Source organism: Paenibacillus sp. FSL H7-0716 (assembly GCF_038002705.1).
Classification (GTDB): Bacteria; Bacillota; Bacilli; order Paenibacillales; family Paenibacillaceae; genus Paenibacillus_AQ; species Paenibacillus_AQ odorifer.
Genome location: NZ_JBBODA010000024.1, coordinates 1 through 57,671, shown reverse-complemented (window position 1 = coordinate 57,671; position 57,671 = coordinate 1). Strand labels below are relative to the sequence as shown.

47 protein-coding genes (1 of these 47 running past the window's edge) are annotated in these 57,671 nt (G+C 45.5%); 38 read left to right on the top strand and 9 right to left on the bottom strand.

Annotated features, from left to right (window positions below; translation table 11 throughout):
• The 6 genes from MHH60_RS24385 to MHH60_RS24360 all read left to right on the top strand — a co-directional run.
• Positions 1-3 carry the end of a putative quinol monooxygenase gene (locus MHH60_RS24385; protein ID WP_076124444.1) on the top strand. It extends 291 nt beyond the left edge of the window, so the window shows 3 of its 294 coding nt (coding positions 292-294); the start codon falls outside the window, past its left edge; the stop codon is at positions 1-3.
• A 174-nt stretch (positions 4-177) separates the two neighbouring features.
• Positions 178-1,746 carry a phospholipase D-like domain-containing protein gene (locus tag MHH60_RS24380; protein WP_076138263.1) on the top strand — a complete coding sequence of 523 codons (1,569 nt, stop codon included), beginning with the start codon at positions 178-180 and terminating at the stop codon, positions 1,744-1,746.
• Between the two features lie 62 nt (positions 1,747-1,808).
• Positions 1,809-2,186, top strand: a complete 378-nt coding sequence (locus MHH60_RS24375; protein ID WP_076138264.1) for a hypothetical protein — start codon at positions 1,809-1,811, stop codon at positions 2,184-2,186.
• 74 nt (positions 2,187-2,260) lie between these two features.
• Positions 2,261-2,587 (top strand): ArsR/SmtB family transcription factor, encoded by a 327-nt coding sequence (locus MHH60_RS24370; protein ID WP_036676741.1) that lies wholly within the window; start codon positions 2,261-2,263, stop codon positions 2,585-2,587.
• A 107-nt stretch (positions 2,588-2,694) separates the two neighbouring features.
• Positions 2,695-4,458: a SulP family inorganic anion transporter gene (locus MHH60_RS24365; RefSeq protein ID WP_076138265.1), complete on the top strand. Its 1,764-nt coding sequence runs from the start codon at positions 2,695-2,697 to the stop codon at positions 4,456-4,458.
• Between the two features lie 150 nt (positions 4,459-4,608).
• Entirely contained in the window at positions 4,609-5,304 is a 696-nt protein-coding gene (locus MHH60_RS24360; protein WP_076138266.1) for a DUF1361 domain-containing protein, read from the top strand.
• Here MHH60_RS24360 and MHH60_RS24355 read toward each other — a convergent pair.
• Positions 5,301-5,618, bottom strand: coding sequence for an MGMT family protein (locus MHH60_RS24355; protein ID WP_076124439.1), 318 nt, complete (start codon positions 5,616-5,618; stop codon positions 5,301-5,303). The genes MHH60_RS24360 and MHH60_RS24355 overlap by 4 nt on opposite strands.
• A gap of 215 nt (positions 5,619-5,833) precedes the next feature.
• Between MHH60_RS24355 and MHH60_RS24350 the strand changes: the two genes are divergently transcribed.
• The 17 genes from MHH60_RS24350 (at position 5,834) to galU (ending at position 32,757) form a co-directional block, all read left to right on the top strand.
• On the top strand, positions 5,834-6,886 hold the full coding sequence (locus tag MHH60_RS24350) for a LacI family DNA-binding transcriptional regulator (protein WP_076138267.1): 1,053 nt from the start codon (positions 5,834-5,836) through the stop codon (positions 6,884-6,886).
• Positions 6,887-6,953: 67 nt separating this feature from the next.
• Complete coding sequence (locus tag MHH60_RS24345) at positions 6,954-9,365, top strand: hypothetical protein (RefSeq protein WP_076138268.1); 2,412 nt, start codon at positions 6,954-6,956, stop codon at positions 9,363-9,365.
• A 93-nt stretch (positions 9,366-9,458) separates the two neighbouring features.
• Positions 9,459-10,859 carry an extracellular solute-binding protein gene (locus tag MHH60_RS24340; protein ID WP_076138269.1) on the top strand — a complete coding sequence of 467 codons (1,401 nt, stop codon included), beginning with the start codon at positions 9,459-9,461 and terminating at the stop codon, positions 10,857-10,859.
• Between the two features lie 34 nt (positions 10,860-10,893).
• Positions 10,894-11,871 carry a carbohydrate ABC transporter permease gene (locus MHH60_RS24335; RefSeq protein WP_081383334.1) on the top strand — a complete coding sequence of 326 codons (978 nt, stop codon included), beginning with the start codon at positions 10,894-10,896 and terminating at the stop codon, positions 11,869-11,871.
• Positions 11,871-12,749 (top strand): carbohydrate ABC transporter permease, encoded by an 879-nt coding sequence (locus tag MHH60_RS24330; RefSeq protein ID WP_081389160.1) that lies wholly within the window; start codon positions 11,871-11,873, stop codon positions 12,747-12,749. The genes MHH60_RS24335 and MHH60_RS24330 overlap by 1 nt, the downstream gene beginning before the upstream one ends.
• Before the next feature lie 19 nt (positions 12,750-12,768).
• On the top strand, positions 12,769-19,155 hold the full coding sequence (locus MHH60_RS24325; RefSeq protein ID WP_076138270.1) for an S-layer homology domain-containing protein: 6,387 nt from the start codon (positions 12,769-12,771) through the stop codon (positions 19,153-19,155).
• A gap of 2,073 nt (positions 19,156-21,228) precedes the next feature.
• Positions 21,229-22,779 carry a spore germination protein gene (locus MHH60_RS24320; RefSeq protein ID WP_143767374.1) on the top strand — a complete coding sequence of 517 codons (1,551 nt, stop codon included), beginning with the start codon at positions 21,229-21,231 and terminating at the stop codon, positions 22,777-22,779.
• Positions 22,776-23,933, top strand: coding sequence for a Ger(x)C family spore germination protein (locus MHH60_RS24315; protein ID WP_076138390.1), 1,158 nt, complete (start codon positions 22,776-22,778; stop codon positions 23,931-23,933). The genes MHH60_RS24320 and MHH60_RS24315 overlap by 4 nt, the downstream gene beginning before the upstream one ends.
• A gap of 240 nt (positions 23,934-24,173) precedes the next feature.
• Positions 24,174-25,286, top strand: a complete 1,113-nt coding sequence (locus MHH60_RS24310) for a GerAB/ArcD/ProY family transporter (RefSeq protein WP_076138391.1) — start codon at positions 24,174-24,176, stop codon at positions 25,284-25,286.
• Between the two features lie 240 nt (positions 25,287-25,526).
• Positions 25,527-26,045, top strand: coding sequence for a DJ-1/PfpI family protein (locus tag MHH60_RS24305; protein ID WP_076138392.1), 519 nt, complete (start codon positions 25,527-25,529; stop codon positions 26,043-26,045).
• 23 nt (positions 26,046-26,068) lie between these two features.
• Positions 26,069-26,692, top strand: a complete 624-nt coding sequence (locus tag MHH60_RS24300) for a hypothetical protein (RefSeq protein ID WP_076138393.1) — start codon at positions 26,069-26,071, stop codon at positions 26,690-26,692.
• 21 nt (positions 26,693-26,713) lie between these two features.
• A complete protein-coding gene (locus tag MHH60_RS24295) occupies positions 26,714-27,010 on the top strand; it encodes an antibiotic biosynthesis monooxygenase family protein (RefSeq protein WP_036676767.1) in 297 nt (98 codons plus the stop codon).
• A gap of 14 nt (positions 27,011-27,024) precedes the next feature.
• The gene (locus tag MHH60_RS24290; RefSeq protein ID WP_076138394.1) at positions 27,025-27,843 is read left to right on the top strand and encodes a phosphotransferase family protein; all 819 of its coding nucleotides are present in this window, start codon (positions 27,025-27,027) and stop codon (positions 27,841-27,843) included.
• Positions 27,844-27,871: 28 nt separating this feature from the next.
• On the top strand, positions 27,872-28,417 hold the full coding sequence (locus MHH60_RS24285) for a DUF1697 domain-containing protein (RefSeq protein ID WP_076138395.1): 546 nt from the start codon (positions 27,872-27,874) through the stop codon (positions 28,415-28,417).
• A 206-nt stretch (positions 28,418-28,623) separates the two neighbouring features.
• Positions 28,624-30,753, top strand: a complete 2,130-nt coding sequence (locus MHH60_RS24280) for a glycosyltransferase family 39 protein (protein WP_076138396.1) — start codon at positions 28,624-28,626, stop codon at positions 30,751-30,753.
• A 78-nt stretch (positions 30,754-30,831) separates the two neighbouring features.
• Positions 30,832-31,818 carry a glycosyltransferase family 2 protein gene (locus MHH60_RS24275; protein ID WP_076138397.1) on the top strand — a complete coding sequence of 329 codons (987 nt, stop codon included), beginning with the start codon at positions 30,832-30,834 and terminating at the stop codon, positions 31,816-31,818.
• Between the two features lie 18 nt (positions 31,819-31,836).
• Positions 31,837-32,757, top strand: a complete 921-nt coding sequence (galU, locus tag MHH60_RS24270; RefSeq protein WP_197740360.1) for a UTP--glucose-1-phosphate uridylyltransferase GalU — start codon at positions 31,837-31,839, stop codon at positions 32,755-32,757.
• Positions 32,758-33,146: 389 nt separating this feature from the next.
• On the opposite strand, the gene MHH60_RS24265 is transcribed toward galU, so the two are convergent.
• The 3 genes from MHH60_RS24265 to MHH60_RS24255 all read right to left on the bottom strand — a co-directional run bounded on the left by MHH60_RS24265 (position 33,147) and on the right by MHH60_RS24255 (position 36,104).
• The gene (locus MHH60_RS24265) at positions 33,147-33,713 is read right to left on the bottom strand and encodes an FAD-dependent oxidoreductase (protein WP_036676776.1); all 567 of its coding nucleotides are present in this window, start codon (positions 33,711-33,713) and stop codon (positions 33,147-33,149) included.
• Positions 33,714-33,840: 127 nt separating this feature from the next.
• Positions 33,841-35,424, bottom strand: a complete 1,584-nt coding sequence (locus tag MHH60_RS24260; RefSeq protein ID WP_076138399.1) for a sensor histidine kinase — start codon at positions 35,422-35,424, stop codon at positions 33,841-33,843.
• On the bottom strand, positions 35,421-36,104 hold the full coding sequence (locus tag MHH60_RS24255) for a response regulator transcription factor (RefSeq protein ID WP_038568592.1): 684 nt from the start codon (positions 36,102-36,104) through the stop codon (positions 35,421-35,423). The genes MHH60_RS24260 and MHH60_RS24255 overlap by 4 nt, the downstream gene beginning before the upstream one ends.
• A 475-nt stretch (positions 36,105-36,579) precedes the next feature.
• Between MHH60_RS24255 and MHH60_RS24250 the strand changes: the two genes are divergently transcribed.
• The 3 genes from MHH60_RS24250 to MHH60_RS24240 all read left to right on the top strand — a co-directional run bounded on the left by MHH60_RS24250 (position 36,580) and on the right by MHH60_RS24240 (position 41,502).
• A complete protein-coding gene (locus MHH60_RS24250) occupies positions 36,580-37,743 on the top strand; it encodes a glucose-1-phosphate adenylyltransferase (RefSeq protein WP_076138400.1) in 1,164 nt (387 codons plus the stop codon).
• A gap of 122 nt (positions 37,744-37,865) precedes the next feature.
• Positions 37,866-38,969 carry a glucose-1-phosphate adenylyltransferase subunit GlgD gene (gene glgD / locus MHH60_RS24245; protein ID WP_076138401.1) on the top strand — a complete coding sequence of 368 codons (1,104 nt, stop codon included), beginning with the start codon at positions 37,866-37,868 and terminating at the stop codon, positions 38,967-38,969.
• Positions 38,970-39,069: 100 nt separating this feature from the next.
• Entirely contained in the window at positions 39,070-41,502 is a 2,433-nt protein-coding gene (locus tag MHH60_RS24240; protein ID WP_076138402.1) for a glycogen/starch/alpha-glucan phosphorylase, read from the top strand.
• An 86-nt stretch (positions 41,503-41,588) separates the two neighbouring features.
• Here the strand turns inward: MHH60_RS24240 and MHH60_RS24235 are convergent, their stop codons facing one another.
• On the bottom strand, positions 41,589-42,068 hold the full coding sequence (locus MHH60_RS24235) for a GAF domain-containing protein (RefSeq protein ID WP_036676791.1): 480 nt from the start codon (positions 42,066-42,068) through the stop codon (positions 41,589-41,591).
• Positions 42,069-42,296: 228 nt separating this feature from the next.
• On the opposite strand from MHH60_RS24235, the gene MHH60_RS24230 reads away from it, so the two are divergent.
• The 4 genes from MHH60_RS24230 (at position 42,297) to MHH60_RS24215 (ending at position 45,172) form a co-directional block, all read left to right on the top strand.
• Entirely contained in the window at positions 42,297-42,578 is a 282-nt protein-coding gene (locus MHH60_RS24230; RefSeq protein WP_036676794.1) for a hypothetical protein, read from the top strand.
• A 184-nt stretch (positions 42,579-42,762) separates the two neighbouring features.
• Positions 42,763-43,317 carry a GNAT family N-acetyltransferase gene (locus MHH60_RS24225; RefSeq protein WP_076138403.1) on the top strand — a complete coding sequence of 185 codons (555 nt, stop codon included), beginning with the start codon at positions 42,763-42,765 and terminating at the stop codon, positions 43,315-43,317.
• 30 nt (positions 43,318-43,347) lie between these two features.
• Positions 43,348-44,856, top strand: coding sequence for an MDR family MFS transporter (locus tag MHH60_RS24220; protein WP_076138404.1), 1,509 nt, complete (start codon positions 43,348-43,350; stop codon positions 44,854-44,856).
• 79 nt (positions 44,857-44,935) lie between these two features.
• On the top strand, positions 44,936-45,172 hold the full coding sequence (locus tag MHH60_RS24215; RefSeq protein WP_076138405.1) for a hypothetical protein: 237 nt from the start codon (positions 44,936-44,938) through the stop codon (positions 45,170-45,172).
• Between the two features lie 299 nt (positions 45,173-45,471).
• Here the strand turns inward: MHH60_RS24215 and MHH60_RS24210 are convergent, their stop codons facing one another.
• Entirely contained in the window at positions 45,472-45,765 is a 294-nt protein-coding gene (locus MHH60_RS24210; RefSeq protein ID WP_076138406.1) for a hypothetical protein, read from the bottom strand.
• 13 nt (positions 45,766-45,778) lie between these two features.
• Entirely contained in the window at positions 45,779-46,246 is a 468-nt protein-coding gene (locus MHH60_RS24205) for a MarR family winged helix-turn-helix transcriptional regulator (RefSeq protein WP_036676802.1), read from the bottom strand.
• A 349-nt stretch (positions 46,247-46,595) separates the two neighbouring features.
• Here MHH60_RS24205 and MHH60_RS24200 point away from each other — a divergent pair, with 349 nt between their 5' ends.
• The 3 genes from MHH60_RS24200 to MHH60_RS24190 all read left to right on the top strand — a co-directional run bounded on the left by MHH60_RS24200 (position 46,596) and on the right by MHH60_RS24190 (position 50,095).
• Positions 46,596-47,939, top strand: a complete 1,344-nt coding sequence (locus tag MHH60_RS24200; RefSeq protein WP_076138407.1) for an MFS transporter — start codon at positions 46,596-46,598, stop codon at positions 47,937-47,939.
• Between the two features lie 159 nt (positions 47,940-48,098).
• Positions 48,099-48,839, top strand: a complete 741-nt coding sequence (locus MHH60_RS24195) for an ABC transporter ATP-binding protein (RefSeq protein ID WP_036676805.1) — start codon at positions 48,099-48,101, stop codon at positions 48,837-48,839.
• Positions 48,836-50,095 carry an ABC transporter permease gene (locus tag MHH60_RS24190; protein ID WP_076138408.1) on the top strand — a complete coding sequence of 420 codons (1,260 nt, stop codon included), beginning with the start codon at positions 48,836-48,838 and terminating at the stop codon, positions 50,093-50,095. Before MHH60_RS24195 ends, MHH60_RS24190 begins: the two co-directional genes overlap by 4 nt.
• A 448-nt stretch (positions 50,096-50,543) precedes the next feature.
• Here the strand turns inward: MHH60_RS24190 and MHH60_RS24185 are convergent, their stop codons facing one another.
• Positions 50,544-51,812 (bottom strand): BaiN/RdsA family NAD(P)/FAD-dependent oxidoreductase, encoded by a 1,269-nt coding sequence (locus MHH60_RS24185; protein ID WP_076138409.1) that lies wholly within the window; start codon positions 51,810-51,812, stop codon positions 50,544-50,546.
• Positions 51,813-52,140: 328 nt separating this feature from the next.
• Between MHH60_RS24185 and MHH60_RS24180 the strand changes: the two genes are divergently transcribed.
• From MHH60_RS24180 to nadE, 3 genes are all read left to right on the top strand, one after another.
• Entirely contained in the window at positions 52,141-53,709 is a 1,569-nt protein-coding gene (locus MHH60_RS24180; RefSeq protein WP_147614390.1) for a two-component system sensor histidine kinase NtrB, read from the top strand.
• Positions 53,710-53,829: 120 nt separating this feature from the next.
• Positions 53,830-54,264 carry a BrxA/BrxB family bacilliredoxin gene (locus tag MHH60_RS24175; protein ID WP_036676813.1) on the top strand — a complete coding sequence of 145 codons (435 nt, stop codon included), beginning with the start codon at positions 53,830-53,832 and terminating at the stop codon, positions 54,262-54,264.
• Between the two features lie 168 nt (positions 54,265-54,432).
• Positions 54,433-55,242: an ammonia-dependent NAD(+) synthetase gene (nadE, locus tag MHH60_RS24170; protein WP_036676815.1), complete on the top strand. Its 810-nt coding sequence runs from the start codon at positions 54,433-54,435 to the stop codon at positions 55,240-55,242.
• A 95-nt stretch (positions 55,243-55,337) separates the two neighbouring features.
• Here nadE and MHH60_RS24165 read toward each other — a convergent pair whose 3' ends face one another.
• Entirely contained in the window at positions 55,338-56,165 is an 828-nt protein-coding gene (locus MHH60_RS24165; protein WP_076138410.1) for an alpha/beta hydrolase, read from the bottom strand.
• Positions 56,166-56,374: 209 nt separating this feature from the next.
• Here MHH60_RS24165 and acpS point away from each other — a divergent pair, with 209 nt between their 5' ends.
• Complete coding sequence (gene acpS / locus MHH60_RS24160) at positions 56,375-56,773, top strand: holo-ACP synthase (RefSeq protein ID WP_076138411.1); 399 nt, start codon at positions 56,375-56,377, stop codon at positions 56,771-56,773.
• Between the two features lie 37 nt (positions 56,774-56,810).
• On the top strand, positions 56,811-57,671 hold an 861-nt coding region (gene mutY / locus MHH60_RS24155), incomplete at its 3' end, for an A/G-specific adenine glycosylase (RefSeq protein WP_341161168.1).

Here is a 57,671-nt window from a genome sequence, read left to right as displayed (position 1 = left end):
TAAGCTGTCTCCATTCTTAGCGAATTTTTTTAATCCTAAACAGGGATGATCCATAGCCATAAAGGCTGTGGGGCATCTCTGTTTTGCATTTCACCCCGTTTATAAAAAGGAGATCTAGGGTATCTATCCTTACCTTGATTCAAAGGCATGCAATATAATCGATGGGGGACTTTACATATGAAGACACAGAGAAATATGATTGATTTCTTGAATTATTATCTATCCGGCGGATCGCTTGCCCGTATTATGGATGTAGCAGGAGAAGAGGTGGAGCGTAAGCTTGAGGGGATAGATCTAGAGGCTGCCAGAGCCTATCGTCAGACGCTTGGCGGAGTCATTACGACAAGTCAGCAGCTAGCCCAGCTACCTGGTTTTAGTCCAAGCTTACTGGAACAACTTACTGAAGTATTGGGCAGACTAGACTCAGGCAAGCTAAAGGCTCTGGCTCCGCAGACTACGTGGAATAATCAAGTAACACCTTACGTGAATGGTCCAGAGTGTCTAGGAATGATATTAGAGGAGATCAGAAAAGCGCAGCATTATATCCACCTGTCTGTCATGCTTTTCTTTAACGATCGCTCGGGGAATCTGGTTGCAGATGAACTGTTTTATGCTCTTAAGCGTGGCGTTAAGGTAAGGGTTATGGTCAATTACACATTGACGGCTTTGGGGTACGGAAATAATCTGGAGTACGGCCAGTTCGCCAAGATTGCTGATCGGCTTGAGAATGCAGGCGCTAAGCTGCTGAATACCTTCAATTCGTATTATACAGCCATTGAATGGCGGGTGAAACGAAAGGCGCTGGAGCAAGAGGGAGTGCCGGAAAGTATCTTGTTTCTGCAGGATAAAGTGCAAGAGGATGTTGAGGTCACAGGACTGAATGTCATCGATCATCGGAAGTTTATGGTCATAGATGGGGTAACCTCGATTATAGGCAGTGTAAATATTGGTGACCAATATACGTATGAGACCCCGGTGCAGGCATCCTCTGCAATGAGTATAGATGGACATCCACAGGGCATTCCTAGTAAAGAGGCTGAGTGGCATGATGGCTGCTTCCGGATTCGCGGCGCTGCAGCGCAGCCTTTGAATGCAATGTTCTATTCTCGCTGGCTGCTTCTAGGCGGAGATCATTTTGATGTGAATGATGTCTTTTATTATCCTGATGTGGATTATCATTTTGGTGAGGAAGAATGTACGCTGTTAGCAAGCTTTCCAGGTAACCCGGTTAACCTGATTCAACAATATTATCTGGATTTAATTACTTACGCGGCTGAAGAGACGATCATCGTGAATCCTTATTTGATTGATCAGGATTTTTGGGATCGGCTCGGGCTGCTTGGTCCGGAATGCTCGTGTAATTTGAACATTTGTAACCCGCTGGAGGTCAATGATCATCCTACAAATCGCGCGGCGGTAAGAGGCAATATGTATATGCCGTTTATTAACGGTGTTTCCTTCTATGACTATAGTGCCACCGGTCGATTTTCCCATTGGAAAATCACCTATGACCATAGAGCACAAGCCGTTTTTCACGGTTCATATAATATCAACGAAAGAAGTGCCTGCCACGATTTTGAGCTGGGAATGCTGGTAAAAGGGGAGGCCTTTGCAGAGCAGATAAAGTCTATGATCGATTATGACCTGAGTGTCTCGCGGAAGATTACCAGTAAAAGTGAGTTCTTTAAGCATCCTTGGTTACACCCTAGTACTTATCTGAATAAGGCAACCCAGAATTATACTTGATAAACTGGGCTAATTCTCATGATATAATGATCGTTATAAATCATTAGGGTGGAGTATTGGCTATGCAAATCAAAATTACAAAAAGTGGTTTGAAAAAGGACGAGGTATTCTTTCTCACAGAATATGGGGAGGGCCGGGGAATCTGGTGTGGTGCTCCTGTGAATCCAGGGGCAGAAATGGATGTGGAATTCGAGCTTTCGGAGCTGCTTATGAGGTGGGTGGATATCCATCCTGTACCTGCAGGTGAGTTCAATATCAGGCTCGAACAGGATAAGGTTATTTTTACGGGCGTGTTGGAGAATATTGAAGAAGATGGCACAGGATTTTTACGAATAGGTGAAGGGTTAGTGATGTTCGAGTGTCTCGGTGAACCTATGGCACTGGGAGTGTTCGTAGAATTGCAGGTCCGTGATGTACGAATCTATCCCTTCAGTATTTGACGCTTCTTAGGGACTAAGATAACATACAAAGATAACATTAGATTCAGAAAGTTAAGCATGAGGAGTAGAAAGCTATGAACACCGAAATTCAGCAATTTAAGACCGAATTCTTCAAGGCGCTGGCTCATCCGATGCGTATTCGTATTCTGGAGCTGCTTAGCGAAGGTGAGAAGAATGTGAATGAACTGCAGGCTATTCTCGGCTCGGAAGGTTCTGCTGTATCCCAGCAGCTAGCTGTTTTACGCGCCAAAAATGTAGTAACTAGTGTGAAGGAAGGCACCACAGTCATTTATGCCTTACGTGATCCTCTGATCAAGGACCTTCTGGTCGTGGCCAAACAAATATTTGATAACCATCTCGTGAATACCATTTCATTGCTGGAAGGCATGCGCGGTGAGTGAATATGGAATAGATTAACGTTATTTTGGCGTTGACAACAGTCGCGTCCTAGAGTAATGTTCTTCTTATATTCAAATAATCAGATATTTAAAGAAAAGAAGGTTTGAACATGACAGGGCGGGGTCGTTATAAAGGCTACAATATGAACGCTTTTCGCAAGGATTTAATATCAGGGACAATCGTCGGGGTTATTGCCATTCCTTTAGGGATGGCATTTGCTATTGCTTCTGGTGTAAAGCCGGAATATGGCATTTATACGACAATCGTTGCCGGCATATGTATTTCATTGTTCGGGGGATCGAAATTTCAGATTGGTGGACCGACAGGTGCATTTATTCCTATCTTGTTCGCCATTGGGATGCAGTATGGTTATGAGAACCTGCTGTTAGCGGGGATGATGGCGGGGGTTATTTTAGTCCTCATGGGATTGTTAAGGCTGGGTGTACTGATTAAATTTATTCCGAAGCCGGTCACGATTGGTTTCACAGCAGGAATAGCGGTTATTATCTTCACCGGACAGATTGCTAATTTCCTTGGGTTAAGGGATATTGAACGGCACGAGAGCTTTGTAGATAACATGAAAGAGATTGGACTTCATCTATCGACGATCAATGGATATAGTATCCTGACCGCCGCGATTTGTCTGGCCGTTGTTATCCTAGCGATTCGCTTCGCTCCGAAGGTGCCGGGCTCATTGGTCGGCCTTCTTTGTGCGACTGTCATAGCAGCGTTATTTTTTAGCGGTAAGGTGACTACGATTGGTTTGGCCTATGGGAATATCCCTAATACACTGCCAAGCTTCCGTTTTCCGACCATTACCTGGGAGCGGATTACACTGCTGATTCGTCCGGCCTTTATCATCGCGATGTTGGGTGCTATTGAATCCTTATTGTCAGCTGTCGTAGCTGATGGGATGACGGGCAGCCGCCATCACAGCAACCGTGAACTGATTGGTCAGGGAATCGCCAATATTGCAGCTCCATTGTTTGGAGGAATTCCAGCCACAGGTGCCATTGCCAGAACCGCCACAAATATCAAAAGCGGTGCAGTTTCTCCGATCTCAGGGATCGTTCACGGGGGAGTGGTATTCCTAATTCTGCTGTTGTTTGCACCCTATGCTTCTAGTATTCCGTTGGCAGCGATGGCTCCTATCTTGATGGTGGTAGCTTGGAATATGAGTGAGCGTAAACAATTTCTTCATTTGCTTAAAATCAAAACAGGTGATTCTTTGGTGTTATTCATCACCTTTTTGTTAACGATATTTGCAGATTTAACGCTGGCTGTAGAGGTGGGATTGATTCTTGCAGTGATTTTGTTTGTGAAACGGATGGGAGAGGTTCATCTGGTATCCAAAGTATTGCCTGATCCTAATTCCGTCAAGGTAGGAGCACATATGGTAACGGAGAGTCATGATTGTCCGCAGATTGGGATTTATACCGTGGAAGGGCCGCTGTTTTTTGGCGCTGCGTATAGATTTGATGACACCATGCCGGGTTATGGCTCAGACCAGCCGAAAATTATATTAATGCGGATGGGAAAAGTGCCATTCATGGATACTACAGGCGAATCCAATCTGGCGGAGCTGGTGCGGCATCTCCATGCTGTTGGAGGGAAACTGATGATCTCCGGTGTTCAGCCGCAGCCGCTTGAGCTACTTAAGAGAACCGGGCTATATGACAAAATAGGAGCGGCACAGTTCTATCATCATACCGGTGAAGCGATCAATGAAGCTCTTAGCAGTATTAATCACAACAAATGTATCGGATGCAGTCATGCGGCGTTTAGGGAGTGTACGGCATTATCCTGTCAGGAGGATGCAGGTGGACTACGAGGTCTGACAGGACGCAAGAAGCCAGCAATGCCTCTGAACTAATCAGCGGTACTTGATTTTAATAAATAAAGTCGGCCTGGGCGCTATTCTTGCGTCTGGGCTTTTGTATTAAAATTGGACTTCGGAATTCTGAATTTGTACAATTGGGTATAAGTTTAATGTAATTAATATCGATAAGGAGAATATAAGCTCATGAAGGAATTGAATTATCCGAAGGTGTTTATGCTCTTGGCGGGATTGTCTGTCGCTACATTGGCGGTATATCGTGTAGTGTCACTTCAGACGGATTCGTTTTACGGTTTTTTAATTTGGAATTTGTTCTTAGCTTGGATTCCGTTTTTATTCTCCATGGCTGCTTATGAGCTAGACAAAAGGAAGATAGGCGGTTTATTACTTCTTCCTTTGGGTGTCGCGTGGCTGCTGTTCTTTCCAAACGCGCCTTATCTCATGACTGACCTGGTGCATTTAACGGTAAGAAAAAGTAGATATATCGTGGAGGGAGCCATTCAGAATCGCTACTGGTATGACTTGGTTACTCTTTTATTGTTCACCTGGAGTGGATGGTTGACCGGGTTCTTCTCATTGTATCAGTTCCAGACGGTCATTTATCGCAAAAGCAACCTGCTGTGGTCATGGGTATTCGTGCTTGCGGCATGTATGCTCGGGGGATATGGTGTACTGCTTGGCCGAGTCTACAGACTCAATAGCTGGGACGTCCTGACGGACAGGCATCAGTTGTATCAACTTGTTCTGGATAGCCTGAATCTCCAGTCCGTGTTTTTCAGTTTGTTCATTGCCTTTGTCCTGCTGGTCATTTACGCGACGATGTATTGTCTACTCAATGCTCTTGGCACCGGAGAAAGACGAAGAGTTACCGGAGGGTACTAATCGGCACACTCCGGCTCAAACTGAAATTGCTTCAGATCTACCACACCTTTTTCATTAAAACTAACTCCCTCTCCCTGTAGATAGAGCCTCTGGAGGGAGTTAGACTCATCCTCAGTTAGTGCGATCATTCCCTTAGCATTAATGACCCGGTGCCAGGGCAGCTTATATTTTTTGCTCATAGAGTGAAGGATGCGAACGACCTGCCTTGCTCCTCTTGGGCTGCCTGCCGCGCGGGCAACTCCTCCGTAAGTCATCACTTTACCTTCTGGTATAGACTGTATGATATGAATAACTCTCTCAGTAAATGGTGTCATAATAAGCCCAAGCTCCTATATCTTATTTTTATCCAATGTTCAACAGATAAATCAATTCTAAACGAAAAGGGGGATGAACATTAGGATTTTTTGAGGATAGCAAAAAAAGGGTTGCAAAGCAATAAATACGCGTGGTATATTCTAACTGTAAAAATAATCTAAACGTTTAACAACGTGATTAAAAGAGTTCCCATAATAAGATAGGAGAAGGTGTAATGAGGAAAACCAGCATTAAAGACATAGCCGCAAAGGCTAATGTTTCGATTGCTACAGTCTCCTATGTGCTTAATGGTACCCGCAATGTACGTTCCGATACAAGGGAACGAGTTGTTGCAGCCATTGAGGAGTTGAATTATAAGCCGAATGCTATTGCGAAGAGTCTTAAACTCAACCGTACGAATACAATAGGTGTTATTGCAGAAGATGTGACGGTATTTAACACCCCCGATATTATCGATGGAATTAATGATTTTGGAGATCGTAATGATTTGCATATTTTACTGGTGAATCTTCGTTTGGACAAGCGTATCGGCCGTAACTTCTCGAATACGGAAGACTATCGAAAGTATGCCGCTAATGCGGTTGCCGAACTGCTCAGTAATCAAGTGGATGGGATTATTTATATCGGTGTTCATCCCCGTGATTTAACGGGTTTAATCGATACGGAGGGTAAGCCTATTGTGTATACCTACTCTTACACACAGGACGATATCTCTATCCAGTATAATGATGAGCAAGCTGCTTACCAAGCCATGTCCTACTTGGTTAACCAAGGACATAGCAGAATTGCTGTAATCAGTGGTTTGATGGATTCTATCCCTTCCAGATTAAGACTGAACGGTTATTACAAGGCAGTTACTGAATATCAACTACCGTTCGATCCACTATTAATTAAGATGGGAGACTGGGAGAGGGAATCAGGGTATCGCCTTACCTCCGAGTTGCTCGCTTTGCCGGAGCCTCCAACCGCGATTCTTTCCATGAATGATGTAATGGTTGTAGGTGTTTTGCAGGCGGCAGAGGAAAAAGGGTTTAAAATACCGGATGATCTGTCGGTTGTCGGTTTTGATAATCGTGAATTCAGTGATTACTTACGCCCGCGTATAACAACAATGGGACTTCCGCTACATGAGATGGGCTATCAAGCTATTGAGGTTTTGTTCAATTTAATCAAGGGGACGAAGATGGATTCACTGATCATGCCGGAGTGCCGGTTGATCGAACGTGATTCCGTGGCTACGTTAAAAAATGCTGTGAAACAAAAATAAGTTTCACAGCTCCTTTTTCCTCATAAATCTAAACGTTTAACTTAAAATATTGAAGAGGTGCTAGGCAATGACGATTCTAGGCAACGAAAATTTCAGGATGGAGCTAAGCGACCGCGGAGCACTTCAGTCTCTGATATTACAGGGCGACCCTAGTGAAATGAATTGGGTAATTGATCCGTCTTATTTGAAAGAGGCAGGTTATACGGATACAGATAAGCTATTCGGAGAATGGACAATAGAGCTAGACGGGAATATCATAAAAAGCACTGATCTGTTGCCCAAAATCACGCCAGAAGGAAAACACCGTGTAATTGTGGATTTTGAAGGCCCGCCGATTGCAATCAGACTTACATATTCTTTGGAAGATGAGCGGCTAAGATGGACTATTGAAGCTACGAACCGCTCAACACAGTCTGTAAAAATTAATGGACTTCATGTGTGGTTTTCGTTCGCTTATATCATGTACAGAGATGAAAATGTGCAGCGCAATATGAGACAGTCCTGTGCAGTATTCCCCCATCTTGGAGGAGATTTCGCTAAAATTGCTGCCATTCGACGGAGCAACGAAGCACCACATCTGGGTGTTTATGGTGCTCAGGGCAGAACAGTAACCGTAGGTACTTATTGTAGTTATAAGAATCGTTTTCTTGAGCAGGTTTCCCCTTCTTTGGATGGTCTGCTGTATCATCGGCTATCGTTGGTGGAAGACGGATCATCTATGACCGAATCTGCAGCTGCCGACTGGATATATGGTGGCGCTTACAGTCCGCTGGATCTTGACGCTGGAGAGACCTCCAGTTGGGAATACATAATCCATCCCTGTCAGAATCGAGATGATTTCTATAGGCAGGGTATGGCCTATGGACATCCGCGCTGGAGCTATACGCCTGTATTAACCCGGGGAGGAAGATTCGAAGCTGTTGTTGATCTGCCGCAGGGCCAAGCTCTACGTGAGCTGCGTTTGTATAGCACTTCACCGGCAACGGAGCTGATCCGTCAGGAGAATATTACGGACGAAGCTGTACGGTTGGAGTCAGGCAGCAGCTATAACATATCTTTACAGCGTTTGGAGCCGGGAGAACATAAGCTGGAGCTGGTGCTAGAAGATGGACGGACCGATATCCTGGTCTGGAATGTACTGGAGTCGATTGACCGGATTCTGGAAAAGAGAGCCGAGTGGTTGGTAAATAACAACTTTGGAGGGACAGGGGAGGCTGAGAGGCCATATGCCTTCCGTCCGCTATCGAATCAGGGAGAATCGCTGGGTAAGGTTGCTTTTCTTCTGATGAAGAATAGCATGGCTAAGGCTGTCCCAGAACAAGTAGCTAAGGCCGAGATTGCCGCAGTATTGGATGTGAAGGAGCATTGGTTTGAAGGCGGAGATTTCAATCATCCGCGTCCCTTGTATGGAGAATTCTACCGCATTTATGATCTGGATTATATTGGGCATGTCTTTTATCTATTGTCACGAATGGATGGTTCACTACTAAAAATTCATTCTCCTAGAAAATATCTACAATGGGCTGCTGAAATCATGTGCCTTCGCCTAGACCCTGATCGGCACAGTGGCCAGCGCGAGCAGGATGAGAGCCGTCTAAACGGTATATTTGTGCTCTATATTCTTGATTTATTAGAAGCACTGAAGGAGAGCGGTCTTTCAGAAGAGTATAAACGTCTACTTACCTTATGGGAGCACTTTGGCAGAAATCTCGAGACAGGGATACAGCAGTATGAGGGAGCTATAACGGAGCATTTTTACGATAATGCAGGATTTGGTCCTACCTGTGAAACGTTGTGTCACCTTGGAAATAAAGAGGAGGCTCAGCGTTATGGACAACTAATTCTGGCAAATATCGGATTCAGCAATGATTACAGAGTGCAGAATCCGGATCGCTGGTGGGAAGCTTTGTCTTATATGATTCATTCCCTTTGGGGTGGATTGGTAGCAGGAGCATCCCGGGTTGCCTATGAATTCCTTGGAGACCCTGAATATTTGGAAGCCGCTTACCGTTCTACGATGGCAGTATTCAATTGTTACGATTGGAATGTACGCTCTACTCCACGACGTTTGTTGCCTGGAGAGGCAGCTTCTACATATAGTGTGGCAGCTCCTAACCTGAACATGCCAGAATTGTCGCGAAACCGTTTTGGGCAATCCGTATTTGTGGGGGCAAGTGATTCCTTGTTTGCTTCGCTGTTCTCGGGTGTGACAGGAGATGATTGGGATATGGGGGAGGAGCTAGTGGCCTATCTAATGGGCTTCGGGACAACCACATATTTGTACAGGGATCCACGCGGAAAGATGCGCTGTATTAACGGCTATATTGAAGAAGACTCGGAGGGCTGGATCGTAACAAGTTACGCTGCATATCCATCAAGATATGTACTGCTTGAGGATAAGCTTGAATATCGCACAACTGAGGGGATGCTAGAGCCTCACGTAAGACTGGCAGGCGGAATATTCAGTCCTTGCCTGTAATTGCTAAGAATGACAAACCATGATGATTTTAGGCTAAAGCTTTAAATGCTTGGCTTGAAATAAATAGATATGAAAAAAAGGGAGGCAACAAACATGAAGTTTGGAAAACGTACTCTAGTTCTATCTTTAGCATCAATGATGGTTTTTTCCGCACTGGCAGGCTGTTCGGGCAATTCCAACAACGCGGCTCCAAAGGCATCTGAAGGGTCTGGAGCAGCCAACAAAGAAACTACGTCTGATAAAGACGTAACCTTGGAATTATTGTATTGGGGTGATGATGTGCAGAAAAAGCTGGTTGAAGCGGCAGCAGAAAAATATACAGCCGACACCGGAGTGAAAATCAATGCACAAGTGCTTCCAGCGGATGGCTCCTTCGATACATTTATTCAGACCCGGCTCGAATCCGGCGAACTTCCAGACATCAGTTATATGGGTGAAGGCGATATCCAAAAGTACAATGAAATGGGAATTATCGAAGATATCAGCGATTTATTAGCGGACGGAAGTATTCCTGAAAAACTATCAGCGATAACAATCCATTCACCTGAGCAAAAAGTGATCGGAGTTGGCCTATCCAACCAGTTGGAGCTGCTTTACTATAGTAAGTCTAAATTTGATGCAGCGGGCCTTGAATATCCACCCTCCAAAGTTGAAAATGCATGGGATTGGGATACATTCGTAACAAACGCAAAAAAGCTAACGACAGATACTAAAGGAAAAACAGCGGCAGATGAAGGCTTTGATGCTGCTCTGACCGAGAACTACGGGCTTGGTATGACAGCGGGACGGGAGTTCCACCATTTCTGGGCAGCTTATGCCAACGGCGGAGGGATTGTTTCCCCGGATGGAAAGGAATTTCAATGGGATTCTCCCAAAACGGTTGATGCCATCCAGAAGCTAGCTGACCTCGTTAACAAAGACAAGGTTGCATCCGCTTTCAATTACACTTGGAATTCCGGAATTGGTTCTGCGGTAGACGCTTTGAGTGGTGGTTATGCCATGGCGATCAGCGGCTCTTGGGATCTAGCTAATATCAAAGGAAATGAAGATATCGGCGTTGGCGTTCTGCCTAAGATGGAAAAGGCAGTAACGATGAACTGTGGTGCTCCGCTTGTTGTGTACAATACATCGAAGCACATTGAGGAAGCCAAGAAATTCTATGCTTACATGGTTAACCCTGAGAACAGTCTGGAGCTGCTGAAGAGTGGTGCGTGGTTGCCAAACCAGGCAGATTGGTATACCGATCCTACCTTGGTTGAAAAATGGACCTCCGATCTTCCAGAAAGTGCAAAAGAAACTATTCTTAGTTATTCGACAACGAAAGACTCTATCGCACAATGGCCTGCATATTACGTTCCTGCCTACCTCAAGATGAATACTGAATATGAGAAATCTATTGATCAGGCGTTGGCAGGTAAGAAAAGTGTTAAAGAAGTCTATGATGCGATCATGCCAGCGATCAAGCAGTTGTTCGAGAGCGGCAAGGTTTCCTAATTAGAGCTTATATTTGAAAAGAGGGCTATTGCTTATGAACCCAGAGAGCAAAACCGAAACGGCTGCGGTCTATGTTAAAAAGCATGCCAGAGGTGTCACCAAAGAGGCGGTGGCTGGATATTTGTTTGCAGCACCGGCCATTATTGGATTTTTGGTATTGACGCTTTATCCGATGCTGGCCAGTTTGTTTTACAGCTTTCATAAAATAACGATTATGAGCGGAAGCCAAGTAATGGAGTGGATTGGGCTGGATAATTTCCGGTACATATTCACCAATACCAGCTCCGAATTCAAGAAATCCATAACGGTAACCTTGATTTATGCCTTCATTAACGTGGCGCTTGTAATCACCTTTTGTCTGATTGTTGCACTCTTATTAAACCGTAAATTTATCGGCAGAAACTTAATGCGGGCTATATTCTTTCTGCCGTCTGTAGTTCCGATGCTGGCGACAACGATTGTGTGGCAGATGCTTCTACAGAACCAAGCCAAGGGTGGACTGCTTAACTGGATTTTATTGCAGATAGGAATAGCCCCTGTTGATTTCCTGACAGATCCCATCCGTATTTTTGAGACATTGTTTATCATGAGCTTGTGGACCTGTGGTGGGACGATTGTTGTGTTCATCGCTACGCTGCAGGATGTTCCGGGAGAATTGCTGGAAGCCATCGAGATGGACGGGGGAAATGCTTGGCACAAGTTCCTCAAAGTAACCTATCCGACGATCAAGCCTGTACTCTTTTTCCAATTGATTATGTGCATGATGACCTCTATCCAGATTTATACGCAAAGTGTGGTGTTGTCCAGAAATGGTGCACCCGATCGGATGACTTATTTTATCAACGTTATGATCTATGACCATTCATTTGTTCAGGTAGGGATGCGCGGTTTGGCGTCTGCTGAGGCATGGGTCGTCTTCCTAATCACTATGGCCATTACTGGTGTGCTGTTCTACTTCCAGGGCGCATTTAAAAGGGACGATTCGATGGGCAAAAGAAAGAAGGCGAGATAATGGCGGCTACCGCAATTATGAATTATACAAGTATCCAGAAAAAAAAGAAAAGAGCTAAAGCCATCAATACCGGGCTGATTCTGCTCTCCTGTCTGCTCGCAGTGATATTTGCTTTTCCGCTCTATTGGCTGCTGCGAGGTGCTTTTGTGAGCCATACAGAAATACTGGCGCGGCCGCCTGTGTTTTTCCCTGAGTCACTAAATGTCGATAATTTTCGGCTTGGGTTGGAACGTATTCAGTTCCTGCGGCAGCTCTGGAATTCAGTTTCGATTGTAGTTCCTTATGTGATTGGGACGGTGCTGACGACAAGCTTTGCTGGGTATGCCTTTGCTAAGCTGAACTTTCCGCTGCGCGGGATGTGGTTCGTGCTGGTCATCAGTACGATGATGCTGCCTAGTGCCGTAACCCTGCTGCCACAATATTCTCTGTACACTTCGTTGGGACTGGCTGGCAAACCTGCTCTTATTATTCCGGCCTTTTTCTGTGCAGGCGGCAACGCATATTTTGTCTTTTTGCTCCGGCAATTTTTCATGACGATTCCGCTAGAACTCAGTGAAGCTGCCAAGATTGACGGTGCGGGTTACTTCCGTATCTACTCCCGCATCATGCTGCCGCTTATACGTCCCGCAATGATTGTTGTGGCGTTGTTCAGCTTTATCAACTGTTGGAATGAATTTTTCTACACCATGATTTATTTGAAGACTGAAGCAGATTATACGCTGCCTATGGGCTTGTATATTGTGAACGGGATGCGCATTCCGAACTATGAACAGGTCATGGCACTGGCGCTCGTCGTTACAGCTCCTTGTTTAGTATTTTTCTTGATCGGCAACAAATATTTTGTTGAGGGTATTACATTAACAGGAATCAAGGGATAAAAAGGAGGAATTCATCCAAATGACAAGTCATAAATGGCCCAGAAGAGCTTCTGTAGCGGCATTATGCGCGGCGGTGGTATTAAATGCAGGGATTGTTCCCGTATCGGCTAACTACACGACTGATTTCTATCATGAAGGCGTAGGCACCGATTATGGGCAGGCAAAGTGGAAGGATAATTCTATTGTTAAGGAAGGCGTAAATTTCAGCGATGTCACCGTCGGAGAAATGATGCAGGCGATTGAAGCTTTTGATTTTGAGGCTTTTGCAAAAGATAATTCCGATTTGCCTTGGCTTGATGCCTTGCTTGTTAACGAAGGTGTCATTCCGGATGATGTCAACGATGAAGTTAGCGCCAATACTTTGTTCAGCCGGGGAAGCGCTTTGTACATGAAGACTCAGGATAATACCAAGCTGGGTTTTGTGGGAACGGTGCATTACGCGGATACTTTGAACAAGGACACGATGTATAACATCACCCTTTCTACAGGAGACTTGGCGGAACAGAAAAATGTGCGGAAGAACTACCCAAGTCATGAGAATCAGACCTACACAAGCGGAGGCCTGGAGATTAACCAGCGGAAATTTATTTCCAGCTATAACAGTGCTGTAACACTGCTTCAGTTGAAGAATCCTACGGCCAGCGATATAACGTTGACGATGAAGGTTAAATCACCTTTCGTCTCAGCAGCGGAGGGGGATGAGCTGGTTGGTTACAGAGTGGCTGCTCCGCTAATGGTGGGCAAGGCCGGGCAAAAGGTAGTTGAAGCAATGTCCTACGTGGATGTTCACCTGAGCGGAAATGACATGAGTCCTTCCGGAAATGAACTGGTTAGAGAGATTACAGTGCCCGCCGGTGGTTCCGTTGACCAAAAGGTGGTCATGGGTTGGCTCGCGGATGAAATACCGGGCTCAAAGCTGCATTATGAGAGCTTTAAGGCTGCTGGCAGCAATGATACAGCCTTCTCTGCACAGGTGCGGGAGTACAACGAGTGGTGGGCAGAGAACATTCCATATATCGATGTTCCCGATGAGAATGTGAAGAAGGTACTTTATTATCGTTGGTGGTGTAACCGCTTTAATTTGCTGGATGCCAACATTCCGGGCAATGACTGGCAGTTCCCAATGAACATGGAGGGCGTTCTCGGCTACAACAACGGGATTACGGTCAGTGTACCTTGGGCGATGCAGGATCTGAAATGGCTGCGTGATCCTTCCTACTTGTATGGAACTTGGTTGGCTCAAGGGGAATATTCCGAGAATAAGAACTATAAAAATAATCCCGGACGTCCTAACATCTGGACTTGGGATATGATGCAGAACACGTCTCAAGTTGGCTGGGATGCTTACAAGATTTACGGTGGTGGTCAGGAAATATTGAAGAAGTTCGCTGATTTTTCCGCCACTGATGTTACCGGCACACTTGAACATTTTAAAGGCACTAATCCAAATCTTGTTTATTATAACCATGGTCCGATTACAGGTAATGACGGAGATACCGTATCCATGCACTGGAATGGCAGTGGTAACTATGCCCGGCTGGATGGTTCTTCTACTACCTACGCTAATGCAGTGGCAACAGCGAAGATGTACGAGCAGCTTGGAGATACTGCGGGTGCAGCTAAAATGAACACTGTAGCGCAGAATATTAAGAATTCAATTCTGAATGAGATGTGGTACGACAAGGCTGACTTTGATGGTGATGGTGTGGCAGATACGAATGGTACCGGCAGCTTTTTGCACAAAAAAGTTGTGGGCGGTACCGATGTATTCAACCCTTGGCGGGATAATAACATGTTTGTCTTTAACTTTGGTGTAGTACCAACTGAAGGTGAAGAAGGATATGAGCCGAAATATTTATCCCAGTTGTCTGATTACGCAGATCCGAATTATTATCCGATCTTTCCTTTCTTTACAGCGGATCAGAACAGCATTATGAAGCGGGTGGAAGATTTCAAGAATGGCAAGACGGATGCCTTCGGTACAGACCAGTTCGCATGGTGTAACTTCGGCAACTATATTAATACCGTTCGTGCCTCTCTGCGCTATTATCCTATAGATAACATCAGTAGTGACGTTTACAAAACACTGTTTGATTGGGGCGCTTGGTTGCATACAGTGGAGCCGGGCAATACGGACCACCTGGACTCTAATGAATTTTTCTGGCTGGAGGATTACTTCTTCGGTACGCCATGGACAAAAGACAATCCTCCTAACCCTAGTGGAGATATGGTACGGGCATGGATTCACCACGATACGCTTGGCATGATGAATTACACTGTGGTTGAAGATATGGCGGGTATTCAGCCACGGACAGATGACAAAATCGAGCTATGGCCGATTAATGTTGATTATGACTATTTTGCTGTAGATAACGTGCGTTATCATGATGCTAACTTATCTATCGTATGGCAGGATCCTGCTAAATACAGTGACAATCCTCATTATCAAGGTATTCCAGCAGGTTATTCGCTCTTCATTAATGATGAACTCGTAATGACAACTAACGAAATGTCCCATCTGATTTATGATACAGCTACTGGTAAGGTGGAAAAACCTTCAGGTGATGTAACTGGGGCTGTTGGCGACAACTCGAAGACACAGGTGTTATATGAAAAAGGCAGTGCTACGGCGCTTGCTGCGGCAGATCAAACATCCCTGGCCAGCAATGAGAAGACTGTCGATATGTTTAATAAAGCAGGCGTAGATATTGTTAATGACAGTACGAATCTGGCTGTTGCCTCAGGCACTACTGTTGAATCGACTTATATCAAGAGCGGTTCGAACATCCGCAACCTGGCGGACAATTCGACAATCGCATCGATTAATCATACGTCAAACACAGCTTTATTCGGAGGTTCGCCGAATTCCGTCGATACGGTTACGTTCAAATTTGATGGAGTCCAGGCTGTGGACAATGTAAAAGTCTATTTCTATAATGACCGGCTTCTGAACGGTTATGGTACACCACAGACATTTGGTGTCGAATATCAGGATGCTGATGGAAGCTGGAAACCAGTGGAGGGACAATTCCGCTATCCGGAGTATATTGCTTCCAACTATAACAATGTGGAGTTCCAAAAGGTTAACACTGCAGCGATTCGCATTCATGTGACACATTCGCTGGAACTTGCGACCGCCATCAAGGAGATTCAGATCTACAACAATAATCTGGAAGTTAAAGCGGCTGCCAATCAGGCACCAAGGGTTTATCTAGAAACACCATTGAAGGTTGAGCAAAATGTTCCTCTGACGATTATGCCGCAAATCGTTGATGATGGATTGCCAAGTGGCAAGCTGACTTATACCTGGGAGAAGATTTCAGGTGAAGGCGAAGTAGAGGAGACAGGGCTTGATAAAGCCATGCTGCAAGCAACCTTTAAGGAGACTGGTGAATACGAATACCGCCTGACTGTCAGCGATGGGGAACTGGAAACTGTCGTGAAGGTTCCAGTCACCGTATTTGTGGCTACTGCGGAACTGACCGAGATGATCGCGAAGTTTGCGGATCGGGATTCCGGCAGACTTGTCCGGAATAAGGACGATTTTACTGCGGCAACATGGCAAGAGCTGCAAGCTGCGCTGACTGCTGCCAAGGCATTACTGGCTCAGGGAGAATATACACTGGAAGAGATCAAAGTGGCAACGGATCAAATGCGGATGGCGATGGACAACCTTAGATACAGAAATGCTGCCCTTTTGGCTACCCCTAGTGCCTCTTACACTTCGGCATGGGAGTCTGTGTATGGCATTAATGATGGGTATATCCCTTATACTTCAGCAAGTATTTACAATAGCGAAGCAGAAACTCAGTATGGGAACTGGGGCGGTCCCGGTGAAAGCCACTGGCTGCAACTGACCTGGAAGGAGCCAGTGACTTTGTCAGGCAGCTCCGTGTACTTCTATGATGATGAAGGCGGTGTGCAGGTACCGGGAGATTACAACTTCGAATATTGGGATAAGGATGCTGGAAAATATGTACCGGTAACGGGCTTGAGCGAGAAAGGCAAAGCAAGAAATACATTTAACGAGGTAACCTTTGACGAGGTGAAAACGGATAAACTCCGTTTGATTCTTAATAAGCAGTCCACTAGTATTTGGACAGGCGTTAAGGAATGGCGGGCAATTTCGTCTAAGCCAGAAGGAGAAGTTCCTGCTCCCGGCGACCATGGTGCGATTGTGAGCATTGAACAGATTGCGGTGAGTACGACAGTTAACGTCGTGCCTACGCTTCCAGCTAAGGTTACTGTAACTTACGCCGATAAAACGACAGGCTTGGCAAGTGTGGTATGGGAGGAAATTCCCCTTAACAAACTTACCATTGCTACAGACTTCACTATATTTGGTAAAGTGGCAGGCACCGATATTGCTGCCAGCTGCCGCATCAGTGTGAGGTACGATAAATCTAAACTTAAAGCAGCCATTGATACAGCGGAAGATCCTTCGGTTAATGAAGAGAATTATACCGGAACGCCTGAGCAATGGGAGGCACTACGCATTGCACTAGAGGCTGCTAAAGCCACTTATGCAAATGACGGTGCTACCGATGGTGATATTAATGTGGCATATTCCAATTTGAAAAATGCCTTTGAAGCCTTACAGCCTGTCGAAGCTCATGATGCAACGATCAGCGGAATCACAATTCCGGGCGGATCTATTGATCAGGTAGCCAAAGAAATTATTTTACCGGATACGACTACGCTTGATGAGCTGAAGGAAGGACTTACTGTTCCGGTAGGGGTTACCTTCGCTGTGTACGAACCCGATAGCATTACTATTGCGGGAGAAATCCAAACGGGTTACAAGGTCATTGTGACGGCACTGGATAAAACAACGACGAGAACGTATACCTTAACATTAGTTTCTGTAAATCCACCTCTCATAACGGCATCTTTGGAGGAGAAGCTTAAAGCAATAGAGGCTCTGGATAAGAGCCTTTATGTAGAGGAGAGCTGGAATACTCTTGAGAAAGAGGTAGCCCGTGCAGTGATGTTGCTGGAGAGTGGAACTGCCACTCAGGCAGACATTGATGAGGCATTAAGTCAGCTTACTGCGGCGGTTGCGGGCCTGAAGTTGCTTTCAGAAGCTACGCCAACACCTACGCCAACATCAACACCTGTACCGACACCGACACCAACGCCAACGTCAACGTCAACGCCGAAACCAACAGAGGCACCGGGTACTTATGTGCCGGTAGCCACGGCCAAACCGTCGCCTAGCGCGTCTGCGACAGCTGCCCCTGCTGTAAGCAGTGGTAAAATCGTTGTCCAGACGGTCATCGGAGCAGATGGAAAAGCATTGGCTGAACTCACTGCCGCAGATATTGAAAAGGCAGCCAAGGATGCAAAGGATGGTATGCTGTCCATTGTCGTGAATCCTGCCGGAAACGCGAAACAAATTGTAGTTGAGCTGCCACTGCAGTCACTGGCAGCAGCGGGGAATGTTAAATCCCTCAAGATTGATACAGGAACAGCAAGCATAATGCTGCCGGAAAGTTTCCTGAAGACTTACAAAGATGCTAAAAACGGTAAACTTAAGCTTATTGTGGGCACTGGAGATGTATCCGGATTGCCACTTTCGGTAAGCAGTCAGTTGAATGCAGGTACAATTAAAAACATCAGTCTTAGCGTAGATGGTGTGGTTATTCCAGGCGATGTACTGAAGACATCGGGGATCAAGCTGGCACTTCCTTATACGCTGAAGGCTGGTGAGAAAGCTCATAAAGTAGTGGTTTATTACTTGAACAGTAATCAGCAACTAGAGACCGTTAAGAACGGAAGATTTAATATAGGAACACAGATGCTTGAGTTGAATTTGCCGCAGCTTGGCAGTTATGTAGTGGTTCACTCGAATGTTTCATTCAAAGATATCGCTACAGCTAATTGGGCGGTAAACAGCATTGAAGCACTCGCAGCACGAGGCGCAATCCAAGGGATGGATGCTGAACACTTTAACCCAAGTGGAAATGTGACCCGTGCAGAATTTATTAAAATATTGGTGAGCGCTTTTGATTTACTAGATGAGACGGCTGTAAGCACATTTACAGACGTTAAGGATGGGGTATGGTATGCCAGTCCAATTGCGAGCGCTCAAAAACTCGGTATTGTTAAAGGCAAAGCAGATGGCAACTTTGGTGCAAGTGAGGAGATTACTCGTCAGGAAATGGCGGTTATGATTTATCGTTTGGCTCAGACGATTAATATCCCATTGACTGACGGAACAAATGCCTCTGGTGAAGCATTCTCTGATGTGAACCAGCTGTCCGCGGATGCAGCCAAAGCTGTAGAAGCGATGCGTATTAGTGGAATTATTAACGGTATGACATCCAACCATTTTGGACCAAACGGCAAGGCTACAAGAGCGCAAGCAGCGACAGTAATCTTCCGACTGTTTGAGCAGCTTCAATAATCGTGCAGCAATACAAGATATAAAAAATCATGCAGCAATGCAAGATATAAAAAAGACGCAGGTGTCCCGTAGTCATGATCATGACTACTGGGGCATCTGTTTTTTTGTTGTCCGTCGTATGTCCCGAACGCCAGCTTTATTATTTCAAAGCTGCTAGCTTAAAGGTGCCAGTGCCAAATTACTAGAACAAGATGCCAACCCAAAAGCGTAGATCAGAGTTGCTAGCATAGAGATGCTAACCCTAAAGGACTAGATCAAAGTTGCTATCTCGGAGCTGCCAACCCCAAACCTAATCTCATGCTCGTATCCACCAAGCTCTTAAAACAAACTTTGCTTCATGGTATGTAATTTGCACGCAAGAGATCGCTAACGGACCCAGTAGCCCCTAAACGTTGCATTTATCGACTTTTGGCGTGCTATCGGACCCCATAGTCACTATTGGCATGAAAAACGCCCGGTTTGAGCCACTTTTGATGAGATAGCTGCACTGGAGTCCGAAACTGGGCGCAAAAGGTGATAATTGAGCAAATAATGCCTCCTGAGTCCTTAAGCGTCTGAGGATGTACTGGGTGTTATCGTACCTAGATCCGTATGCGCCTGAGGATGTACTGGTGTTATCGTCCTAGATCCGTAAGCGCCTGATGATGTGTTCGGTGTTATTGTGCTAGGTCCGTAAGCTCCCCGGGGAGAGGGTGTTTTGGCGCTAACGGACCCAGTAGCCCCTAAACGCAGCATTTATCGACTTTTGGTGTGCTATCGGACCCCATAGTCACTATTGGCATGAAAAACGCCCGGTTTGAGCCACTTTTGATGAGATAGCTGCACTGGAGTCCGAAACTGGGCGCAAAAGGTGATAATTGAGCAAATAATGCCTCCTGAGTCCTTAAGCGTCTGAGGATGTACTGGGTGTTATCGTACCTAGATCCGTATGCGCCTGAGGATGTACTGGTGTTATCGTCCTAGATCCGTAAGCGCCTGATGATGTGTTCGGTGTTATTGTGCTAGGTCCGTAAGCTCCCCGGGGAGAGGGTGTTTTGGCGCTAACGGACCCAGTAGCCCCTAAACGTTGCATTTATCGACTTTTGGTGTGCTATCGGACCCCAAAGTCACTATTGGCATGAAAAACGCCCGGTTTGAGCCACTTTTGATGAGATAGCTGCACTGGAGTCCGAAACTGTTCGCAAAAGGCGATAATTGAGCAAATAACGTCTCCTGAGTCCTTAAGCGTCTGAGGATGTATTCGGTATTACGTGGCTGAGCTGAAAGCGCTTGAGGATGCATGCGGTGTTATCGTGGCCGATCCCGAAATCGCCTGATGATGTGTTGGGTGTTATTGTGCTAGGTCCGTAAGCGCCTGATGATGTGTTCGGTGTTATTGTGCTAGGTCCGTAAGCTCCCCGGGGAGAGGGTGTTTTGGCGCTAACGGACCCAGTAGCCCCTAAACGTTGCATTTATCGACTTTTGGTGTGCTATCGGACCCCAAAGTCACTATTGGCATGAAAAACGCCCGGTTTGAGCCACTTTTGATGAAATAGCTGCGCTGGAGTCCGAAACTGTGCCCAAAAGGCGATAAATATGCAAATAACGTCTCCTGAGTCCACAAGCGCCTAAGGATGCATTCGGTGTTATCGTCCTAGATCCACAAGCGCCTGAGGATGCATTCGGTGTAATCGTCCTAGATCCGCAAGCGCCTGATGATGCATTCGGTGTTATCGTCCTAGATCCGCAAGCGCCTGATGATGTATTCGGTGTTATCGAGGCTGAGTCCGCAAGCGCCTAATGATGTAGTGGGTGTTATCGTACCTAGATCCGTATGCGCCTGAGGATCTAATAGGTGTTATCGTGATGTATTCGGTGTTATCGTGGCTGAGTCCGTAAGCGTCTGAAGATGTACTCGGTGTGTCGCTATTGGCGTGACCCCAAGGGAGATTGGGTTACTTACCTGCCGAACCCGGCGTATGGAGTAGTCTCGTATCTTTCTTGTTGATCCCTTTTCAGTATAATTTTGGTGGATAGGATTTGGAGAGACGGGGGATAATTTCTAGGAACCTAATTCTGACAGGAGTGACTACTGTGGAGGAACGGCCAGCAGGTGGAAACAGCAATACGTCTAAAAAAAACACAAAATCTGAGCAGACTCTGAGTACGTCACTGGATGAAATGATGACTTTGTTTCGAAACATATTCAAGGACGATGCAACGCTTAGAATCAGAGTGTTTAGCAACATGTTTACTGATAGTCTTCGCTTTGGGTTAGTCTATGTTGACGGAATGGTTGACAAGCATTTGATCCAGGAAGGGATTATTAAGCCTGTTATGGCTTTTGATTTTACCAAAAAGAATTGTGGCAATAAAGCCGAGCTGATGGAGAACATCCGGACGCAGGTCATTAGTATTAGTGATGTGGTTGTCTCTGAGAATTTTGATGAAATGATCTACGCGATTATAGCTGGCAAGACCTTACTGCTAATGGACGGCTTTGCGGGTGTTCTGAACATTGGTGCGCAGGGTTGGGAGACGAAGGCTCTTGCGGAACCGGTGACCGAAAAAAGTGTCAAAGGCCCGAGAGAAGGGTTTACGGAATCACTGTTAGTGAATCTCACCCTTATTCGGCGCAGGGTGCAAGATTCCGAGTTAAAGTTTGTTTTTAGTTCACTGGGAACACGTTCCAAAACCCCGATATGTATCTGTTATATGGAAAGCTTGGCATCCCCGGCTATTCTCAAAGAATTACAGAACCGAATTGAACAGATTGACATAGATCTTATTCTGGACACGGCATCTCTGGCGGAGTTAATTAGAGACGAACCCTATTCGCCCTTTGAGATGACAGGAAGTACAGAGCGACCGGATGCCGTAGTCAGTAACATGATGGAGGGCAGAGTTGCCGTGCTCATAGAAGGCAGCCCGTTTGCAATGACCGTTCCCTATGTATTTGTAGAGAATTTTCAAGCCAGCTCGGATTATTACATTAACTTTTATTTTGGTTCGTTTAATCGAATGTTAAGAGTTTTTGGAGCTTTTTTGTCGATCAGTATTCCTGCTCTTTACGTAGCTTTAGTTACTTATAGCCAGGAAATGATCCCCACCATGTTATTGCTCAGTATTTCTACAGCAAGAGTAGCAGTCCCTTTTCCTACAATAGTAGAAGCTTTATTCATGTTAACTATATTTGAAATTCTAAGAGAGGCTGGAGAGCGGATACCTACCTATATAGGGCAGGCTATCAGTATCGTAGGCGCTCTTGTGTTAGGACAAGCCGCGGTGGAGGCCAGAATAGTTAGTGCTCCAATGATTATTGTAGTCGGTTTAACAGGGATCATGACGCTACTTAATCCAAGGCTGACGGGTCCTTTAATTATCGTAAGAACATTGTTGCTGGGCGCGAGTTTTTTCCTGGGGATATACGGTTATTTTCTTGGCATGCTTGGTTTAGTGGTGCATTTGATGAGTCTGCGTAGCTTTGGAGTTCCATACATGCTTGGAGTAGGCTCAATTCGTCCTCAGGATATTAAAGATACAGCGATCAGGGCACCGTGGTGGCATATGTATCTACGTCCGGCGTTGATTGGAGCGCGAAATATGAGGAGAAAAGGTTCCAATAAAATAAGGAGAAGACCATGAGCAAGCTGAAAAGGATACTTTTGATTGTTATATCCATGATGCTTCTGATCTGTAATACAGGCTGCTGGAACTACTTTGAAATTGATGATATGTCGATTGTTGCTGGGGTCGCAATTGATAAGGGGAAAAAAGACGGCCAGTTATTGGTGACAACAGAGATTGTAGATACGAAGGAAGGGATGAAATCAAGTCAGGCTGGCTTCAAAATGATTACACTCGCGGGCGAGACCATGTTTGATATTGTGCGGGGAATGATCTCGATTACTGGAAAAAAGTTATTTTGGAGCCATTCTAAGGCGATTATCCTCAGTGAAGAGATTGCAAGGGAGGGGGTTACTAAAGTAATAGATTGGTACAACAGGGATACGGAAACCCGATCGGATGTGTATATTTTTGTTGCTAAAGAGAAGTCGGCTCAAGAAATCATAAGTCTAAGCAGTTCGACTGAGAGTATTATGTCTTATGCACTTGCACAGCAGATGAGGACTGAGAAAAATGTCAGTACAGCGCCGGTTGTGGAAATTTGGGATTTCATAGATAAGCTTGAGGCTTCTGGAGAATATGCTATCGCTCCGTTAATTTATGTTCATGAACAAAATAAGATAAAGAATGCACGAGTTAGCGGAACAGCTATATTCAAAATGGATAAAATGATCGGTATGATCAGTGGCGAAGAAACGAAATACATGCTGTTTGCCAACAATCAAATCAAGGGAGGCGTTTTAATCGTAAAGGATGAGAGTGGAGAGCCTAACTTTTCTCTCGAAATTTTATCCAATCGCACAAAAATAAAACCTGTATGGGTAAATGGTAAGCTCCAAATAAAACTTAATACACTGACACATACCGGACTGGATGAGGTCAAGTCTTCGGGAGAATTCAATAATCTAGACAGCAAGAAAACCATAGAAAGGTGGGCTGAAAAAGAACTGGAGGAGCAGATTCTCTCCATTATTCATAAGGTTCAGAAGGAATACCATGCAGATATTTTTGGGTTTGGCGAGCTTCTTCATGAGAAAATGCCGCGGACCTGGGAGAAAATCGAGAAAAACTGGGGGAAGGAATTTTCTAACGTAGAGATAGTAGTGAATTCCAAGGTGATTATTGAGAGCAGTGCACAAACATCAAGGTCTATCAAGATTCATCAAAAATAGGTGATAAAATTGGTTGTTGTGATCATATTTATCTATGCGTTAATTGTTTTGATCGATCCTTATGGTCTATGGAAGCAGGGGATGAAGCGGGATTGTTATGTTTCTTCCGCACTATGTCTGATTTCATTCTGTATTGCTTTTGCATTGGCAATGAGATGGTCACTCCCTAGTCCTTCACCATACCTGGAACACTGTATTAAGATGCTATTTTAGGGGACAAGCCTAAAGGGAGAATCGAGTATGAATAAAGAGATCATATCAACAGGGCATGCTATTAGTATTGCTGTCTTGTTTATTATGGGGACTTCAATATTTATGGGCGTACCGGGTGAATCCGGTAACAGTAACTGGATCGCCGTATTATTAGCCATGGTGCTGGTGGTCCCACTGCTGCTGATATATGCCAGACTCCACGTCCTATTACCGGGTAAGGATTTATTTGATATGTTGATTACCGTGTTCGGAGGCGTCTTAGGTCGAATCATCTCCTGTCTCTATATTTGGTATACCTTCCATCTAGGGACACTAATTCTCAGGGTTTTTGGAGAATTCAGTAGATCCGTTACCTTAACCGAAACACCAATGCTAGCGCCTATGCTATGCCTTGGATTGTTGTGTGTTTGGATAGTTAAGGCGGGGATTGAAGTACTGGGGAGAAGTTCTAATCTGCTGTTACTGTTCGGATTATTTGTTAATCTAGTTATTGTCACATTAGCTTTTTCCAAAATGGAATATCATCACTTACTCCCTCTGCTAGACAAAGGCTGGAAGCCATTATTTAACGATACCCTAGGCACGTTTTCATTTCCATTTGCCGAGATTATAGTCTTTCTGGGAGCATTCGCTAATTTATCGAACAAGAGCTCAGTGAGGAAGGTGTTATTTGGTAGCGTAGCGATTGCTGGGACAATTATTATTATGGCCACCCTACGGAACCTATTGATGCTGGGTCCTGAAGTTCTATCTAGTTTATATTTTCCAGCTTATGTGTCTGCAGGACGTATTAATGTAGGAGATTTTTTGACCCGTATTGAAGCGTCATCGGCAGTGGCTTTTGTAATCACAACATTTATTAAAGGAAGCTTATGCCTTTACGTATCTTGTATTGGAGTAGCTAAAGTATTTAAGCTCAAGAGTTACCGCTCTGTTGTGCTTCAGATGGGACTACTCATGATCTATTTTGCGGATTTTGTGTACAAGAATATTATGGAAATGTACTATTTTTCTTACCATATATATAAAATATACGCTTTTCCTTTCCAGGTGATTATTCCGTTGATATTATGGATTTGCGCTGAAATTGTTGTGAGCCGAGGTAAAAATAAACAGATAGCGCCGCAGTCGCAGCAATAGCTCTAAATAGGAGGATACAGGTGTCTCGTAAGCCATAAAAACTGGCTATTGGGATGCTTGTGTCCTTTTTGTTATGAGCAATTAGGTGAAATCCTACATTCGGAATCTTAGCGGAGCGCATAGTTGTTATTGGTTAGCGTCCTCTGAGTCCGTAAGTTTCAGGAGAGGGCGATGATGCTATAATGATAGATACATAGAATAGAGATTACTTTTTTTGAGAACAGGGGAGCTGATCCATCATTGAATACATATATTCTTATATATGATAGCTTTGTACAGTTTGAGGTTACATTGGCAGCTTATTTTATGAAAACAAAGGGCGAGGTTTATACCTTGAGCTTGGAAGATAAGGCGTTAATCTCCTGCGAGGGTTTTTCTGTGAATCCATCAGTATTGGTTGAAAATGTGGACGTTAGCTCCATAGATTTATTGATTATCCCTGGTGGGGAAACAGATAATTTAATAGGGCAGGAGGCTCTATTAGATTTAATCAGAAGCCTGAATCGGGCAGGCAAAGTCATTGCGGGCATTTGCGGTGGGGTATCCATTCTTAAGGCTGCCGGAGTACTGGATGGTAAGGTTTATGTGGACAATGAATCCGGCGTATCTAACGTCGTTGTCGATGGAACAATCATTACCGCTAAGCCGAATGGATATGTAGATTTTGCGCTTGAAATTGGGCGGGTAATGAGTATCTATAAAGATGAGGCAGATTTGCAAGAAACGATAGATTTCTTTAAACATTTTAAATCCGTCTAAGGAGTAGAAGAGGGGAAACATGTATGAACGTTAGCAATATCATTATGTCCTCTTATTGGGGTAGAGAGGTTAAACATAAATATATCACCCAAGGGTCCAAGGCACTGGCTGTTATTTTTCCGGGTAAAAATTATTCAGCTGATCGCTCTCTGCTGGATTATGCGGCTAAGGCTGCCCGGGAGCATAATTGTGATGTTCTGCTTTTAGAATATGGTTACCAGAGTGCAAGGGTGGATTTCAAGCGTGAAGAAATGAGTATTATCATTGAGGAATGTAAAGCGGTGATCGCTTCTCTTCCCGATTATAAGAGATTTCTTTTTATAAGTAAAAGCATGGGGGCTGTTATTGCAGGTAGAATAGCTGAGGAGCTAGAAATACAGAAGAAGACGTCTCATCTATATATCACCCCGTTGCCTGAGGCGGTGCCGCTAATTCAGCGGAGCCGGGGTACTGTAATTTATGGTGGCAGTGACCCCTTATTTGGTGAAGAGCATTCTGGTGAAATTAGTGGGCTGAATCATTTGAAGGTGTATAGAATCGATGATGCCAATCATTCGCTGGAGGTTGGCAGTGTCAATGAGTCACTAGCAATACTGCTGGTTATCATTAATTTCTATCATGAATTTTTCCGGGATGCGTTAAATTAATAACTTTAGGAGATGATGAGTGTGATTTTGGAAGCTGCGATGCTGCAAGTGAAGCCTGGTTTGACTACTGAATTTGAGCAAAGCTTCAAGGAGGCATCAAGCTTAATCTCCTCGATAGAGGGTTATATGGGCCATGAATTACAACATTGCTTGGAGGATGATCATAAGTATCTGTTGCTGGTGAAGTGGAGAACGCTTGAAGACCACACTGTTGGTTTTAGAGAATCTAGCCAATATCAGGAATGGAAAGCACTCCTTCACCATTACTACGACCCATTTCCGGTAGTTGAGCATTTTACCCGCATTAATCTGGACTAAATGGAGGATGCCGAATGAAGGCGAAGCTTGTTGGGGAAGGCAGAACAGCGGAGATCTGGCAGCATGACGATCAGAGGATTCTTAAATTGTACCGGGAGGATATAGCAGAGCAACATGTCAGCCGGGAATATAAAATCAGCCAGTTTGTACATGCGCGGGGTGTTCGGACCCCTCAGCCTTTTGAGCTTATTTCTCAACAGAATCGACAAGGTATCGTTTTTCAACAAATTCAGGGTCCTTCTTTACTAAAGGTGATGGGGGAGAAGCCTTGGAAAGTTACCCAATATGCCAGGCTGATGGCGGGGCTTCATTGTGATTTGCATAAGCTTGAAACTACAGAGGAAATCGGCCAGCAAAAGGATATGCTGAAAAGTCAGATCATGGTTGCCCCAATGCTGAGCGAAGAGGAAAAATCCGTCATTTTGAAGTATCTGGAGAAGCTGCCGGAAGGCACTCGTTTATGTCATGGGGATTTTCATCCCGACAATGTGCTTATGGATGAACAGCTCTGGGTGATCGACTGGATGACAGGTGTAGTAGGAGAACCTGCTGGAGATGCTGCGCGTTCCGTAGTGATGTTCAGTTTGGGAGCTATGCCTCCGGGAGCTTCTGCCTTCTCCAAATTAATGATAGGTTTTATAAGAAAAAGATTAACTAAGGGATACATTCAAGAGTATCTCAGATTATCAGGACACACTTATGAGGACGTAGACCGCTGGATTTTGCCGATCGCTGCCGCACGTCTGGTGGAAGGGCTTTCGCCTCCAGAGAAGGAGCTGCTGGTAAAAGAAGTCCGTAAACGTCTACACACCTTAGCCGTAGAGGTAAGCTGATCATGGCACAAAAGAGGAGGCGTATTCTATGACTACCTATATTGCGCTGCTGCGTGGAATTAACGTCGGCGGGAACAAAATTATAAAAATGTTGGACCTGAAGGCGATGTTTCAAGCTCTTGGATTTGCAAATGTACGAACGTATATACAGAGCGGAAATGTCGTTTTTGAGAATGATGAAGGTTCGGTGGGCCTGCTTAGCGGAGTCATTGAACGTCAGATTCATGAGGTTTTTGGATTCGAGGTCTCTGTTATTATCCGCACTTTAGCAGAAATGGAGAACGTGATCGCTAACGATCCCTTTCAGCTGTCCGAGCCAGAGGAATTCAAAAGATGGTATGTTACTTTTTTACCAGCCGAGCCTTCAGCGGAAGCATTGGATAAACTGCGCACTTATGAGAATGGACCGGATAAAGTGCGTTTTGTCGGCAGAGAGATGTATATATTATATGAGGTCAGTGTGAGCCAATCGCCGCTTTTTAAAGTCCCTTTTGACAAAATACTCGGGATGCCCATTACCGCACGCAACTGGAACACGGTGAATAAGCTTGTTGCCATAGGCAAGATGGAATAACTTAGTTTGGATTGAAAAGGGTACCGAAAGGCTCCACATTGTGGGGTCTTTTTTTGCGTGCCGGCAGCCTCATTTATTCAGCAAACATTCAGCTTGCACTCATTGAGAGTTAAGGTATGGATGAAATAATACACCTACGGAAAGCTTGGGCCGGAGTTACAGAACTGCCGGCATATAGAACGATTAAGGGATAGGAGTGAATGGAGATGAGTTTTGCTAGAAAAATAAGCTCGGATCTTATACTGTGGCTCATTTTAATACTCGCTGCTTTTTTGTACGGTTATGGAGTTTGGAATGACCACTATGTGAATACATACTACACCACTGCCGTGGGAAGTATGCTGCAAAACTTTCATAATTTCTTCTTCGCTTCACTCGACTCTGCGGGTTCAGTCACGGTGGATAAACCACCAGTCACCTTTTGGATTCAGACTCTTAGCGCACTCATCTTCGGGCTGCATGGCTGGAGTGTAATTTTGCCTCAGGCGCTTGGGGGCATGGGCTCCGTGTTGCTCGTATACCTTCTGGTTAAACCTACCTTTGGTAAAGCAGCAGCACGTTTAGCAGCGCTGGCCATGGCAACAACTCCAGTAGCGGCGGCTGTTAGCCGGACGAATAACATTGATGCTTTGTTAGTATTCACGATACTGTTGGCGGTTTGGTTTTTATTTAAAGGAACGAAGAGTAATAAGCTGGGCAGTCTCCTTGCCGCATTCGCTTTAATCGGTGTTGGGTTTAATGAGAAGATGCTGCAGGCTTATATGGTTTTGCCGGCTTTTTATCTCTTTTATGTCTTGGCTGCGAAAGTGAACTGGAAGCGAAAAACTGGAGTATTAGCGGCCTCGACAGCTATATTACTCGTGGTCTCGTTATCCTGGGCAGTGATAGTGGATTCGATTCCCGCTAGTAAACGACCTTATATCGGCAGCAGCGGTACTAACTCCGTGCTCAATCTTGCCTTTGGTTATAATGGTGTCGCGCGATTGACGGGTGATCGGGGGACAGGTGGTGGCGGAGGTGGAATGCCTTCAATGAATGGTGGCAAGATGCCGAATATGAATGGCGAGATGCCAGCTATGAATGGTGAAAGACCCGCTATGAACGGGGCAGATGCTGAAAATGGTACGGATAGCGGACGTGGAGTATTTTCGGGTCGGCAAGGCATAAATTCAACCTCAGACAGTCAAAATGGCGCCGATGATGGAGGTTCTCCAGGGCAACCACCCGGCGGTGGAACAGATAATCAAAACCGGCAATTTGGTGGTGAAGGTGGGGGTCAAGGACAACGCGGCGGCATGAATGGCGGCGGAGGTGGAATGTTCAATACTGGAACCGCAGGTCCACTGCGCCTGTTCCAATCAGAGCTGTCAGGTCAGGCCAGCTGGATGCTGCCTTTTGTATTGTTTGGTTGTATTGGATTATTCGCTAATCTGCGGAGAAGGAACTTTACGCAAGGGCATAAAGAAGCTCTATTCTGGTTAGCATGGCTGGTGCCGGTGATGGGATTCTTCAGTATTGCGGGATTCTTCCATCAATATTATCTGGTGATGATGGCTCCGCCGATAGCCGCGCTGGTCGGTGCAGGCTGGTCAAAGCTCTGGAGTCTGTATCGCGAGCACTCTGGTTGGCTGTCATGGCTATTGCCAGTTGCGACGCTGGTTACAGCAGCTTTTCAGTGGTACATTATTCGTCCTTATGACGATACGATTGGCAGGGGCTGGTCGATTGGCATTCTGGCTGCCGGTATAGTTGTTTCTTTGGTGCTGGTCGTTCTTAAAGGTAAGCAGAAGCCATTTGTTTTCTCGGCAAGTATTGTTGCTGTACTAGTATTGTTAATTGGCCCGCTCTACTGGGCAGCTACCCCAATTACTTATGGCCTGAACAGCCAAACCCCTGAAGCAGGACCAGGCAGCAGTGAGGGCAGAGGAGGAATGGGCGGTAATTCTAGCAACTTTGGGCGTAATAGCGCCACAAGTGCGAATGAGAGTCTGTTGTCCTATCTGGAGGAAAACAATACTGGAGAGCCTTATCTGTTTGCCGTATTGGATTATGGTACAGCAGCTCCTTATATCGTCGATAAGGGGGCATCGGTTGTTATTCTGAACGGGTTTTCCAATTCGGACACAGTATATACCACAGATACCCTTAAAACGTTAGTAGAGAGTGGAAAGGTGAAATACTTCCTGCTGAGCAGCGGCGGTATGGGTGGTGGGCGTGGAGGAAACTCTACGCTATCTACTTGGATTACCGACAATGGCATAGAGGTTCCAGCAGCGGATTGGGCAGGGAACGATGCTGGCAACAGCGGAACGTTATACAAAGTTACAGTTAACTAGTTCAGTGTTTCAGGATACGAAGCGTGCTCATACATTTGCAGGCACGCTTCAGCATTCAAATTAAAGGAGGAGCTGCTCATGAGTATCAACGTGCGCTATTCCATTATTATACCGATGTTTAATGAAGAGGCAGTCATTCAGGAAACGTATCGCCGTATTAAAAAAGTGATGGCAATGACGGAGGAAGTGTATGAGCTGATCTTCGTGAATGACGGCAGCACCGACAACTGTGCCCAGATGATCGAGGAATATAGCTACTGGGATGAGAGTGTGAAGCTGATCGATTTGTCACGTAACTTTGGACATCAGATCGCTATTACTGCCGGAATGGACTATGCCCTTGGGGATGCAGTTGTCATTATTGATGCTGATTTGCAAGACCCGCCTGAGCTGATTCTGGACATGATTGCGGAATGGAAGAAGGGGTATGAAGTTGTATATGCTAAACGGGTGAAGCGTAATGGTGAATCCTTATTCAAAAAGTGGACGGCCAGCCTCTTTTATAGAATTCTGCGTTATTCAACCGATATTTCTATCCCTGTGGATACGGGTGATTTTCGGCTTATAGATCGTAGGGTCTGCGAAGAGCTCAAACGTCTACCGGAGAAAAACCGTTTCGTGCGCGGACTGGTCAGCTGGGTTGGTTTCCGTCAGAAGGCGATTGAATATGAACGGGATGAACGTCTGGCGGGGGAAACTAAATATCCACTAAAACGTATGATCAAGCTCTCTTTGGACGGAATCACCTCCTTTTCCTATAAGCCGCTGAAGCTGGCAGGATATTTGGGCGCACTGCTGTCGGCTTCTGGTTTTCTGTACCTTATGTATGTCTTGTACCTGGTGATTTTTACAGATTCAGTTGTTAAGGGCTGGGCTTCGATGATTGGAATTACGCTGACCTTCAATGGATTTGTACTCATTATGCTAGGAATACTAGGTGAGTATGTCGGCCGGATTTATGACGAAACTAAGGGACGTCCGCTTTATATTGTTCAAGAGTTCTATGAAGGTAAGGGGCAGCAAAAGAACATTCGTGAGCACCCTGTGACCCATCTCCGTAAATAAACTGCAAGGGAGGGATTCCTGATGAAGATTAGAAAAGCTGTCATTCCCGCCGCGGGCTTAGGCACTCGTTTTCTGCCTGCCACTAAGGCTCAGCCAAAAGAAATGCTGCCCATTGTGGATAAACCAGCGATTCAATATATCGTAGAAGAAGCCGTCCGCTCTGGTATTGAAAGTATTATCATCGTGACCGGCCGCAATAAGAAGTCGATTGAAGATCATTTTGATAAATCGGTGGAGCTGGAGCAGACGCTTTTGGAAAAAGGGAAAGAGGATCTACTTCGTGAAGTCCAGCTAATTAGTGAGCTAGCGAGCATCCATTACATTAGGCAAAAAGAGCCGCTGGGACTGGGCCATGCCATCCTTTGTGCGGAACAATTTATCGGTGATGAACCTTTTGCTGTTCTGCTTGGTGACGATATTATGGTCTCGGAGGACCCGGCGCTGCTGCAGATGATGAGATTGTATGAGCAAGAGGAGCAGACTATCGTCGGTGTGCAGCAGGTGCCACGGCCGGAGGTTAACAAATATGGGATTATCTCCTCCAACGGCTCACTAAATGGAGTTCATGAAGTAAAAGGATTGGTAGAGAAGCCCTCGCCTGAAACGGCTCCTTCAGAGTACGCCATTATGGGGCGATACATTTTGGAGCCTACGATATTCTCAGTACTGGCTAACCTCGAACGTGGAGCGGGCGGTGAATATCAACTGACGGATGCTTTGCACGAGGTATGCCGGCAAGAAGGATTGCTGGCGCTGGATTTAATCGGCAAACGTTATGATATTGGTGATAAATTTGGTTACATTAAAGCCACGCTGGAGGTAGGTTTGATGCGGGAGGATTTGCGCCCATTATTGGTTCCGTATTTGCAGGAGCTGGCTGCTAGTCTTAAGGGAAGAGAAAAAGAAGTGGACTCCTTGCATTGGAGTATACACAGTTGAGGGAGAGGAACTGTTTCAAACGATCATAACACCGGCTTCGGCGGTGGGATGAGGTTTTGAAGCAGTTTTTTGCGTGCGGCGCTCCAAGGGCGGTGAGGAACGAGCAAATAAGTGTACTTTATACAATTAAAAGTATGGGGGGACAGCTGCAAATCGATTTAGTTGCACTTGATACATCTATATCTTCACATTTTAGCTAGAATGCTCAGTTAGCCTGTTTTTAGTTGCATAAAATACACTTAAAACAGCCATGTGGGTGTTATTGTATGAAATAGCTGCATCAAGTGCAGTTATTATTAAATTTCGTAACTTGTTTCTCCTTGGGGACGAAAAAATCCGAAAGACCGATTCCTAAGAATCATCCTCCGGATTTATGTTTTGAGTATAGTTTAAGCTTTTAGCACATCATGATCAACGTAACGCGCACCATTTAACTCGCTAATTACATTAATAGCTACCTTCGCACCATCGCCTGCGGTAATAATGGCATGTACACTTACTCCAGCAACAGTACCAGCAGCCCAAATGCCTGCGATATTCGTTTTGCCTTCAGCATCAACGGCTACTACAGTTTTGATTCTTGGCTCTGTACCATCCTTAGTCTCTACACCAGCTTTGGCAGCTAGATCTGTAAGGGCGCCTGTGGCAAGAATGACATGTTTTGCTTCATAGATAATTCCATCTTCAGTTTCAATGACAAAACCATTGCCGCTGGAGGTGAGGTTGATAGCCTGCTCGGAAACCAGCTCAGCGCCAAATTTAACGGCTTGCTTATGCCCGGTTTCGACCAGCTCAGGACCACCTACTTCGGAAATTCCATAAAAGTTCTCAAACCAACCTCTGCGGGTCATGCCCTTATCGTTGTCGATCAGCAGCGTTTTTTTGCCCGCCTTGGCGGCGAACAGGGCTGCGCTTGCACCGGCAGGACCGGCGCCAATTACGGCGATTTCGTACATGTATTTACCTCCTAAAAGTTTTGTGGAGCGATGCTCCTTAGAATGGACTACATAGCAAAACTGGCAACGAAAGCATACGCTTGGTTTTGTGGAGCGATGCTCCAGTTCCTCTTAATTATAACGGTTGTTACTCTTCCTTGGCTAATCCTTCCTCGCAAGGCAGGCTAACCGTAAACGTTGTGCCCTCGCCAACGGTGCTATTTACACTAATCTTGCCGTGATGTGCCTCGACAATAGATTTTGTAATGGAGAGACCCAAACCTGATCCGCCGTATTTACGTGTGCGAGAGGAGTCACTGCGGTAGAATCGATCAAAGATATGTGGGAGATGCTCTCCGGGAATTCCGTAGCCATTATCCCGCACGCTTAATAGAGCTTGATTTCCTTCCGCTTGTAAAGAGAGATGAATGCTCCCTGTCGCGGCATCGGTATGCTGAACTGCATTGTGGAACAGATTCAGAATCACCTGCTTGAGCTTATAGGGATCATATTTACCACGGATGCCATAGGAGATATCAAATGTAACTTTACGTTGATCCGCCAGCAAAAGCAGATGCGGTTTCATTTCGTGAATCACCTCGCTGAGAATCAGATCAGTCATCTGCAGCTGTGGAGCTCCGTCCATTCGAGCGAGCAGTAGCAGATCCTCGACCAGCTTATTGATCCGTTTCGATTCACCATGCATGCTTCGCAACGAGTTATATAACTGTTCTTTATTATCAGCGGCGCCCCGCAGCAAGACCTCAAGAAAACCGTGTATTGAGGTAAGCGGAGTTCTAAGCTCGTGGGAAGCATCGGCAGCGAACCTGCGCATCTGCTCCTTGGCCTCCCGTTCATTATGAAAGGATATTTCGAGACGTTCGAGCATACCATTGAATGAATGAGCAAGCTTGTCGATCTCGGCCTGTCCTTGGTCAACTGGAAACCGAATGTCCAAATTACCGGCATTAATGATCTCAGCCGATTCTCCCATATTAGATAGAGGAACTAACGTCTTGCGCAGGGCCGGCAAGTATAGGAATAATCCAGTCAATAAAGCAATCACTGACAAACCTGCGTAGATCAGCAGCTGCTGCATTATCACATCCGTCAATGGCCCCGTGCTCACACTCATTTGCAGCAGCAATCTAGTATTTCCAGGCCTATAAAGATTCATGAATATGGCTAGATGTTCAGTTCCGTCTTCAGCTTGGATGAGCTTGTAATTTCCTGTCGCCCTATCCGTGGTGTGAATCAGCAGCGCATCGTATTGCTCATTGGTCAGCCTGGGTGCTGCTATATCTGAGAGGGTTAATTGCTGTAAATCCCTGAAGGTGCCATCCGAGCTGTACATGGCGAGAGTTGTATGGGCATCAAGCAAAAGCGGACGCCGGTTCTCGCCAGTTCGCAGCCCACTTGGCATTTTATTCATGTCTTCTCTTTCCAACGGGAAACTGCTGTTAAACTCTTTGTTCGTTTCATTAATACCTGTGGTGTCCTCGTCATAGGAATTAAAAAAGTTAAAAAACATCTCACGGGGGACAGAACGTATTTGCGCTTCCATAGACTCCGCTCTATTGCTGTATATAAAATCTCGCATAAGGATATATTGTAAGACTCCAATCAGCAGCAGCAATCCTGATAGAATGAGCAGCGATGTGGCAAGCAGCTGTTTTCGCAAGGAACGTGGTGCAGGCAGTCTACGAAGCCATCTGAAGATGGGAGTGCTCATAGATCCACCCGGTAGCCTGCGCCCCGCAGGGTACGGATAATACGGTGCTCCTTATCTCCGAGCTTCTCACGAAGCGAACGGATATAGACCTCAACAATATTTTCCTCACCGCCAAAATCATAGCCCCACACTTTATCAAGAATCATAGGCTTGCTGAGTACAAGGCCGTGATTGATAACGAGATACTGCAATAACTCGTATTCCGTAGGGGAGAGCTCAAGTACTTCCTCCCTGAAGCGGATTTCCTTTCGCCGACTGTCAATTCGGAAAGGACCGCAGCGGACCTCACCCAGCAGCCCCGGAAACTGATTCCGCAGCCGCGCTTGGATCCGCGCTAGTAATTCATCAAAGCTGAAGGGCTTGACCATATAGTCGTCAGCACCAATAGATAGTCCTTTTACGCGATCATCCACTTCGTCTTTTGCAGTAAGCATGATGACAGCTACCTCTGTCTCTTCCGAGCGCAGATAGTGACATACCTCGAACCCATCCATACCCGGCATCATAACATCCAGGATAGCTACATGGGGCTTGAATTCAGCTGCAATCGAAATGGCGCTTAGCCCGTCCGACGCGGTTCGTACTTCGAAACCTTCGTTAAGGAGACCCAGCTCCAGGAACTGTAATATATGAGGCTCATCATCTACGAGCAGAAGTCGAACTCCTTGTACTGCTTTCATCATAGGTTCCTCCAAATCGGTGATAGATAGCTTCATTATGCCATATCCGGTTGAATGTTTGCTGAAGACCGGATGATTCTTTTTCTAGAATAAATGAGTGAATTTCTTTCACATGGCTTTAAATTGGTTAATCTAGTTATAAGGAATATTAACGTGTTTAATGACAAACAGGGTTAAAAATTCCGGAATTTCGGAATTGCGATAAAGGGTTTTGACGAAGAATATAGAACACTTTACAATAAGGATAATCTCCTGATTCAGGCTCCTGATTTTGGAGAATGCTCTCCCTATTTTAGGTTAGATCATCCGAACGTGTAAAATTTCCTTCCTCGTTTTTTCAACTTTGTCATCTTCCTATCAAGGCTCATTTCTTTCTGGTGTATTTCTTTTCTAATTCACTTCTTTCTGGAATTCTGTTCATTCATCCTAGGTTTGCTGAACTTTATATTACCCATAAGTCAAGGGAGGCTTTTCCATGAAGAAAAAAGAAATGGTAGCCATGCTATTGGCTGGAGGCCAAGGCAAAAGATTGAAAGGTTTAACCAAATCGCTTGCCAAGCCCGCTGTCTATTTTGGGGGCACTTATCGGATCATCGACTTTCCTTTAAGTAACTGCTCCAACTCGGGTATTGATACTGTCGGTGTATTGACACAGTATGAGCCACTTATACTACATTCTTACATCGGAGTAGGCAGTGATTGGGATTTGAACCGTAAGAATGGTGGAGTATTTGTATTGCCACCGCATGAACGTGAGAATGGAAGCAGCTGGTATCGGGGAACAGCCGATGCGATTTATCGAAATCTTAAATTTGTAGATCAGTTTGACCCTGAGCATGTTCTTATTCTATCCGGTGATCACATTTATAAAATGGATTATCATGCTATGCTGCAATACCACAAGGAGAGAAACGCAGATTGCACGATTTCTGTGATTGACGTTTCACTGGAGGAAGCAAGTCGATTTGGAATCTTAAATACAGAGGACGATCTGAAAATTTACGAATTTGAGGAAAAGCCTGCACAGCCAAAAAGCACGCTAGCTTCTATGGGTGTGTACATCTTTAAATGGGAAATTCTCCGCAAGCATTTACTGGAGGACGGAGAGAATATAGGGTCATCTCACGATTTTGGTAAGGATATCATTCCTTTGATGCTGGAAGACGGAAACTCTTTATTTGCGTACCCTTTTGAAGGGTATTGGAGAGACGTTGGTACAGTAGCAAGCCTGTGGGAAGCCAATATGGATTTACTGAGCGATAATCCACCGCTTAATCTAAATGATCCCACCTGGCGCATATTTACACGCAATCCGAATCAACCTGCCCAATATGTCGCACCTGGGGCGAAAGTGTCAGGATGCATTATTAATGAAGGCTGCATTGTGCATGGTGAAGTGAAGCACTCGGTTCTTTTTTATGGCGTAGAGGTAGGGGAAGGCAGTGTGATTACGGACTCCGTGATTATGCCTAAGGTTAAGATTGGTAAGAACGTACGCATTCATAAAGCGATTATTAGTGAGAATACGGTAATCGACGATTATATGGAAATAGGCATCGAGCGGGAGAACGAGAACGAAATTCTGCTGATCGACAATAAAAGCAAAAAACGTAAATCAGCTGTGGCCAAAACCATATAATCAAGCTAAAATGCCTTCGGCGTCCTTCTAGGGACGGTAAGCGTTTATGCGAGATTTATAAGGATAAAGTATATCGTGAAACTTATACTTTCTTATAAATTATAAGAGGACGGTGGATTCCGATGAAGCAACTCATGGGTGTAATTAATCTGGATCATGAACTAGATAAACTAAATGAACTCACTTATTTCCGCTGTGGTGCAGCCGTACCTTTTGCCAGTCGTTATCGGTTGATAGATTTCGTGCTTTCCAATATGATGCGTGCGGATCTGGAGAGCGTGGGCCTGTTTGTTCGCCGTAAATACCGTTCTTTAATGGACCATTTGGGTGACGGGAAATCTTGGGATATGAATCGCAAGCATGGGGGACTATTTATTTTGCCTCCGGACTGGAATGATCCCACCGATACTTCTCTTGGCGACCTTCAGCATTATCATAATAATATGGATCTTTTTAAACGGGGATCTGCAAAATATATTGTGTTTTCCGGCAGCCAGCACATTAATACTATCGATCTTCAGGACTTGTACAGCTACCATTTGGAGAAGGGTGCCGATGTTACAGTAGTATACAAAAAAATAGAGCAATTGCAGCCAGAGCATGAGTTATGCCAGCGTATTGAAGTGGACGAAGAGAATAATGTGACCAATATCCATCATGAGAAGGATCATCCCAATTTATATCTCGATATCTTCATTATGGAGAAAAAACTGTTCCTGGAGCAGGTGGAATATTGCATTGCACATGGGGAGAGTTACTTTTTCCGTGATGTGATCCAGAAAAACCGCCATAAATTCAAAATTGCTGCTTATGAGTATCATGGCTATCATGCCGTAATTAATTCATTGGAAAGCTATTATAAGAATAGTCTGGAGCTGCTTCAGCAGGAGAATTACTTTAGTCTGTTCAAAGAAAGTCCAGTGCAGACGAAGATTAAATATGAGGCCCCTACCCGATATTTAGAGAGCGCAAATGTCAGCAATTCACTGGTGGCTAACGGCTGCATTATAGCTGGAACGGTGGAGAACAGCGTGATCTTTCGAGGGGTTCAGGTACGTAAAGGAGCGAAGATCATCAACTCTGTAATTATGCAGAAATGCATTATAGAAGAAGATGCTGTTATTGAGAATGTGATCATGGATAAGGACGTACAATTAAGTAAGAATCGAATTCTCGTCGGGGATAGTAAACGTCCCTTCGTCATCGCCAAGAGCAGCAAAATATAAACCAACTGGATTAGATGAAACGAAACAGTATAACCTATCTGATCTACAGGCATAGTCTAATGCATCCCTAAAAAAAGCTTTTGTCAGGAGGAACCTGCTGTTGTTTAACGATAAAGAAACTTTCAAACAGGTGTTTCGCGAGACGCTCATCAGTAAATTGGGCAAACCTTTGGAGGAAGCCTCGAATGCTGATGTCTATAAAATATTAGGCAACATGATTCGCGAGAATGCCGGGAAAAATTGGGCGGATACCAATCAAAAGTACAAGACGGATAAGGATAAGCAGGTATACTATTTTTCTATGGAGTTTCTGATCGGAAGACTTCTGGGGAACAATCTGCTGAATATGGGCGTGCTGGAGGTCGTGCGTGAGGGATTGGCCGATCTTGGTTTCTCGCTGCAGGATATTGAGGAGGTAGAAGCCGACGCTGGGCTTGGCAATGGAGGACTTGGACGTCTAGCTGCTTGTTTCTTGGATTCACTGGCCTCCCTGCAATATGCGGGGCATGGTTGCGGTATACGTTATAAATACGGCCTGTTCGAGCAGAAAATCGTTGACGGGTATCAGGTGGAACTGCCCGATTACTGGCTGCAAAATGATAATGTATGGGAAGTGCGTCGTGAAGACAAGCAGGTAGAAGTAAGGTTCTGGGGTGTGATTGAGACTCGCGAGGAGAACGGGCGGCTTATCTTTGAGCATAGTCAATATGAGGCCGTTCGTGCAGTTCCATATGATGTGCCTATCATTGGTGCAGATCGGCGGCATGTGAATACACTGCGCAACTGGAGTGCGGAGTCCATCACTCAGCCTACCAGAACCTTTGGCCCTTTTGCCGGATCAGACTATCATAAATTCCTGGAATATAAGCGTTCTGTAGAATCCATCTCAGAGTTCCTGTATCCGGATGACTCTCAATACGAAGGCAAGCTGTTGCGGTTGAAGCAGCAATACTTCCTCTGCAGTGCTGGCCTGCAAAGTATTCTGCGAACCTTTGGAAAGCTTGGACTCCCTATACAATCGCTGCCCGACAAGGTTGCGCTTCATATCAATGATACACATCCGACGCTTGTAATTCCTGAATTGCTGCGGATTCTGATGGATGTACATGGCTTAGGATGGGATGAAGCGTGGAGTATTACAACTCGTATGGTTTCCTATACTAATCATACGATCTTGAGCGAAGCCCTGGAGAAATGGCCTATTCAAATGGTCAGGGACTTGCTTCCGCGTATTTTTCTTATTATTGAAGAGATCAATGCCCGCTTCTGCGGCGAGCTGATGAGTCGTTATCCCGGTGATCAGGACCGGATTTCACAGATGGCGATTATTCATGACGATCAGGTTCGCATGGCCCATCTGGCGATTGTGGCGAGCCATAGTGTTAATGGGGTAGCGGCGCTGCATACAGAAATATTGATGAAACGCGAAATGCGGCTCTTTAATGAAATGTACCCGCACCGCTTCAATAATAAGACGAATGGGATTACTCACCGGCGTTGGCTGATGCATGCCAATCCGGATCTGGCTAACCTTATCAATCAATCGATAGGAACCCGCTGGATGAGCCATCCGCAAGAGATGATTGGCTTGATTAAATATTGTGAGGATGCTTCCTTCCAGGAACAAGTAGCCAGCATTAAACGGAGGAATAAGCTCAAGTTGGCTGAATACATTTACAGCAAGCATTCGGTACATGTAGACCCCGACTCTATCTTTGATGTTCAGGTGAAGCGCCTGCATGCTTATAAGCGGCAGCTGCTAAATATTTTGCATATTCTGCATATGTACAACCAAATCAAAGATAATCCTTCGATGGATATGGTACCGCGTACGTTTATATTCGGAGCAAAGGCGGCACCAAGCTATCATTTGGCGAAGCGGATTATCAAGCTGATCAATACTGTGGCGGAGGCTGTCAACAAGGATCCGGATGTTAAAGGCAAGATCCGTATCTTTTTCCTTGAGAATTATTCGGTATCCTTGGCCGAGAAGATCATTCCTGCTGCGGATATTAGTGAACAGATCTCTACTGCGAGTAAAGAGGCCTCCGGCACGGGGAATATGAAGTTTATGATGAACGGTGCATTAACCGTAGGTACGATGGACGGCGCTAACGTGGAAATGCATGAGATGGTAGGGGACAACAATATGTTCCTGTTCGGTCTTCGTGCTGAGCAGGTAATGGATTATTATCAGCATGGCGGCTATCACGCACGTGATATTTACAATGGGGATAGCCGTGTGAAGGAAGTATTGGATCAGTTGGTTAATCCGGGACCTATATGCTGTCATGGTGCGGAGTTTGAGACCATTTTCCATTCTCTTTTGGATAATAACGATGAATTCTTTGTGCTTAAGGATTTCGCAAGTTATGTCGAGACTCATGTCGAGATTGACCGGGCATACCGCAACCGTCAGGAATGGCTGAAGAAGTCTATTATAAATATTGGTCATTCCGGTAAATTCTCTAGCGATAACACGATTAGCCGCTACGCCGCGGAGATTTGGAATATCAGTCCGGTACGGCTATAGGCTTAACAAGAATAGGCTGTCTTATAGGTAGGAGATTCCTACAAATGAGACAGCCTATTTCTTATGCTCTATAGAGCAGAGCTGCTTTAGATAACTTCCGATACCAGGGCTGCGAACCGCTCCAGGAACCGGCGTTCCTCATCATCAAAACGATCCTTCAGCGGACTGTCGATATCGAGTACGCCAAGCAAACGATCATCCTTGATCAGCGGGACAACAATTTCGCTGTTTGAAGCGGCGTCACAGGCGATATGTCCCGGGAATGCATGCACATCTCCAACTACTAACGTGCGTCGTTCCGCAGCAGCCGTTCCGCAGACTCCACGAGACAACGGGATGCGGATGCAGGCAGGAAGACCTTGGAAAGGCCCGAGCACAAGCTCCTTGCCATCAAATAAATAAAAACCGGCCCAATTCGTATCCGGCATAGCGTGTTTAAGCAGTGCCGAAGCATTGGCCAGGTTGGCCGTAGCACTTGGTTCGTCCTTTACTAATGCTTCTAGTTGGATTAGAACCGCTTCAAACTGCTCGTTGCGTGTTCCATCGTAAGGCATAGCTTGAAACATGAAGCATCACCTTCCTGTACTTTAAATTCAAATATGAACTCCTAACTGTAATTATCAACATAGTACAGCTAGACATGATACGTCAAGCGACAATACCAATCTGTAACAATATGGAATGTTCCTTGAAGTCCATGAAATGCGGAACAGCTACAATAATGTTTCCGAGGATCGGTCAGAGGGTAATGCTAGTATAAATACCGAAGGCTATATAGCCGGAAGAGGTGGAATATGCGCGCTGATGTACAGAACTTGTTCATAGGAATTCATATGCTTTATTGTGCACGGGATAAAGATGTGACGATCTCAGAGATGCTGCTCGGACTTGAAGATCTGGGGTATCGTGTAGGAGAACGCGAAGTGAAACAGGAATTGGAAAAGCTGACACTGGACAACTTTCTGACTGCCCATACCGAAGGGTACAGTATTACGGGGACTGGAATTGAAGAGTTCAAGGATATTCGAGCCAAACTTCAGGTGTTATGCAGTGAAGTTATTCATGAAGCGGAATGAAATCATTGTAGTTAAGTTTAAATAAAAAGCGTCTGTATTAGGGAGTGTTTGCTCCCTGCTGCAGACGTCTTTTTACGTTAACGCGTAGAATTTGTTCTTTTCAATGTTAAAGAATTTAGAACTTTTATCTTAAGGATATACTCTTGAATGATGTATAATTGATAAGTTGAAGGGGGGCAGAGACTTGTATATCTGCAATGGAGTGATACCCACACTGGTCGGCAGTAGAGTGAAGCTGTGTGCTATGACTACTGAACATGCTTCAGCATTATATCAGGTCTGGTCTCATCCAGAGGTCACCCGCTGGCTGGGGGCTCCAGCATTATCCTCTATCGAAGAGACTAAGCAACTGATTGCATTTTTATCACAGATGGCTCAGGAAGAGGACAGCTTACGCTGGAGTATTGTAGGACCCGGTGGTGAAGTTATAGGGAGCTGCGGGTATAACTATTGGCAGTTACAGGGAGCTTACCGCGGGGAAATTGGCTGCGATCTGGCGCCTGCCTTTTGGGGGCTTGGATATATGAAAGAAGCGCTTGGTTTAGTGCTCAACTTCGGCTTCAATAGGATGGGGCTGAATCGGATAGAAGCGCTGTGTCATCCTGATAATAATCGTGCGGAGAGGCTGGTTCAAACGCTCGGCTTTCAGAAGGAAGGTATACTGCGTCAATATCGCCAGACCCCTTCCGGCTTTCAGGATGTGACCCTACATGCGCTTCTGCGTGGGGAATGGCAATGATTTGATTACATAAAGAGAGGGTTTGGAACATTGAAGTCAACAGGGGATTTAGAACGTAAATTAATACTGATAGGGGTGCTGCTAGCTACCTTTCTGGCTGCGATTGAAGGAACGGTAACAGGCCCAGCGGGTCCAGCTATCGTAGGTGAGTTTCAGGGGATGCAGTGGCTTAGCTGGATATTCACTTCTTATTTGCTGGCAATGGCTATTACTACTCCTATTTTCGGCAAAATCAGTGACCTCTTTGGACGCAAGCCGGTGTTCATGTGGGGGGCAGCTGTTTTTTTATTAGGCTCATTATTATGCGGTATTTCGCAAAGTATGGAACAGCTGATCCTGTTCCGGGCAATACAGGGGATTGGCGCGGGTGCGCTCATTCCAATGACCTTTACCATCATCGGGGATATTTACAGTATTGAGGAGAGAGCGAAGACACAAGGATTACTTAGCTCTGTATGGGGGATTTCCTCTTTAGTAGGCCCTCTTCTTGGAGGATATGTTGTAGATTACCTAAGCTGGCGCTGGGTATTTGTCTTTAATCTGCCATTTGGTTTATTAGCAATGGTATTTATTGCCCGTTATTTGAAGGAAGAGAAGGTACGTCGGAAAGCACAAATTGATGTGGCAGGGGTGCTGCTGTTCGCTGCTGGTATGGGCGCATTACTCTTCGGTCTCTCTACAGGAGGACAGAATCTGGAGTGGACATCCCCACTGCTAATCGCAACTCTAAGTGTGGCTGTTATCCTGCTAGTCTTATTTTTCTTTGTGGAGCGTCGTGCTCCTGAACCTATGTTGCCGCTGGGTCTATTCTCGAACCGCAACATAGCGGTGTCTACAGGCGCTAACCTGCTGGTAAGCACATTAATTATTGGGCTTTCTACGTATGTGCCATTATGGGTGCAGGGTGTATCCGGAAAAAGCGCCGCCATCTCAGGTTTGCTACTGGCGCCGATGTCGGTAGGCTGGATGTTTGGTTCGATCGCCGGAGGGCGGATGATTCTAAAAGCAGGTTCGCGTCGAACCGCAATGCTTGGATTGATTATGATCGCTGCCGGGGCTATTGGCCTGGCTTTCTTAACAGGGGAGTCTTCACAGTTGCTGCTTTTATGCTTGATGCTGGTCTGTGGAGTTGGCTTTGGGTATTCTTCTACAGTCTTTACGATTATTGCGCAGTCCTCTGTTGCGTATGAGCAACGGGGAGCATCTACAGCGCTTAATGCGTTCACGCGTTCTTTAGGACAGACTGTTGGGGTGGCTATTTTTGGCTCCTGGCTGAACTTGAATATTGATAAGCTGTTAAGAAAACAACCGGATTCGAACATCTCAGGGGATGATATTAATAAGCTGCTTGGATCGCATGCAGGAACTAACCTGTCTGGGGAAGTATCAAACAGTCTGCGTGATGCCCTTGAAGGTGGTCTTCATTCATTATTTATCCTAATGGCAGTTTTCGCTGTTTTGTCGCTGATAATTTCCTGGGGTTTGCGCAAGGGTGTGCCTTCAGTAGAGGATGCTTCATCGTCCTTGAAAAAGGCATAACTTAATAGGTAGATGGCTTTTTAAATTGAATGAACCTTACGAATTAACTCTTGGAGGGGCGTACGGAATGACACATTGAATGACGCATGGAGAGACACATGGATTGACGCACGGAATGACGGACGGAGGGGCACATGGAATGACGCATGGGGTGACGGACGGAAAGACGCATGAAGTGACGCATGGAGTGGCACATGGAATGACGTACGGAATGACGCATGGAGTGACGCACGGGGGAGCACATGAAATCACGCACGGAATAGCGGACGGAGGGGCACGCCAGATTGATGTAACCTCTAGAGTAGAGAGTCGATGAGTCGATGGAAGCAGATGTTAGACATATTTAGTTGTATTTAGTGCAACTATAATCCTGCCTTTAACTCTTCAATGAAAATAGCTGTATTTAGTACACCTATTTTCTTGATTTACTCGCCTAGGAGTGGTTTGTCTGGTTTTTAATTGTACAGAATACACTTAAAGTTAGAATAATCCGATTTGCATACGAAATAGCTGTACAGAATGCAGTTATTCCCTAAGTTATTGCTCAGGTTCATCAAGATTGGGCGCTGAAAATATAGCGGGTTATATCAAAAGTGGGTTTACCGAAAGTGGATTTTACTGAGAGCAATAGTTACGGTCAGCTAGAAGGGACATCCAATCTAGAGTGTGCTCGCCAAGTCCAATCGGAAGCGTGCTTGCAAGTCCTGCCGAATAAGGATGACTATGATCCGAGGTTTGCCAATAGCGGACCTCAAAGTCCGTCTTCGGCATCGACTTACCGATCATCTGCTCAAGTAAGCCGGCGCAGAACAAAAAAACCAATAGGCGATTCTCAAATAAATCGGAGAATTGCCTATTGGTTTTCTTTTTACCATTAACAGAAATCAAGAATAGCTTGTCTGTACACATAAATAAGCGACTCTTACTTACGAGGAAGAGGGGATAGCTTCTCAGCTTGTAGACCCATCTTTTTGAGCAGAACAATCATTTGTTCCTTCTCATCATCATTCAGACCGCTGAAAGCAAGATGCAGGCGTTCTGAATATTTCGGATACATCTCATTCATGAGACGTTCACCTTCCGTAGTCAGCTCCGCAAAAATCACACGGCGGTCGCTCGGACAAGGCTTACGCTGCAAATAGCCGCGTTCCTCAAGCTTATCGATTACGTAAGTAACGTTGCCGCTTTGCAGCAGCAGCTTGGCGCCAATTTGTTGAATGGGTTGTGGTCCCTTATAGTACAACACTTCCATAACGGCAAAGGCAGTCGGATTAAAACCTTCAATTTTGCTGCCGGTAACAGCATGTTCATTAATGCTCTTAAAAGACTTGGCAAATACCCGGTACAAATGTAGTGTTAATTGCGTATCACGTTCGTAAGATTGTATCATGCTTCTCCACCCTCTATCGTTAATCATGTGTGAACTCATCGCACAGTTTGCAATCAATAGTCATTAGTGCACGGGTTACCTGTGCAACGAACCTTGAGATAACCTTAGAATACGTGAAAGAGCGAATGAAGAACATGTGATTTGTCACAATGAGCACACTTTTAATTATTAAAAATCAAACAATTTTTTAAATACGATAAAAACGAAGGTTTTTTTGATTTCAGTCTTTGAAAGGATAAGAATTTCAGCCTTAGGTTCAAGCGCTATTTACGCCTCCAGACGGATGATTGATGTTCTCCAATATTTTACTATTACTTCATCGAGAAATAGTAACGGGGAGTGAAGTAAGATGGAGGAACAACTGGCTCATGATTCAAAAGAAGGAAAGCTGACGGCGAATAAGCCCTTTATGCTGCTTATTGCCGCACAGCTTGTATCGAATGTGGGAGACTGGTTGCATATACTAGCGCTACTAACAATGGTAGGTTTTAAATGGAATGCTACACCGTGGGAAATTACGGCTATATCTTTATGTATGGCTGTACCGTTGCTCTTAGGAGGACCGTTTGCAGGTTATTTAAGTGATCGTTTTAACCGCAAGGCGCTGATGATTGGTTCCGATCTAGCTCGTGCAGGAATCGTTGTTTGTTTGGTATTTGCAGGTTCTCTCTGGCAGGTATATGTCCTGCTGGTGGCTAAAGGGATCATGGATGTACTCTTTTCACCAGCCAAAAGCGGAAAGCTCAAGGAGCTTGTCCCTGCGGCCCAGATGGATAAAGCCATGGCGCTTAGCTCATCTATTGAACAAATAACCAAAATTGTAGGTCCTGCTCTAGGTGGACTGCTGGTTGCCGCATTTGATATTGCCGCTTGTTATGTGATTGACTCGGCTACCTTCATTTTATCGGCGGTCATCTTAATAGGACTACCGCGTACGGCTGCACTGAAGAAAGATACAGCAGAGGATAGCACAGGGGAGAATGGTGCTCGGAAGTCTTTTCGCCAAGAAATGTCGGCGGGTCTGCAGGTGATCGTGGGAATGCCTGTAGTACTATGCGGGATTGCTATGCTGGTGCTAGTGCTGCTAATGCTGCAAATTGGTGATTCGCAGATTGTAACGTTATTCCGGGAGATTCCGGGTGTGAACGGTGATCTGCTGGGTTGGTGTGTGGCAGCCAGTGGTCTTGGCACCTTACTGTCAGCCCTGCTTGTAAGCCGTATAGGCAGTGGTAAACATACGCTCGTCTTCATGGGATTGGGAGCTGTAATTATGGGGGTTGTTTTCTCAAGTGCAGGAATTGTAACTGCCCACGGTCAGGCTGGACTATGGATGAACATCGCTTTGTTTGGTTCCTTTATGTTTGCTGGTGTGGGGGCAGGCCTCGCGTTCATTCCCTTCAATTCTATGCTGCAACAGCGGACCCCTGCGGAATACACGGGCCGTGTATTTGGAACTATAGGCAGTCTAACAAGTGCGGCTGTTATCTTGGGACCTGTAGCCGGTGGGGCTTTAGTTACAGCGTCAGGACCTGTCCCGGCTTTCATTCTCTCTGGTTTACTTACAGCCCTGCTCGGAGTGTTACTGTTAATGCTGCGTGGTAAAATCGAGCGTAGAGATGAAGCGGCAATTAAACGTGAAGAAGAAATTTCAGCAACAAATAACCTAGAGCTTCTCGGGCAGACCTCTCTTTAATGGGAGGTTTCTTTTTAAATATGAGAGTAGTTCTCTTAGCTGTGAAAAAATCAGTTTGCTTCCTTGGAGAAAGTATATATAGTACGATTAGAGAAGCTATCTTTCTGGATTGGGATTTCGATAATAATATTCATTAGAAATATTTAGGAGTTGGCGAATATGGAGAATGTAGAAATAACAGGGGATACAGAGAGCGACGAAGAGATTGTACTCGATGTTGAGATCGATGAAGCAGGCTATGAAGCAGGTGCCCCATGCATATTCGATATTTCATTTCAGGTGCGGCGTGGACAACTGCTCGGACTAATCGGACCAAACGGTGCGGGGAAAAGTACTACAATCAAAACACTGCTCGGTTTGCTTAAGAATACCAAAGCTAAGGTCTCCTTTAATGGAGTTAATAAATCCTATGCTTATGTACCAGAGCAACCGGTGTTTTATGAGGATCTGACCTTATGGGAGCACTTAGATTTGGCTGCTGCTGCTTATGGACTAAAATATGAGCAGTTTCAAGAAACGGCGGAGAGGTTACTGAAGCAGTTCGGTATGAACCATGTCCGTGATGATCTTCCAGCTGGTTTCTCTAAGGGTATGAAACAGAAAATGATGCTGATGCTTGGCTTTTTGGTACAGCCGGATGTTTATATTGTGGACGAGCCTTTTATCGGCTTGGATCCTCGGGCCACCAAAGATTTCCTGCGGCTGCTGGAAGCGGAGCGGCAGCGCGGGGCTGGTGTATTAATGTCTACGCATGTATTGGATACTGCTGAGAAAATTTGCGATGATTTTGTGCTGATCTCGGGTGGCAGGGTTGCCGCTGCTGGAACGCTCGAAGATATACGTGATTATGCTGGGCTGCCGGAGGCGTCGTTGTTTGATTGCTTCGACGAACTGACATGAGTAAGCAGAAGCAGCGAGGGTTTGCTTTTCCTACCTCCAAAAAGCTATTCTGGCGGCGATTATTTTCTCATTGGCGTGAGCAATCTGCTATTATTCGTACGGCTGCCGATTGGACTGTGCTGTTATATATACTGATTCCCGGGGGATTTCTGGGAGGACGGTTATATTACGGGTTCTGGAACGAGGCACTGCCAGCTTGGAGTGCAGATTTGCCGTTTATGTTGATTCCTTCAGTATTAGTGCTCCTGCTCTGTAGAGGGGGACTGGTGCTATTATTGCAGGAAGGCGATCTATTATTTCTTAGACAACGACAGCGATGGATAAATACGATCATGTTTCGCGGGTTGCTGTACAGCCTGATCGTAACATCGTTGAAGTTCTGTGTAGCTTTTGTGCTGTTATTACCTTTTCTGGTTCGGGGATATGGAATGCTGTCATCCGAGGTATGGGCACTGTTCGCTCTGACTCTGGCATGTAGCTGGTGCATTAAATTACTGGGGCATATTGTAAAAGTACAAAAGCAAGGCTGGCGGCGCTGGCTATGGCTGATCCTAGCCATCTCCGTTCCTTGTGGGATTTATTTCCGTGCAGCTACGTTTTGGAACAACAGTCCAGTTTTTATGCTGCTGATTGCAGCACTCTTTGCAGTCGTAGCGGTAATCGCTCTTCAGCGGCGTATAGTGATGCGTGGGACGTTCATGAACGATGTGCGTGAAGATTATAAGCAGCGGATGAAAATAGCGGCCCTATTACTCCGCGGCGTACTGGATAAGCCACGTCCAACCCGCCATAAGCCGTGGATTTTCCGGAAATCACAGCCTTTGCTAAAATCAAAAACTGCCGAGAGCCGTTTCTCTGCGGCAGCGATTAAGGCACTTGTACGGAATCCTGCCCATTTAAAGCTCTACTTATCGTTTACTGCTGTGTCCCTTCTAGCGATATTTATCATCCCGTCAGGGTTCAAATGGCTGGGCTTTATAGTTTTAGTTTCTCTCATGACCAATTGGCTGTTGTCGTTCTGGTCGTTATTCGTGGGAGATGATTACATCGGAATTCTGCCGTTTACGAAGGAACAAAAAGCCGAAGCAGGGCTGCGTGCGGTCCCTATCTTACTGCTTCCTTTTTCAATCATTTGTTCTGCGCTGATCTGTATTTCCTTATATGGATGGTTTGGGATTATCCTGTTCATCCCGCTAGGTTATATCGTTGCACTGTTTAGCTCTAGAATATTTGGAACATTTCGCTTAGCGAAATAAAGATATAAATAGAACGGAAGAGTGCCCCATATGCCTTGAAAAGGCTGCTGGGGCACTCTTCTTTTGTTGATTTGATTCGATCTATTGTGCGCACGTACGTACGAGGTACCTAGCTAGCCTATGGGACACAGCTGCCCTTAAACATACTATTATTCCACTTTTGGGATGCTAACGGACTCCATAGTTGCTATTGCCATGAAAAACACCCTATATGAGCCTCATTATAAGGAATAGTGTCGTTGGAGTCCGAAACCCTGCCCATAAGGTGATAAATTCACAAATAACGTCATCTGGGTCCGAAGCAGCAGTAGCTGATTAGGACAGACGCTCCACATAGCAGCTGACGAACCCAAAATAGAGGTGCGATTCTCCAGTTAATGAGAGAATCGCGCGGACCGCCATTTTCAAAGTAGCAAGCTGCTTAGAGGATATCACGTTGCACTAGAGATTATCCCAGTCGAATGTCAGCAGCATGCTTGCCTGCTGTATAACCTGTTGAGAAGGCTGCCGTTATATTGTAGCCTCCAGTGTATCCATGGATATCGAGTACCTCGCCGCAGAAGAATAACCCCGGCATAAGCTTCGATTCCATTCTTTTGGGATCGATCTCCTTCAGATTTACCCCACCGCCGGTAACAAAGGCCTCGGATAGAGAACGGGTGCCATGCACATAAACCGGCATCCGTTTCAAAATCCCAGCCATTAGAAGCAATCCATTCTTGGAGACGTGATGACCGGTTGTATCCCCATCTAAGTCAGCTTTAGTCAGCAAGAGGGGGATGAGACGTTCTGGCAACAGCCCTTTCAGCGAATTGCGGATCGCTTTCTTGGGTTCCTGATCCAGCTTATCCTGCAACATAGATTCTACTTCCTGTGCGTTCAGATCAGGGAAGAGATCGATGGACATCTCCACCGTATCTGTGCCGGATTTACGTTGGACTTGTCTCAGAAATTGGCTGCAACGCAGTGCAATGGGTCCTGATAATCCGAAATGGGTGAATATCATATCCCCTCGATGAGAGATGACCTTCTTTCCTTTAGGATTCCACACAGTAAGGGCTACATCACGTAGCGACAGGCCTTGCAGCTCGCCGGACTTAATCCATTCTTCCCGTGAAAGAATCGGCACCTCTGTCGGGAACAGCTCGGTGATCGTGTGCCCTGCGGCTTCTGCCCAAGGGTAACCATCTCCAGTGGAGCCGGTCTGTGGAACGGACTTGCCTCCGGTGGCGATAATAACAGCAGTGCAGGCGATCGTCTTTCCTGAGCTCAGCTGGACTCCCTTAACAGCCCCTTCGTCATAGATTATTCTTGAGACGGGACTGTCGGTCATAATCTGCACGCCTAGACTCCGTACTTTGCTGATTAGGGCAGAGACGACACTAGAGGCCTTATCGGAAACGGGAAACATCCGCCCGTTATCTTCTTCTTTTAATGCAATGCCTAAACCTTCAAAAAAGGCGATGATATCCTGGTTATTAAAATGGTCGAAGGCACTATACAAAAAACGCCCGTTTCCTGGAATATGGGCGATTAGCTCGTCTCTTTCCTTGACGTTGGTAACATTGCAGCGTCCGCCACCGGATATTCCGAGCTTTCGGCCTAGTTTTGCTCCCTTGTCGATTAGCAGAACGGATGCCCCGTGTTCTGCAGCGGCCACGCTTGCCATTAGACCCGAAGGGCCGCCCCCAATGACGATCACATCGTAATTGCTCATGAAATTTTACTCCTTTACATGTTAAGACACGGAAGCCTATTCCGCGGGTATTCCTAACGGAATCATACCATTCTGATTCACATGTAACCAGTCTTGTCCAATCATTAGGTGATTATCGTTGTCAGGAGAGTAATCCTGTGCTTTAATCTAAGCATGTAGGGTAATTTGTCCATTTTGGGGTGTGATTGTAATTATTGGTGCGGTTAAGGATATCTTATTGCAAATATCGGCAGCATGCTCCTTTCTTTTTCTTTTTCAATGGTGGGTGGACCGTAGATTTGTGACACGGAAAAAGGGGAAGCTCCCAAATGATCAGACCTTTTTGATTTTGGCGTGTACGTTTAGTCTTATCCTGTGCTCTCTTCTTTCGACAACTTTGTTTGGTGTAGCCTATTTAAATTTAGGATTAATCCCTGCGTATATTGGTATTTTATATGGAACTACCCGTTCGGGCATTTTACTGTCCATTTTTTTGCTTATCTGTAATGTAATCATCGCGGAGCCTACAGGAATCAGTAATGTGATATTGAATTCAGGGGTTTTATTATATCCGCTGCTGTTTGGACTGGCCAAACCTTTTAAGAAAGGTACAGTAGTTGAGAAGATCGGTATGTTATGGATGATTCTTTGTCCAAGCATGCTATTTATTGCGTTAGTCCCTATTATAGGCGGGAAAAATATATATGAATCTAATTCCGTGCAAGCATTTCTGATTACGGTATATCTGTTTTTCACCATCGCTTTAGGTGGTATTTTTGTATATTATGTTGAGATGGTTAGAAGTAGATTGCAGGATAAAGTACAGATGGAGAATATCAGTGAAAGTTTCCAGTGGGAGTCCGAGAAGCTGCAGCAGATTACCAATGTAGTTCCTCTGAGTATTATGTCTCTGGATGAACGCGGAGTTGTAACTGATCTTAATGATTGTATGCTAGGAATGATGCGGGCTCATTATCCCAATTTACGAAAAGAGGATATTATTGACGAGCCGGTAAAAAAGTTTTTTCACAGCTCAGTGGATACACAGGCCTATATGCGGGTAAGTGATAATATCCGCTCTAAACGGCGTTCCAGTGAAAAAATGATTCATGAGTCGCGCATCTATCAGATTTATTCAGCGCCGTTAATGCATAAGAGCTCAGGGGTAACAAGTGGTGCTGTAATTATTGTGCAGGATATGACCAATGAGGAAAAACTACGTGTAGAGCTGGATCATGTAGAGCGTTTGAGCTTGGTCGGGCAGATGGCTGCTGGAATTACCCATGAGATTCGTAATCCTATGGCGGTAGTTCGGGGTTTTTTGCAGCTGATGAGAGAAAAGAGTGCTCAAGAATTGGATTCTTATTATCAGATTGTGATGGAAGAGCTGGACCGCGCTAATAGTATTATTAATGATTTTTTATCCTTGGCACAGAGCCGGGTTTCTGATAAAGAGAAGGTGCTGCTGCACCATATTATAGAAGAAGTTAGTCCATTGCTGTGGGCTGATGCTAATCTTCGCGGTCAAAGTGTTGAATTGAAGCTGAGCCCATCACTGCATGAATTGGAACTAAATGTCCGGGAAATCAAGCAGCTTATTCTCAATTTAGGACGTAATGGTATGGAGGCTATGGGACCCAAGGGGGTGCTGACGCTGGAGACACGTAGTACTCATGATAAAGTGGAGTTGATTGTCACCGATAGCGGCGTTGGTATGTCAGAAAGTCAACGCGAGAAGCTGTTTTTACCCTTTTTTACGACGAAAATTCAGGGCACAGGTCTAGGCTTATCCTTGTGCCTAAGTATTGTGGAGCGGCATAACGGTAAAATAAATGTAGAGTCTGTAGAAGGAGAGGGTACGGTATTTACGATCTCCTTCCCATTGGATAAGGAGGAACCCAGCGGGGTTCGCTCGTAGATTGAATCACCCTCTACAGCATCTCTTGCTTTCACAGAGTATGAATGTATAATAAAGTTAGTAAGTACTGCTGTAATATTATCTGACAAACAGTTGAAAAGTGAAGGAGAGTGCAGAGAAATGTCCATGTCTTTTAATCAATATATGAGAGATTCAATTCAGCCTATGCGTGATGACCTGACAAGTATCGGGTTTCAGGAGCTTATGACTCCAGAAGAGGTGGAAGCTACTCTTCCAACCGCAAAAGGAACATCGCTTGTAGTCGTAAATTCGGTCTGTGGTTGTGCTGCTGGACAATGTCGTCCAGGTGTAGCTCAGGCTTTGCAAAATGAAATCACTCCGGATCACTTGTTCACAGTGTTTGCAGGTCAAGAGAAAGAAGCGACTGCTAAAGCACGTGAATATTTTGCTCCTTATCCGCCATCCTCACCTTCCATCGCACTGATGAAGGATGGAGAACTCGTTCACTTTATTGAACGTCATGGCGTAGAAGATCGTTCGGCTGCTGAAATTGCTGCTGAATTGAAAGAAGTCTTCAATCGTTTGTGCCAGTAAAAACAGTTATTCCATATAATCTCGCATCAGCCGGCAAATCGGCTGCATGCGGGATTTTTCAAAATATAAGAGCAATAATGGGATAGAATATGCTTTGAAGCATGAGCTTCGTATGGGTGGATATTTTGATGGATATGGAACCATTTCTGATGGAACGAGGTGTGTTTGGTGAGTTTACAGAAGGAAATTATTGCGGATCTTGGCGTGAAGCCAACGATTGACGTAGAGGTTGAGGCACGCAAACGGGTTGATTTCTTAAAGTCGTACGTGCTGAACGCAGGGGCTAAAGGATTATTGATCGCCATTAGTGGTGGAGTGGACAGTGCGGTAGCCGCGGGTCTTTGTAAACAGGCTACGGACGAGCTGTCGGCAGAAAAAGGCACAGAGTATATGACACTTGGAGTATTCCAGCCTTATGGGGTTCAGGAAGATATCGAGCACAGCTATGATGTTGCCAAAGCTTTTAATCTGACTCATACTGTGGAGACCAACATTGAGGAAGCGGTAAATGAAATTGCCCTTGAAGTTGAGCATGGTCTGAAATCAATAGGCCAACACCGCCATATGACGCATCAAGGCAAAGGAAATGTTAAAGCCAGAACACGTATGGTTATGCAATATGCACTCGCTTTTGAGAACAATCTGATTGTAGTAGGAACGGATCATGCTTCTGAAGCGATTACCGGCTTCTACACGAAGTGGGGCGATGGCGCTGTAGACATTACACCACTATCCACACTTAATAAACGTCAGGTACGTCAGTTGGCTGCACATATCGGTGTGCCTGCGGATATTGTCACAAAAGCACCTACGGCGGGCTTATGGCCGGGGCAGACGGATGAAACCGAGTTGGGCATTACGTATGACGATAACAGCGACTATCTGGAAGGTAAACAGGTTAATCCTGAGGTAGCTGAGAAGCTTGAGAATTATTACCGGAGAACGGCACATAAGCGTAATGTTATTCCGGGGATTTAGAATAGGTTGAACTAGAAATCGCCACGGGTCTGCGTAGCAGCAGAGCTCGTGGCGGTTTTTGTGAGTTGGATAGCTGGATAGACTAAGAAGAATAATTATTCTGTAAGCGTAAGTGTCTGATTGATAAAATCAGTTGTCGCAGCAATCGCGAGCTCTAATGGCGGAGTCGTGCCAGCAAAAGGATGCACAGTGTTGAACGTATGATTACCCTCAGGAACCTGCACCCAGCTAATATCTGGCCGAAGTTTGATGAGATGCTCAGACCCTTGGCGGAGATGTACTCCATCTTGACTGCCTTGAATAAGAACAACTGGGAAGGACGCTTTCTGTATGCGTTCAAGGATGTTATAGCGTTCTTTGTTGTTCTCCATATCTTCTAAAATTACAGCATCCAGCGGCATTTGTTGGCCAGTACGTCCATTAAGGACATAGGTTCTTCCTGTTTCCTTCATCTGCTGCTTTTGTTCTTCCGTCAGCAAATCGAGTTTCGTAACCCCGTTCCAGGAGATTACTCCGCTGATCTCATCGGGATGATCAAGCGTGTAGACCAAACAAATTCCCCCTCCGAGACTGTGGCCGAGAAGGAATAAGGGCAGGCTGCCGAATTTCGGGTGTTGGCTAAGATAGGACAACAGGATTTCCATGTCCTTCAAGCTGCGGCGATAGGTGTTGCGGGCGAACTTCTCAAGCTCTGTGAAATGCAGCAGATCTTCCCCGATGCCAGCATGAGAGAAGTTAAAAGTAATTACTTCATGCTCTTGGCTGAGAGTTGTGGCTATGTAAGGAAACATTCCCCAATCTTTAAAACCTTTGTAGCCATGGGCTATAACTATAACGCTTTTGGCTTTGCCTTGGGCTGGGAAGTGTGAGCAGCGGAGAACAGCTCCGTCTCCGGCAGGTATTTCAAAATTACGATGATTCATAGGGTAATCCCCTCTCCATATATAAAAATGAAGTAAATCAGCTAGTCTATCATGAAGTCGCTGGATAGTCTTATTAGACTTAAAGCGCATTTTCTTTTAAGATAGCAGAAAGAATCTTGCAGGACTATTACTTTTAATAATACTTCATATGATTGATCATACCATTATTGAAGCAAAATGGGATACACGTCCATAAGGAGCGTGAAGTGTTGATTTACGGAATCGGACATGATGTGTTAGAAATTGAACGAATCTCAGAGGTAATAAATAGAGGACTGGGTAAGAAATTTAACCAGCGGGTCTTAACAGAGCAAGAATATCAACTTGCTGAAGAGCGAAGCGGGAGGTTGGCTGAGTTCGTAGCCGGGCGTTTTGCTGCCAAGGAAGCAGTTGTAAAGGCTTTAGGCTGTGGCATCGGCAATGTAGTTGGGTTTCAGGATATTGAGATATTGCCTGATGTTAAAGGAAAACCAGAGGTAACTTTATCGTGTGAAGCCTGGAGCAGACTAGATCTGCCAGATGGACAGCGGTATACCATTCATCTTACGATAACACATGGCCGTGATTTGGCTTCGGCTTTTGCCGTCGTGGAAGGGCCAGGTTCATAAATTGAACCCTGATTATAGAAGGGCAAGGAGCGTTATAATGACACAACAAGATCTACAAGTTCAAGACGAACAGGAGCTGCAGGAGGCTAAGCAATATTTCAGCTATCATTTGCTGGAGTGGTATCAAGGGCAGAAACGGGATTTGCCTTGGCGTCGGCACCGCAATCCTTATTATATTTGGATTTCTGAAATAATGCTGCAGCAGACAAGGGTGGATACGGTAATCCCGTATTTCAATCGGTTTATCGAAAGGTTTCCTACCGTAGAGTCGCTCGCCGATGCACCAGAAGAGGACGTGCTTAAGTGCTGGGAAGGCTTAGGTTATTATTCTCGTGCTCGCAATATACAGCATGCGGCCAAACAGGTCAAAGAGCTGTATGGCGGGCAGGTGCCGAATGATCGCGAGGCTGTGTTCAGTTTAAAGGGAGTGGGACCTTATACGGCAGGGGCTATCCTTAGCATTGCTTTCAATCGGCCAGAGCCAGCGGTCGACGGCAATGTGATGCGGGTGTTGTCCCGATACTTTCTGATAGAGGATGATATCGCCAAGGGACCCACCCGCGTAAAAATGGAGCGCCTGGCAGCTGAGCTGATCCCGGAGGGGGAAGCATCATCTTTTAATCAGGCGCTGATGGAGCTTGGGGCGCTCGTATGCACTCCTAAGTCACCGCGCTGTTTAACCTGCCCGGTGATGGAGCATTGCGCCGCGCGCCTGGCGGGCTGCGAGACCTCGCTGCCCGTCAAGACCAAGGCCAAGCCGCCGCGCCCTGAGGAGCGGCTGGCGGCCTTAATTGAGGGCCGCGGTGCCCACGCGGGCCAAGTGCTCATCCGGCAGCGGCCACAAAGCGGGCTGTTAGCCCGCATGTGGGAGCTGCCGCACTGGCAGGCGCCGCCTGTG

Excerpts from the sequence above, each read along its gene's own strand:
- MHH60_RS24380 (WP_076138263.1), top strand. The coding sequence starts at position 178 with ATGAAGACACAGAGAAATATGATTGATTTCTTGAATTATTATCTATCC.
- MHH60_RS24375 (WP_076138264.1), top strand. The coding sequence starts at position 1,809 with ATGCAAATCAAAATTACAAAAAGTGGTTTGAAAAAGGACGAGGTATTC.
- MHH60_RS24370 (WP_036676741.1), top strand. The coding sequence starts at position 2,261 with ATGAACACCGAAATTCAGCAATTTAAGACCGAATTCTTCAAGGCGCTG.
- MHH60_RS24365 (WP_076138265.1), top strand. The coding sequence starts at position 2,695 with ATGACAGGGCGGGGTCGTTATAAAGGCTACAATATGAACGCTTTTCGC.
- MHH60_RS24360 (WP_076138266.1), top strand. The coding sequence starts at position 4,609 with ATGAAGGAATTGAATTATCCGAAGGTGTTTATGCTCTTGGCGGGATTG.
- MHH60_RS24355 (WP_076124439.1), bottom strand. The coding sequence starts at position 5,618 with ATGACACCATTTACTGAGAGAGTTATTCATATCATACAGTCTATACCA.
- MHH60_RS24350 (WP_076138267.1), top strand. The coding sequence starts at position 5,834 with ATGAGGAAAACCAGCATTAAAGACATAGCCGCAAAGGCTAATGTTTCG.
- MHH60_RS24345 (WP_076138268.1), top strand. The coding sequence starts at position 6,954 with ATGACGATTCTAGGCAACGAAAATTTCAGGATGGAGCTAAGCGACCGC.
- MHH60_RS24340 (WP_076138269.1), top strand. The coding sequence starts at position 9,459 with ATGAAGTTTGGAAAACGTACTCTAGTTCTATCTTTAGCATCAATGATG.
- MHH60_RS24335 (WP_081383334.1), top strand. The coding sequence starts at position 10,894 with ATGAACCCAGAGAGCAAAACCGAAACGGCTGCGGTCTATGTTAAAAAG.
- MHH60_RS24330 (WP_081389160.1), top strand. The coding sequence starts at position 11,871 with ATGGCGGCTACCGCAATTATGAATTATACAAGTATCCAGAAAAAAAAG.
- MHH60_RS24325 (WP_076138270.1), top strand. The coding sequence starts at position 12,769 with ATGACAAGTCATAAATGGCCCAGAAGAGCTTCTGTAGCGGCATTATGC.
- MHH60_RS24315 (WP_076138390.1), top strand. The coding sequence starts at position 22,776 with ATGAGCAAGCTGAAAAGGATACTTTTGATTGTTATATCCATGATGCTT.
- MHH60_RS24310 (WP_076138391.1), top strand. The coding sequence starts at position 24,174 with ATGAATAAAGAGATCATATCAACAGGGCATGCTATTAGTATTGCTGTC.
- MHH60_RS24300 (WP_076138393.1), top strand. The coding sequence starts at position 26,069 with ATGAACGTTAGCAATATCATTATGTCCTCTTATTGGGGTAGAGAGGTT.
- MHH60_RS24290 (WP_076138394.1), top strand. The coding sequence starts at position 27,025 with ATGAAGGCGAAGCTTGTTGGGGAAGGCAGAACAGCGGAGATCTGGCAG.
- MHH60_RS24285 (WP_076138395.1), top strand. The coding sequence starts at position 27,872 with ATGACTACCTATATTGCGCTGCTGCGTGGAATTAACGTCGGCGGGAAC.
- MHH60_RS24280 (WP_076138396.1), top strand. The coding sequence starts at position 28,624 with ATGAGTTTTGCTAGAAAAATAAGCTCGGATCTTATACTGTGGCTCATT.
- MHH60_RS24275 (WP_076138397.1), top strand. The coding sequence starts at position 30,832 with ATGAGTATCAACGTGCGCTATTCCATTATTATACCGATGTTTAATGAA.
- MHH60_RS24265 (WP_036676776.1), bottom strand. The coding sequence starts at position 33,713 with ATGTACGAAATCGCCGTAATTGGCGCCGGTCCTGCCGGTGCAAGCGCA.
- MHH60_RS24260 (WP_076138399.1), bottom strand. The coding sequence starts at position 35,424 with ATGAGCACTCCCATCTTCAGATGGCTTCGTAGACTGCCTGCACCACGT.
- MHH60_RS24255 (WP_038568592.1), bottom strand. The coding sequence starts at position 36,104 with ATGAAAGCAGTACAAGGAGTTCGACTTCTGCTCGTAGATGATGAGCCT.
- MHH60_RS24250 (WP_076138400.1), top strand. The coding sequence starts at position 36,580 with ATGAAGAAAAAAGAAATGGTAGCCATGCTATTGGCTGGAGGCCAAGGC.
- glgD (WP_076138401.1), top strand. The coding sequence starts at position 37,866 with ATGAAGCAACTCATGGGTGTAATTAATCTGGATCATGAACTAGATAAA.
- MHH60_RS24235 (WP_036676791.1), bottom strand. The coding sequence starts at position 42,068 with ATGTTTCAAGCTATGCCTTACGATGGAACACGCAACGAGCAGTTTGAA.
- MHH60_RS24230 (WP_036676794.1), top strand. The coding sequence starts at position 42,297 with ATGCGCGCTGATGTACAGAACTTGTTCATAGGAATTCATATGCTTTAT.
- MHH60_RS24215 (WP_076138405.1), top strand. The coding sequence starts at position 44,936 with ATGACGCATGGAGAGACACATGGATTGACGCACGGAATGACGGACGGA.
- MHH60_RS24210 (WP_076138406.1), bottom strand. The coding sequence starts at position 45,765 with ATGTGTACAGACAAGCTATTCTTGATTTCTGTTAATGGTAAAAAGAAA.
- MHH60_RS24205 (WP_036676802.1), bottom strand. The coding sequence starts at position 46,246 with ATGATACAATCTTACGAACGTGATACGCAATTAACACTACATTTGTAC.
- MHH60_RS24200 (WP_076138407.1), top strand. The coding sequence starts at position 46,596 with ATGGAGGAACAACTGGCTCATGATTCAAAAGAAGGAAAGCTGACGGCG.
- MHH60_RS24195 (WP_036676805.1), top strand. The coding sequence starts at position 48,099 with ATGGAGAATGTAGAAATAACAGGGGATACAGAGAGCGACGAAGAGATT.
- MHH60_RS24190 (WP_076138408.1), top strand. The coding sequence starts at position 48,836 with ATGAGTAAGCAGAAGCAGCGAGGGTTTGCTTTTCCTACCTCCAAAAAG.
- MHH60_RS24185 (WP_076138409.1), bottom strand. The coding sequence starts at position 51,812 with ATGAGCAATTACGATGTGATCGTCATTGGGGGCGGCCCTTCGGGTCTA.
- MHH60_RS24175 (WP_036676813.1), top strand. The coding sequence starts at position 53,830 with ATGTCCATGTCTTTTAATCAATATATGAGAGATTCAATTCAGCCTATG.
- MHH60_RS24165 (WP_076138410.1), bottom strand. The coding sequence starts at position 56,165 with ATGAATCATCGTAATTTTGAAATACCTGCCGGAGACGGAGCTGTTCTC.